The sequence below is a fragment of the Fibrobacter sp. UWR2 genome, assembly GCF_002210285.1.
Classification (GTDB): Bacteria; Fibrobacterota; Fibrobacteria; order Fibrobacterales; family Fibrobacteraceae; genus Fibrobacter.
Genome location: NZ_MWQE01000001.1, coordinates 980,415 through 1,037,581, shown reverse-complemented (window position 1 = coordinate 1,037,581; position 57,167 = coordinate 980,415). Strand labels below are relative to the sequence as shown.

Here is a 57,167-nt window from a genome sequence, read left to right as displayed (position 1 = left end):
CAAGCATCGCCGCACAAGCAAGAATTCCAAGCCAAAGGGAACGCATATTTCCTCCTAAAGTTAGTCCTTAACGCAACGGACGGATAAAGCATCAAACTTATCATATTCATCTGTTTCAACTTCATCTAAACGATAACTAAATCTTATACCCCAGGCCTTCGAATTAGAGTAACTCAGAGACGTCCACATATATGCAAGATATTCCCCCCAACTAAAATTTCCATTATCAGCATTCCTAAGACCAGCCGGCAACGCCGAAAAACCAAAAGCATCCGTACCTACGCGATCTTTAAAAGTAGTCGTTTTCAGAAGTTTACCCGCCACAAATTTTCCTCCAGCGGTTTGATACAGGTCTTCAACATCTAAAGCACTGGGCAAATGCCACCCCTCAGGGCAAGCCGTATCAGCATCTTCCCATACGTAAAGACGCCCTTTTTTTTCGCAATATTCGGAGGAATCTTCATAACAGAAACTGCTATCCGTCTCATAATTCAAATTCTCCGCCATCCACCACAGGGTATCAATTTTCACGGTTTTGTATGCCTGGCCATCGCGGGAATCTATCAATTCGCCGTATTCGCAGTTATCTTCAGTTTCCGTTCTGCATCCAAGCGACGAGATATCAATTTTTTTATCCGAAGGGTCATCCTTCAAACAGCGAACCATAATCCTCGAGTTCTTGCCATAGTATTCCCAAGACGCGGAGTCTCCGGTGCATGATAAACTTATAGCATATGCTTGATTTTCATTGCGTTCTGTAGCACTCCAAAATACAGCATAATAACCTTTCCCGGAAGTAAAACCATCTGCATACACCATACCATCCATTCTCGCCGAAAAACCATAGGCATCTGGAGTTTTTCCGCATCGCCAAGGATACTCATTCCACAAACTCATCAGGGATCCAGCATTATACCTACCGCCTACAGCAGCGATTAGCGTATTCCATTCAGTAGTATCCGGCAGATGCCAGCCTTCTGGGCACGCACCACGAAAAACGCCTAATCCTGGGTTGCACAACCAGCTATTACAGTCATCCTCAAGACGTTCTCCCACCGCATCTGACCAATTCGTATATCTGGATTTGGTTCCATTACTCAAATTATCATCCATCCAGATCTGGGAGCCAATGGTGACGGACGTGATAGTCGCGTCGCTATCAGGCCACAATTTATACTCGCATATATCTGTACTATCGGTCTTACACGGAATAGCCAAAGTCACAGAACTAGAAGAAGACTTCGCCGAACTGTTCGTCATGGCGGCATCCGAGCCGCCATCTCCCTGCTTTTTACTGGACGAAGACCCGTCGTCGCAGTCCTTACACAAACTCGAAGACGAACCGCCCGAAGGACGTGTCACAAAATCGCTATCGTCGTCACCGCAGGCAGCAAGCATCGCCGCACAAGCAAGAATTCCAAGCCAAAGGGAACGCATATTTCCTCCTGTTATTTACTTGAAATATAAGAAAAAGCCCCCGGCTTTGAACCGAGGGCCAATTTACTTTAGCTTATTTGGTCAAAAAAGGTATTTTAGACACCACATTATATATTGACAGAATGATATAAAAATCCCTACGAGCGTCGTTCTCTTTTTCACCTCTAAACCTTTGATACAACGGACAGAGTGTCCGGTGTCCTTGTTGCCGTTACCCAGGCCTGCAATGTCGTCGTGGTAGTGCAAGTTCATACTGTACGCGATACCATCATCAGTAGAACCCCAGAAGAACGCATAAAGGCCCTCTTCACGGTAAATCCCACCGTTGTCGGACCATTCGCCAGCAGGCAACGCCGTGAACAAGTAGGCATCCGTACCATTGCCGCTTTCCCCTTCATCGTCATCCCAGCCGCTAGTGGACTTGAGCATCTTGCCTGCTGTACTAGAACCGCCAACAGTAGAAACTAGCTCTTTAAATTCGACCTCTGTCGGCAAATGCCAGCCGCTCGGACAAGCGGTTTTCGCAGCAGCCCAAGTGTAAAGGCGACCGTACTTGGTGCAGTTGGACACGCTATCCTTGTAGCAGTAGGAATTTGCTGTCTCGTAGTTCAAGTTCTCCGCCATCCAAACCTGATTGCCGATTTTCACCGTCCTGTAAGTTTGACCATCACGAGAATCAGTCAAGATGCCGCAAAGAGCGTCCGTCGCAAACAACAACGCAAGCAAAGCAATAATGGCAAAAGAACGATTCATAGAAAATCCTTGTGAATTCTATGAATATACATTTTCCTTGCCAAAGGCAAAAAGCCCCGGCGGTGTGCCGGGGCAAATTTCTATTAACAGCCGCGCTCGTTTATTGCGCACGAGCGGTTACGATTGTGAGCAACAAACGCCTCGTATTAACGAGGCGTGGTTGCGAGAGCGAGCGCAGACCGGAGCAATTTAATCCCCTAGTCTAGCGCGAGCGGTTATTTATAAAGCGGGTGCTTCTTGCAGAGAGCCACGATTTCTTCGCGGATCTTGGCGAGAGCGGCATCGTCGTCCTTGGCCTGGATGGCGCGGTCGATAATGCGAGCCACTTCGCGGGTGTCTTCTTCGTCGAAGCCACGGGTCGTGATAGCGGCAGTACCGAGACGCACACCGGACGGGTCCATCGGCTTGCGCGGATCGAACGGGATGGTAGAACGGCTGCAGGAGATGCCGACCTTTTCCATGGCCACTTCGGCTTCCTTACCGGAAACGCCCTTGGAAGTCATATCGACAACGATGAGGTGGTTGTCGGTGCCATCGCTAATCACCTTGTAGCCGAGTTTCTGCATTTCGGCACACATGGCCTGAGCGTTCTTGATGACGTTCTTCGCGTAGGTCTGGAATTCCGGCTGCAAAGCTTCGAGGAATGCAACGGCCTTACCGGCGTTGATGTGGTCGTGCGGACCACCCTGCATGCCCGGGAACACGCCCTTGTCGATTTCCTTGGCCAGGGAAACTTCCTTGAGTTCGCCCTTCACCATCTTCTGGATGGTGCGGTCCTTGCACATGATGATAGCGGAACGCGGGCCACGGAGAGTCTTGTGGGTCGTGGTCGTCACGATGTCGAAGTACGGCACCGGAGAATCGATTGCCTTACCGGCGATGAGGCCAGCGACGTGAGAAATGTCGGCCATGGTGAGGGCGCCGACTTCGTCAGCGATTTCCTTGAAGCGCTTCCAGTCGAGGTTACGGCTGTAGGCAGAGAAACCGGCGAGGATCATCTTCGGCTTTTCGCGGAGAGCAATTTCGCGGACCTTGTCCATGTCGATGCGGCCAGTTTCCTTATCGACTTCGTACTGCACGAAGTTGTAGAGCATGCCGGAGAAGTTCACCGGATGGCCGTGAGAAAGGTGTCCACCGTGGTCGAGCTTGAGGCCGAGGACCTTGTCGCCCGGTTTGAGGACGGCGAAGTACACGGCAGCGTTGGCCGGAGAACCGGACAGCGGCTGGATGTTCACATGGTCGCAACCAAAGAGTTTCTTGCAACGTTCGATGGCCAATGCTTCCATCTTGTCGATCACTTCGTTACCACCGTAGTAGCGCTTGCCCACATAGCCTTCGCTGTACTTGTTGGTCAGCACGGAGCCCATGGCTTCCATGACGGCCTTGGAGGTGTAGTTTTCAGAAGCGATGAGCTCGATGCCATATTCCTGGCGTTCGGCTTCTTCCTGAATGATGTTGTAGATTTCCGGATCGGTCTGTTGCAGTGTAGATTTGAGCATTTAGCTACTCCTTGGGATTTTGTACGGCCCAAATATAGTAAAAAAAGCTAAACGCGACCGAAATCGACCGACTACCGAGCTCCGCTACCGGTTTTCACGGACCAAGCGTTATCCGCATCGGCGATATCGACACCGTACTTGTAATCGGGCTTGTAGCCAAGGGCGTCGCCGTCAAGGGCATCGCCTGCCGTAAGCAGGTTATCCTTCATCGAGACAAAGCCGACAGTCGAATCCACCGGAGAGCCGTCCTCGTTATACCAGCGGTAGAGCGTCACGGGCATCTCGTTGTTGAAGATGTTGTTTTCGACAAGGCAGCGGGCCGAATCCGAGCAGACCACGCCCGACTTTTCGACGCCGTCGAAGAAGTTGTTGTAGGCATGCAGCTCTCCCCCATGCGAGAGGATACCGTCATTGCTCAGGCCAGCGAAATAGTTGTGGTGCGCCGTAAGGTTCTGCGAGGTTTCCTTGATGATATCGCCCGCAAGCCCAAAGAGCACGCCCGTCTGCGCGTTCTCGAAGCGCGACCAGGAGATGGTCACCCCGTAGGAGCCGCGCTTCACGTCGAGTTCCACCAGCGGGTATTCCTCGAAGGTGCAGTGGTCCACCCACACGTTGTGCGTGCCGTTATGGATGGAGAGCGCCCTGCGGGAACTCGTGTCCAGCACCGTAATCGCGGGGGCAGCAAACGTGATATTCTCGAAAACAAGGTTGCTAGAGCCGTCGGTCAGCACGCCCATGCCCGCAATGCGCACATCGCGGCCACGACCGTCAAAAGTCTTGTCTTTCTTGAGGCGGAGCGGGGACTGCAGGTTGTACGTTCCGCTCTCCTTGAACAGCACCCACGTGGGGCCTTCGCGGTAGGCGCAGTCACGCAGCGAACCCGGAGCGATTACGGCCTTCGTCGCGGCGACACCCGCGGAATCCACCTCCGTCGTATCTTCAACAATCAGGTAGTCTTCCGTCGTCGTCACAATGCAGATTTCGCCTTCTGCCTCGGAGATATTGCCGAGGCTATCGGTAACGCCTGCAGCTCCGAGAGTACCGACGGCATAGCCCTCTATCTGCGAAAGCAGTGCGGCATGCTCGCTCCAGTCCTTCTCGGGGAACTTGCTCGAATCGACATCTTGCGACTTGAATACCTTGATTTCAGATTCCGGGTCCGTGCAGTCTACATACAACGTATCGCCCGGAGCGAACTCCAGCGTAACGGAATTGTTTACCAGCGTATCGGCAAAATTGACCTTGAAATCACCCAAAGGGAGAGAATCGATAACAAAGTGCCCCGTGCTGTCGGGAACCACATAGCGGTCAAGCCCGGCAACGCGAATTACCGGAGCGCTCCTGCCCAAGAAAACGAAGCCTTCGATAGTAGAAAGTTCACCGAGCTTCACGGTATCGACCTTGGAGGTATTCGTATCGAGCGAAATGTTCAGCACAGCACCCGAGGCAACGGAGCCTTTCACGTTACGGACTTCCACCGCGTAGTCACCCGGTTCTGCCGTCATTTCCACAAAGCCGTTCCCGTCGGAAGCAGTCCACTCTGCATCATTTACGCCATCGCTCAGGTAATCATCGGGGAGCACGCGCACGCGGGCATTTGCCGCCGGAGTGCCGTCAGCAAGCTGCACCTGCAGGGCAATCGTCGATTCGGCCTCGGTACCGCCGGCCACCTTCCCGTCGTTACTGCAAGCGGCAAGCGCAAGCAGCATGGCAACAGACGCCGGAATAAAAGCATGCCTAGACATGGTCCACCTCCCCGGCATCCTTGCCGCCTTCAAGCTGTTTCTGGTCCAGAGCCTCCTGCCCGCGGATACGCCTCTTGCGGCCTCGCCTCTGCGGTGGCGGGTACGGGTCCGAAAGCGGGAACAGCTGCATCCCCAGCTGGAAAACTCGATTGGGCTTTTCGCACTGCGAAACCTTTGCAAGAATCTCTCGGCGGAAACGGCGGACCATTTCTACCAGTTCGCTATACGTCGTCTCGTCGCAGGCAAACGCGAGCGTCGAAAGGTTACGTTCCGTCTTGTCGAAACGGTCCATCGCCGTCTGGGCTACGTCCAAATTCTGCTGAATGTATGAATTCACCGCTGTGCTGTACGATTCAGAGCCGCTAGAAATCAGGCCCTGCGTCTGCTCGTAAAAGCCTGTCTCGGGATTCTTCTTGATCATCGAGAGGCGTTCGAGCAACGCGATGGAAGACTTCACCTGGCTTGCGGTAATCGGCGGGCGCACCATGAGCCCAAGAGCGGCATCGTCGCCCACGTAGGGGTAGAACGTCACCAGTTCACGGATAACGGCATGGTACCAATGGTCAAAATATTCGAACTGGTCCTTCGCCAAATCCTCGACCTTGCACTCCTTTGTCGCCACAAGCTTTTCAAGGTACTGGCGGCTCTCGGAATGGGTTTTCGCCTGGTTGAAGGCCACCATATTTGCAAAATACGACTTTTCACGCGCATCGTTGCAGAAGATATCGGCAAACACGCTCACCATGCGTTCGGTGAGGTTGCGTTTGCCTTGCAGAATCTTATTGAACATCGAAGAATCGAAACCCGCCTTGTCGGCGATATACCGGTGGCTAAAGCGCCAGTCGCTAGCATGGCGTTCCTCGTAGGCATCCCTTAAAAAGTCTCGGTAATTCAAATATTCAAAAAGATTAATCATAGTGTAAAATCAGCCTGTTTCGTTGTTTTAGAAGGAATATAGCAAATTAGTCCACAAACCGTACAATAAAAAAGTCCACACCGTGAATCCTGTAAGCCCGCGCACATACACTCACGGTGCTTAGCGATTAAAGGTCCTTATTGCGGGGTACTTGCGCGCCTTCGTCGAAGCCGGGAGTTCCCGCCCGAGGGCATTGAACGACTTGCCCACCTTGGGCTGCAATTGCATCTCGCGGACAGGCGCAATGCGCACCGGCGGAACAGAATCGTTTGCCACCTTCGCGGGCTTGCATCCGGTGCGGTACACGCCCTTGATGTCAAAAGCAATCATGTCGATATTCGGGCCACCATCTGCCGAGGCCGAAGCAAGCTTCACCTTAAAGTCAAGCGCATCGACCCACACATCTTCAATGTAGACCGTATCCCACTTGTCCCAGCTTCCGGTAGACTTGAATGTCACATCGTACTCACCATTATCGACAGTCAGCTTCATGTCTCGATCCGTGTTTCCCTGAAACGAATAGCGAATCATTACGCGCGCGTTCGATGCGGACTGGTCCGAAGTCACATTGTAAGTAGCCGTGCTATAGGCGGAGTTGTCAAAGTTAAAGAAGCCCTGGCCCGTAAAGCCTTCATGATTCGCCTCGGTCCAGCCATCTCCCGCTTCGGGACTAGCCATGTCAATCGGAGACGGCCAAGCTGCATCGGCAACACCCGTAAAGCAAAGCGCCGTGTCAATGGAACCCGACGATTCCGGGCCCTCGGAACTCGAAGAAGTCGGAGTATCGCCAGAATTTTCTTCGCCGTGCGAAGTCGGCTGGCAGGCGGGCCCACCGTCAAAGACAGCCGTATAGGTTGCCGCGCGGTAGAGGGTCTTTTTGCCGTAGTAGTTCGAATCGGCAGAAAGCTTATTACAGTCGTCATCGTACCAGCCAACGAACTTCTTGCCAAAGCTGCCAGGGCTTACATGCAAGGTAAGCGGAGCGCCGCCGGGGAGCTGCTGGTTATGCGTAATGAGGCCCTTGCTGTTCGAAATATTCGCCTTGACCGTAAATGCGAAACGCGGCTTGAGGGAGGACACGAGCTGTGTCAAATTCGCCTTGTTGTCGGCAGAGATGTACGATTCATTTTTCAGGGCGCTTTCAAGTTCCTCGGCAATCCACTGGCAGTGAGCAATGGAGCCCGATTCCTGGAAGTGCGTCGTTCCGTCGTTGGTGACACCATCCGGGTAATTCGGGTATTCTCCCTTTAGGAACATCTTGAACTGGTAGCGGGAAACATACGCCGGGTCCCAGCTCTTGCTATAAGCATTGTAGGATTTTGCATTCAGGTTCACGTAGACGGCGCCATTTTTCTTGGCAAGTTCCTCCATCTTGCCGACAACGTTGTATTCAGTAAAGATATTGCGGCCGTTGGCCCCCATATTCATGTTCATCGGGGTCACATACACTAGAGTTGCGCCCGCACCCTTAGCCACATCGGCATACTGCTGTAGCCAGTAGCCAAGCGAATCAAAGGGGACCTCACGAGGTTTGCTTCCAAAATAGCGGTCGTTATGCCCGAACTGAACCATCATGACATCGCCCTTCTGGAGATTCTTCTTCACTTCGTCTAGGCGACCTTCCTGCACGAACGTCTTGGAGCTGCGACCACCGATAGCATAGTTCACCACCTGGACGCGGGAACCGTCAAAGAAACTCCCCAGAATCTGTCCCCAACCTGTTTGCGGGTAAGCATTGTCCTTGTAGTTGCAAACCGTAGAGTCGCCAATCACGTGAACCTTGAAACTCGTGGAATCGCTCACGGCGACACCCGCGAACACCAAGGCAGCAAGGAGATATTTAATTATGCGACGCATCCTTACCTCACCTTTGCATATGTTGCGACAAACTTAGAACTACCATCACGGACCACAACGCGGTACAGGCCGTTCGCGCGCACGAGCGTCGAGAGATTCACCTCGCCCGCAGCCATAACCTTGCGAACCACCAGGCGGCCACGCATGTCAAACACACTCACGTCAGCATCGCGCACCAGCGAAAGCACAGCGCCACGGAGCCTTACTCCCGCATTTGCAGCAATCGCATGCAAGGCAATCGTCGTATCCGTAGTATCGCTTACCTCGGGGCAGCCTTCACTCACACGGCATACATCGTCAATACTGAACCCGAAGGCATCGATATTCGGCGCACCGTCACTCGTAAGCGAAATAAACTTGAGTTCCGCCTCGCCGAGCGGGGCATCCATCACCACGTAAGCGGTATCCCAGTTTTCCCAACCACCTGTAGGCGGTGCGCTCACGTAGTAGTCGTGATCCAGGTACGCGTTGAACATGCGGTCAGAAGTTCCTCCGTTCGCATAGCGTACCGCGAGCGTCACGTAACCCGCACCGGGGAACTTCATCTTGTAAGTGGCAAAGGAGTTCTTCTCATTCGCCATGTTGAAGAAACCGAGACCCGTATGCGCCCAGTTGGTATCCGAAGTTCCAAGTCCCGAATCCGGCTTGTAGGCATCAAAGAACTTCTTGATGTTCTTGTCTACCGGCACCGTCGATTCCTGGCTACCGTCCATCGGGGTAAACGGCACGAAGGTCACATCGTCGAGGCTCTTCGGGGTCGTCGTCGGGAACGCCGTCAAGGCAGCGCCATCACCCTCGTACTTCTGCGCCGTACCGCCTTCATACACGGCAGTATACTGCGTCGCGGCACCCCTCATGGTAAACGTGTAGATGTACTGCGACTTCACTGTAGAAACCGCCTGCCCGCTCACCTTATTGCCGTTCCCGTCATACCAGCCAAGGAACTTCTTGCCGCTCTTCGGGATAGTCTTGAGCATGACGGTCATGCCTTGCGGGTAGTAGGCGTTTATCGAAGTCGCCTCTGCAGCGCCCTCCGGCGAAACCTTCACGCTCACCTGGTACATAGGCGCCATGTAGTCGCCCAGCTTCTTTACCAGCGGGTCGGAATGTGCACGCATCTGTTCGGTAATGATGCGGCCGAAAGCGTTCGCGCCGTTCATCTGCAGGTGAACCTGATCAGCCTGGTCGCTCTTGAGGTTAGAATACTCCGCGCTCGTCGCATAGTTGAAAATAAACTGCTGCGCGTAGCTCTCGCCCACCGAAATCATGTAGTTCGCGACCATCTCGCTCATGTCGATGAACGGGATGTTCAGGGAATCCGCAATCGCCTTCGCGCGAGCCGGGTAGCCGCGGTAGCTGTTGTGGATGGCCGTCGGAGAATCGTAATAGCAGCGGCGTATCGGGCTCATGATAATCGGGTACGCCCCCTTCGCCTGGGCCTCCTTCGCCATCGTGCTCATCGCGACGGTAAACTTCGCCTCGTCGCTCTTGCTCACATCGTTGATGCCGAACTGGATTACGGCATAGTCGCCCGCCTGCAATTTTTCCACAATGCAGTTACCGGCAGAGCAACCCTTTTTCCAGAACATGTCGTAGTAGCCGTCGGCAGCCATGCCACCCTGACCGCGGTTCACGACCTCCGCCTTGGTTGCATCGAACCAGTAATGGAAATCCTGGCCCTGGCCCTGCTTGGGGCAGTAGCCTGCAGCCCAGTCCTGCATGGTGGAGTCACCACACATGTAGATGGTCACCTTCGCCAGCGCAAGCGGGGCGACAAACATCGATGCAATTACGGCAGACTGCCAGATTCTAGTAAAACAGTTCATAACATCCCATTTCCCATTTTTAGTTACTTATTCTTTTTTTATCCTGAAAAGTCCCTTCTGCTGGATCGCCCCGTCACGTTTCACCTTCACGACGTACATTCCCTCCGGGAGAACACCACGGTCAAGAGCAAGTTTGCTCTCGCCCGCCTGCACATAGCCGGAAACAGAACCACGCACGGTGCCGGCAACATCGTAGAACAGGACCTCGACAAAGCCTGGAACCGGAGTGAAAAGCGCTCCCGTTGCCGGGCGGTAGAAGAGTCCACCTCCAAGGCGAACCAGCGCAATAGATTCCTTACCCGTACCGGACGAATCCGGCTCCTTCACGACGATTTCGCCCTTGGTCGATACATTTCCCGCCTTGCTGCCCACAGTCGTCACCGTGTACTTGAAGGTTCCAACCTTTTTCGGCTTGCCAGATATCTTGACCGTCTGCGCTGCAGAATCGACCTTGGCAGAGACTCCAGACGGAAGGCCTTCTACCTTGACGCCGGTACAGAACAGGTAGTCGAAACTAATGGACTTTATCTTTTCGCCCAACGTAACAGTCTGCTTTTGCTTTCCGCCTCCGTTCTTGATAAGGACAGCATCGGGATCCACGACAAAATCATTTTCACCCACCGTGTAGACATTGGGCTTCGTGAGTTTCTGGACCATGTCGGGCAGGTAGTAGCTCGGGTGCGGCGGCAAGTTGTACGCCGTGTTCTGCCATGCGACTGCCTGGCGGTACTGGGCGTCGTGCATCAGCGTGTAAAGGCGGTGCGGAGTCGTCACCGGAGTGGAGAGAATATAAATCTTGGACGAATCGCGTTCCGAACGGAAAATCATTTCTTCGCGCCAGTCGCCGAAAAGGTCTGCCACAAGGCCCGGGAAGTTCTTGGTACTCTGATTTCCAATCAGGCCGAGCGTCGAATCTCCTTGAAAATAAGTCTCGATCGTTCTCTTTACTGAATTGAACTTGTGAACAACAGGGCCATCCAAAAGTTCATCCTGCAAGTCGCCGTCGAAATAAATCCTGAAACTCGTCGGAACCAAAGATCCTAAATATCCAAACTCTTCACCGTCCGGTACGAGAGACGAATCAAGCTTGATCGGGGTTCCCTTAGCAGAATGGATGTCGTTTACAATGTAAGACCACATCTCGTAGCCGCGAGAAGCAGAATCGATGTCGGCAACCATGGCACGGCCATTTTCCTTAATCAATGTAGGTTTGTCACCAAAAATGATATTGCCCTTGTCATCGCGGAATTCGGCGATGTACTCGGCACTGTCATAATCCGAATGGATTGCCCATACTTCGCGGCCAGCATGGTCCGGATCAAAATCGCCAACATAGGCGGCGTAGCCGTAACCAAGGCCTGTCGAGTAACGGAGGGTTCCATCACTATTCAGGGCCGCACCACCATAGACAATTTCATCCTTGCCATCGTCATCGAGGTCGCCAACAACTATATTGAGGTTGCCCTGACGGAAAAGCCCCTCGCCCGGAGTTTCAGACTTGTGGAACCAGCGCTGCTTCAAGTTTTTGCCGTCAAAGTCGAAAGCCACCACGTAGGCCGCCGTATAGTAGCCGCGGGCAGTAATCAGGCTCGGGTGCACGCCATCGAGGTAGGCGGTCGCCGCCAAAAAACGGTCACAGCGGTTACCGTACTTGTCACCCCAGTTGAGGCCCAAGGAATCATAGGGGCCAAACGCCCTGATATCGCGCGACGGAACGTAATCAATCGTCGTAATCTCGGCACCGTCAGAACCCCTGAACACCGTCAAGTATTCAGGACCTTCAATAATAATTCCCGATTCATTGCGGTAATCCTTGGTAGAATCCCCGATAACCTTGCCCTTGCCGTCGATAGTTCCGTCACCGGTCTTCACAATCATTTCGGCCTTGCCATCGCCATCGTAGTCAAAAACCTGGAACTGCGTGTAGTGCGCACCCGCACGGATATTCCTGCCAAGGCTTATTCGCCAGAGCTTAGTACCGTCAAGTTCGTAGGCATCGATAAAGACCGTTCCCGTGTACGAACCAACCATGGACTGGGAGTTGTCCTTGTAGTTGTCCGGAATCCACTTTACGACAAGTTCGTATTCACCATCGCCATCCAGGTCACCGACACTCATGTCGTCCGGATAGTAATTGCAGACCGTATTATCGGAATCAGGCATTACCTGGCTTGCGGGGCGGTCCAGCTTGAGAACCTTGTACGGAACGGATTTACCCTTATCCACCACCGTCGAATCTAGGACGATGGAGGGTTCCAGCTTCGGGCCTTCCTTGCCACCCACAACGGCTGCGACAGCGTACTTGGAAGTAACTTTGCCGGCGGCATCCAGGTAGTTGGTGCCAGCATTGCTCCCGATGGTAGCGATTTTTTCACCGTCGCGGTAGAGGTTGAACTCCGTGCCGGAATCTTCCGTACCAAGCAGGCGCCACGAGACGAGCATGCCGGACTTGCCCACGTTCGAGACGAGAAGGCCACGGTTTATCGCCTCCATTTGGCGGGGAAGCGCGAAGGATTGGAGCGGGAGCGCAATAAGTAGCGCAAGGATAGCGAAATAAGGATGTTTAGCCATAACTATGCCTTACATTTATTGGTTAAGTTCCAAAACATCCTTACCTTAAGTAATAATACTATTTTTGCGCGTTTCTAATTCCTAAACACACTCTTCTGCATCAATTTCCCGTCAAGTTTGACCTTCACGACGTACAGGCCCTTCGGGAGCAGTTCGCGGTCAAGCGAAATTTCGCTCATTCCCGCCGTCACGTTCCTGGAAACGCCCAGGCGCATCGCACCGGACATGTCGTAGAAGTAAATTTCAGCAAGGCCTGCTTTCGGGGTGTACAACACACCCGTCGAGGGGTTGAACACCATTCCACGCACAGAAGCTGCAACAGGCTTTATCGTGGTCTGCTCGTCGACCTGGCCCGCATAGGCGCTCACGCCTTCGATATCGAAGTAGAACATATCCACATTCGCGCCACCATCGGCAGTCGTCGACTTAAGCGTAATCGTATTGAGTCCCTTTGCCAAATCAATCTTCGCATCGGTCGTAAGCCAAGTCGTCCAGCCGCCGGTCGCATCCATAGAGACTGTCCCTACCTTGACTCCGTTCACCACAAGTTCCATATCGCGTGCGGCACTGCCACCGTTTGCAAAGCGGATACTGATGGTGGTAGAAGCAGTATGCTCGGAATACAGGTTCCATGTTCCGTAGCTTGCAGTAGAGTTGTCGAAGTTGAAGTATCCCTTCTCGACAAAGCCCGTATTGGTCGTCTCGGACCAGCCAATTCCCGCATCCGGCGTAGAAGCATCGACCTTGGAAGCCTCCTTCTTCGTCGCAACCTCTTCAGCATTTCCCGGAGCAGCAACAGAGAGCACACCCTTCGCAGACGCGGCATCACCCTCACCACCTTCGGTTACAACGGTGTAGGCAAATACGCCCGCTTCCGTCGGAGTTCCCGAAATGGTCACGGTCGAACCCTCTACCTTCGCGGTCACGCCCTTCGGGAGTCCAGTCACCTTCACGCCGTCGCAGCCGATAAACTTGTAGCCGAAGCTCTCGATTGCATTACCTAGCAGGATTCCCTGGTTTTCAAGCCCATCGCCCACCTTCGAAATAGAAGGAGCGAGGCCCGCGACACCTTCAGTACCAAGCATGTAAATGTCGGGTTTCTTCAAGTTCTTCACCATGTCGGGCAGGTAATAGCTCGCATGAGGCGGCTGGTTATAGGCAACATTCTGCCAAGCGACACTCACGCGGTATTGCGGGTCGTGCATCAGCGTGTAGAGCCTGTGCGGAGTCGTCACGGGAGTCTGGAAAATCGTGATTGTCGAAGGATCCGTGCTGGAACGTGCAATGAATTCTTCGCGCCAGTCACCGAAGAGATCGGCTACAATACAGGGATTCGCCTTAGTGTAGTTGTTCAGAGTCGAACTATTCACTTCATAGAAGCTGAAGTAGCGATCGACGGTTTTCTTGCTGGAATTCCACTTTTCAATCTTTCCACCGCTGCCGCCACTGCCTGTAGCATCCAGCAGTTCGTCCTGCAGGTCACCGTCAAAGTAAATGCGGAAATTGACCGAAGGAGTCGTAGCCGAAAGCGTCGTTCCAGTTACCGTTCGGATTCCTCCGCTGGTTCCCGACCACATTTCAAAGCCACGATTCGTGGAATCGACATCGGCCGCCATGCCACGACCGTTATCGCAACCGACATGTTCGTTTCCGTTTTTATCCTTACATTTCAATGTACTTTGCAACGTTCCCCAGACAACATTGCCTTCCTTGTCCCGAAACTCTTCGCTGTACTTGTTGGTGGTTTCTTCGTGAACATCGTAAACTTCCAATCCCGGCTTGTCCGGGTCCATGTCGGACAGGTGCATGGCATCGCCATGGCCAAACCCGGTACGGTAAAGGAGGGTTCCGTCGTGCTTGAGTGCCGCAGAGCCCATAACAATTTCGTCAAAGCCATCGCCATCCAGGTCGCCAACGGAAAGGTTGTGGTTGCCTTCGCCGTAAAGCCCCTGCCCCTTCTTGTCGGAACTGTGCTGCCAGCGGGTCTTGAGTTCCTTGCCGTCAAAGTCATAGGCGGCCACAAAGAATTCGGTATAGTAACCGCGGCTCATGATCACACTCGGGTGAACCCCGTCGAGGTAGGCAATCGCCGCCAGCATGCGGTTGTCACGGTTGCCGTAGGTGTCGCCCGAAATCTTTCCACGGGCGGGCCAGTAGTTAATCGTATGGACAGCCTCGCCGGTATTTCCCTTGAACACCGTCAAGTACTCGTTACCCGACATGATGGTTCCCGAAGAGGTCCGGTAATCCTTGGAACCGTCGCCAATAACCTTGCCCTTGCCGTCGACCGTGCCGTCGGAGGTTTTCATCACGATTTCGGCAATACCGTCGCCATCCAGGTCGTAGACCATGAACTGCGTGTAATGGGCGCCGGCACGGATATTCTTGCCGAGGTCGATACGCCACAGGAGGGTTCCATCCATCTTCAAGCCGTCAATAAACACGGTACCCGTGTAACCCGACTGGGAATTGTCCTTGGAATTGTTCGGATCCCATTTGAGAACCAAATCCAGTTCGCCATCGCCATCCAGGTCGCCCACGCTCATGTCGTTGGGGCTGTAGCTGCATGTAGAGCCATCCGGCATCGTCTGGTCCTTTGGTACATTGAGCCCCTTGATGGTCTTGTACGGGAACCCCTTGCTGTTCTGATCCAACACAATAAGTGCACCTTCCGCCTTGCCTTCCTTGCCGTTCACCACGGCGGCAACCGTATACTTGGAAGTCGTCTTGCCTTCAGCATCCAGGTAGTTCGTGCCAGCAGTCTTTCCGATGGTGGCGATTTTCGTTCCGTCACGGTAAAGGTTGAATTCCGTGTCCGGATTCTCGGTGCCCAAGAGGCGCCAACTCACGAGCATACCCTTGCCCGTGTTCGCAACCGCAAGACCTCGCGAAAGTTTTTCCATCTGGCGGTTAGCAGCGAATGCGGGAACGGCAAGCCCGAAGGCAAGCACCATCCCCACGAAAGTCTTGAAACAACCTTCTTTGTGACCCATAATCAATCCCATAATGAACCTTCCCTATCTATAGGTAATTTAATTCCAAAAGCGGACAACGGCACACCAATCCGTAGCCCCTTTCATAAATATATCTCTTTTTCAATAAAAAGTCTACATTATTTTCGTAAATTTTACAGAATTATTTAATTTCACTTTTGTAATAAAAATAAAACGTCCACATTTTAGTCATTTTTTTGGTAAAATGTGGACTTTATCCGGCAGACAAGCCCGAAATCTTGCCCCTTTTGCTAAATTTTGGCCAATATGCCCGATTGGTGGAAAAACTTTTCCTGGGAACGGCTGTTCGATAGTCTCGCCGCCCGTTCGCCCAAGGTAGTGAAAATCGCTGTCGTTACCGGCAAGTCGTTCCTGTATTATCACGGAATGACCCGTGCGGCATCGCTCACCTACACCACACTGGTGGCCATAGTTCCCCTGCTCATTTTGTTGACATCCATCACACTTGCGGTCGGCTTCGGCAACTTCATGAGCGACTACCTGCCCATTATTCTCGAAATGTTGGGTCTGGACTGGCCCACCGACCAAGTGCAGGCGATTGTCGAAAATGCGGAGCACATCCCCATCGGAAAGCTCGGATTCATCGGCGCCCTCGGCCTCTTTGCGACATTCATCCTCGCCTTCGGGAGTCTCGAGACGAACTTCAACGTCGTCTGGGAAGTCAAGACCTCCAGAACGGTCATCCGTCAGATCCAGGTCTACACCCCCTTCCTGCTCATTTTCGCGGGTATCATCGGAATGTTCGCCGGGTTCGTAAACCACGTGCAGAACGTGCTCTCGCTGATTATCGTGGACGGGTTCCACTTCTCGCCCGAGCTCCTGAAGATCCTCATTACCGCATTCTGGTACATCGCGTTCCACTTCGCCGCGATGCTGCTCATATTCCTGATGCTCCACGCACTCCCCGCCAGAAGCCTCAGGCAGCGTGAGACCGGCAAGGCGCCCCCCTACTCCAAGGCCAGGCTCTTCGCGGTTTCCCTCATGGCGACAGTCATTGCATGGATCTGCATCAACATCTACGTAAAAATTCTCATGCTCATCCAGAGCGCGATGGTAACCCGCATGTCCATCTTCTACGGGTCGCTCGCCTTTATCCCGCTGTTCCTGTTCTTGCTCTTTGGCGTGTGGTCCATCATCCTGTGCGCAAACAGCCTCGTATGGACCATCTGCTACTGGCCGGAATCCTCGCAAAAGAAATGGAACTGGACCGCAACCCTGGAGGACGTCCACAATGCAGAACAATCAGAAAAAAACGACTAGCATGGTGAAAAAGTTCGCCATCGCCACAATACTCATGCTCTTCGCGGCAACGTCCAGCTTTGCCGAACTCGCGGGCATGGGCGAAAACACCGCCACCAAGAGCGAGGAATCGAGCGACGGCATCAAGGCACTGTTCGGAATCTCCGGCGGCAACTCCATGATTACCGACGACGGAACCATCTTCATGAACCTCCGCATCGGTATCGACTTCCTCCCGCTCATCTCCGCCGGCGCATGGGTTTCCTCCATCATGAGCGACGTGAAGAACCACAACGTGAAGCAACAGCAGATGGTGAACTACAAGGCCTTCGGTGGCTTCGTGGAACTGTTCCCGCTGCGCATCGACAAGTTCTCCCTCTCCGTGCCTATCGAAATCGGCGGTGGCGCCGTCAGCGCGCTCGAACCCGATGACGAGGCCTACGAATCCGAAGACTACTTCTTTATCGCCGACATGGCGGTACACTTCAACTACCGCATCACGAAGATGCTCGAGGTTTCTATTGGCGGCGGCTACCGCATGTTTGCCGGCATCGAAGCAAACAACCTGGAAAACCTCGACTTCTGCACTCCGTTCGGGGAACTGCGCTTCACCGTCAGGGAGTAAATAATGTGAGATATGAAGTGTGAAATGTGTAATTACCCATTCCACACTACACATTACCAATTGGGTGACCAGTGGCTGGTTCGAGTTTCATATCCATACGCGGGTGCAGGCTGCACAACCTCAAGAACGTGGACGCACAGTTCCCGTTAGGGGGCGTTACCGTCGTATGCGGGCCATCCGGCTGCGGCAAGTCGACCCTAGTGCTCGATACGCTGCACGGGGAATCGAAACGACGCTACCTGGAAACACTCTCCCCCTTCGCAGCCGAACTGCTCGGCGGCCGCAGGATTGTCCCGCTGGATAGCGCGGAAGGGTTGCCGGCAAGCCTTGCCATCGGGGCAAGCCACGGGGAAACACCCGCGAAATCGTATGCGCTGAGCCTTTCGGAATGCGACGGCACGATGCGCTCACTGTTCGCCCGGTTCGCGAAGCCCGCGTGCCCCGTATGCGGGAAGCCCATGGAGAGCACGAGCCGCGAAGAGATTATCCGGGAAATTGCAGGGTTGCCGCAAGGGAGCAAGCTGCAGTTTTTCGCCCCCGTAGATAACGGCGGGAAAGAACCGCGCCGGACAAAGGCAAGCCTCGACAAATTGTCGGCGGTGTTCCTGGCACAGGGGTTCACCCGCGCGATGGCCGACGGCGTGGTCTACTCGCTCGCCGACCTCACGGATGCCGAACGCAAGATTGTCCCGCAGGAATTCTTCATCGTCGTAGACCGCGTAATTGTCCGCGAGAACACGCGCACCCGCATCGCCGAGGCCGTAGACGGCGTCCTGAAACTCACGCACGGGGAACTCATTCTCGATAACGGCGGCAAGCGCACGCTTTACAGCACGGTGCCGCGTTGCCCCGACCACGGGGCGGGGCAAACAAGACCGCTCGAGCCCGAAGACCTTTCGCCCTACTCGCGGGCTTGCGCATGCCCTGAATGCAGCGGCACCGGGAGCATTGAACCCGAAGGTGCTGGTCACGACACAGGTGACCGCAGCGAAGAAGAATGCCCCGTATGCAATGGATTTCGGCTGCGGCAGAATATCTTGAACGCGACCATCGGCGACACCACCTGGAAAGACATCCTGGAAACACCGTTCACATCCCTCGAAAAGAAGGTCCGCGACCTTTTCGGCGGGAGAATCCTCGCGAACCAGAAGCCCGCATTCAACGCACTTATCGACCGCATCCAGGCCATCAACGAACTTGGCATCGGCTACCTCACTGCGGGCCGCGCAGGCTACAGCCTCTCAGGTGGCGAAATCCAGAGGCTCAGACTTTCGAGCCTTTCGACCGGCCACCTGAACGGGCTCCTGATTGTCCTCGACGAACCGGCCAGCGGGCTACACGCCTGCGACGTAGAAGCCCTCTGGAAAGTCCTTAAGAAGGTCCAGTCCCGCGGGAACACGCTCGTGCTAATAGAGCACAACCCGCTCATCATCAAGAAGGCGGACTGGGTTATCGAAATGGGGCCTGGCGCCGGCGAGAAAGGCGGCGAAATACTTTTCCAGGGAACAGCAAAGGACGTGCTGGAAAATCCGCAGTCGCCGACGGGGATGTGGATTAAGGGACTGGACGAGAAAGGGAGATCCCCGCACAAGGCGGGGATGACAACAAAGGCGCCGGGGATGACAACTCAGGCGACGAAGGCAACGGCGAGCAAATCGCGCAACAAAGCTGCGGGCATCAGCGTCAAGGACTTCGCGATGTTCGACATGAAGCCTGTCTCGGCAGATTTCCCAGTGCAAAAGTTCAGCGTCATCACGGGCCAGAGCGGCAGCGGCAAGTCCACGCTCCTGTTCAGGAACATAGCCACCCGCGCAAGCGCCGGTGAGTTCGAGCGTTTCGGCATCCAGGCGTTCTCCATACTTTCGACCGGCGACTTCCACGGCAACCGCCGCAGTACGGTCGCGTCCGCCATCAACCTGAACACGCAACTCCGCGACCTGTTCGCGAAACTCCCCGAAAGCAAGGTGCGCGGCTACACCGCCAGCAAATTCGCGACGCACGCTCCCGGCGGCCGTTGCGAGAACTGCAAGGGCGAAGGCGTACTTTACGACGGCGCAGGCTACGAAGAAACCGAATGCCCCGTGTGCCTCGGGCGCCGTTTCAAGGACGAAATCCTGGAAGTACGCTTCAAGTCGCTTTCCATCGCCGACGTCCTCGACCTGGAAATTTCGGAAGCCTGCAAGATTTTCGCAAACCTCAAGCCTTTTGTAGACAAGCTAAAGCCTCTCGCCGACACGGGGCTCGGGTACCTGCGGCTCGGGCAGACCACCGCGCACCTCTCCGGAGGCGAACGCGCCCGCCTGCGCCTTTCCATCGCGCTCGCCCGTGCAAAAGCGCCCAACACACTGTTCCTCTTCGACGAGCCCGCACGCGGCCTGCACAAAAAAGACATCGAGCACCTGCTCGCGCTTATCCACGGGCTCACCGAAGCGGGCCACACCGTCATCGCCATCGAGCACGCACAAGATTTTGTGAACGACGCCGACTACGTGCTGGAACTCAGCCGCTAACGGGCCGCACAACTATAACCACAAAAAAATCCCGCCGATGGCGGGACTTTTATTCTTCATCGTCAGCAAGCCTGGATCCTTCGGTCACTTCGTGGCCTCAGGATGACGCTTACACTACAAGCAGTGCGCTCTCAGTTCTTCGTCGCTCAGAGTGCTGAGGTATGCAGGCGGCACGTCGAGAACGGTCTTGCAACCGGTCACTCCGTTAGCCTTCATGCGGAGAGCGGCGCGGGCGTAAGCCACAAGAACGCTCGTCGTGAATTCCGGGTTGGAATCGAGCTTGAGGCTGTATTCGATCACGTGGGTGTGTTCCTTATTCATGCCTGTCTTGCCAGTACGAATCACGAAACCGCCGTGAGCGAGCCCGCTGTGGTTCTTGTTGAATTCTTCTTCGCTGATGAAATTCACCGTGGTGTCGTATTCATCGAAGTAGTTCGGCATCGTCTTGATGGCGTTTTCGATGTAGGCCTTGTCGGCACCTTCTTCGGCAACCACGTAAACGAGACGCGTGTGCTTCTGGCGCGTGGTGAGTTCCGGCATGGAACCGCTACGCACAGCTTCGAGAGCAGCTTCCACCGGGCAGGTGTACTGCTTGGCGTTCTTCACGCCCTTGATGCGGCGGACAGCGTCGCTATGGCCCTGGGAAACACCCTTGCCCCAGAACGTGTAGTCCTTGCCTTCCGGGAGGATAGACTGGGCGTACACGCGGTTCAGGCTGAACATGCCCGGGTCCCAACCGACGGAGATCATCGCGATCTTGCCGGCGGCCTTGGCAGCAGCGTCGACGGCAGCGAAGTGCTGCGGAATCTTGGCGTGCGTGTCGAAGGAATCGATCACGTTGAACATGGCGGCATACTTCGGGGTGAGCACCGGCAGGTCGGTAGCGGAACCGCCACAGATGATGAGCAGGTCCACCTTGCCTTTCCAGGCTTCCATTTCAGAAACGTTCAGCACCGGAACGCCAGCCGTCTGGATCTTGACCGTAGAGGGGTCACGACGGGTGAAAACAGCGACGAGTTCCATATCCGGAGCCTGCTTCACGGCGCATTCTACACCGCGACCGAGGTTACCGTAACCGAGAATAGCAATCTTTGCCATAACAATATCCTTGTTAAAAATTTTTGCGTAGAAAATATAGGAATTAGACGACAAATGCGTAAACCGAGAGTCGCGACAAAACTTGTTTTGGCATAACCGAGGTTAGCATTTAGAGCCGTTCTTTCGTCTATAAAAGGGGGACGCCTCCCCCTGGCTGCAGCCTCGCCCTTCTGTCACCCTGGAGCACAGCGATAGGGTCCAGGGCGAGTCTTCCGCCACCCTCTCGAGCGGGCGCTCGCCGCCCCGCAACGCCCCGGCTTTTAAAAGTGATGTGTAATGGATGATTGATGATGAAGAAAGTCTTCGTTGTGGTTATTTTTCGACCATCACACAACGGACGGAAAAGCCATTAACTTTTAAATCTCTGTTCTCTTTCGCCGGTGCAAAATCGTTATTATCAAATAAGCCATGGTGTGCACGATTTGCCGCATCAGATTCATATTCTTCAGGACGGAACCAAGCCATCACTTCCTTTAAGCCATCAAATGCGCCCAACTTGGTTCTCATACCAGCACCTGTAAGCGAAAAACCACTCGCATTAGTCCCACTAAAACCATACGTCGAGCGTAAACCTTTGATACCATCACTGTATTCATCCTTATAACCGCGAACAATCACGTAATCATCCCACGTAAACAAGCGCCAACCTTCGGGGCAAATTCCTTGATGATTTTCTTGAATAAGATCGGCACAGCTTTCCGTGTTGCAACGGCTTGGCAATTGCATCATTTCCGCCCACTGGTACAAGCCACCAAACTCATCGCACTTAGTGGTATCGTTATTGTAACAGTAACGTTCTATTTCGTTGTCATTGTTCTGATCATCGGCTCCTGGAACCATTTTGCCAATGTTCAGGTTTTCGGCCATGACAGTGACAGATTTTCCGCTGTAATCCGATGTGATTGTAATGTAATAGTAACTACGGCCATTACGTGTATCAGTAAACTGCTTATAGGCATTTTCGCCTACCTTGTAGGCACCAGCCAACGTTTGCGAGTGGTCGAACGGAACGTACTCACTGCTGCTCGATTCCGCAGAACTGCTGCTTGATTTTGCGGAACTGCTAGACACCGACGAAGAAGACTTCGCCGAGCTGCTACTGGACTTTGCTGAACTGCTAGACAGATCCTCGACCGGAGCCGAGGATGACGAACGCACCGAGCTGCTACTGGACTTTGCAGAACTGCTGCTCGATTTCGGTGTGACGCTGGATGACGACCGCACGGAACTGCTTGACTTCGCAGAGCTGCTGCTGGCATCGTCGCAGTCTTCGCAAATGGACGAAGAGGAATCCTCGTCCCGCGGGGCGAAACTGCTGTCGTCATCGCCGCAAGCATTGCCAAGCAACGCCGCCACCACAACCATACTCCCCAGAACAAACTTCTTCAGCATAAAAAAACTCATCCCTAAATATAACCCAAACCCCGCCCCAAAACAACCACCCCGTGACCAAACACACTGAAAACGCCCCACACAGCAAAGCGCATTGCTTGCTTTTCTGCAAAGAAAAGCGTATATTACCTTTGAATAAGTAGTATGAAAAAAATTTTTCTTTTCGCAATCATAAGCGTTCTTGCGGGAGCGTGCTCGACACCGAAGGAACTGTCAAACGCAAGCTCCGACGGCATGTTCGAGGATTTCCCTGTTCCTTTTGAAGCAGATGATCCTTCCCTACTGAATTTGGCCGTCGCCGTCACCGACAGCTATTTCGTGATTGGAGCGCGGGGCGGATTCTTGCCGAACACCTATTACACCGTTTTGACGGAACTCACCAATCCCTCATCGGACGACTATCAGAAGAGAAAACCGGAAGTCCTATACGTCGCCATCCAAAAGGAAGCGGAAGATGACCCCGGTAAAAAGATATGGGCGCTACATTCCGATTCCAGCAAAGCCTGCATCACCGATTCCACCGGAGCGTTCATCGCAATGACCGGCGACGGATTTTCAGGAGAGCGACCTCCGAATTCACTGGAAACTATCCGCAACCGGGACTTTCCACACGCAGAAATCAAGCCGTTGTCCCCGTTCAATTTAATCGCCAAGGACCTGGCTATGGCGCGTAGACGGTTCAACGATTTTCCCGATAGCGACTGGATTGTCCTGATACTGGAAGACGGCAATAACAAGCGAATTCTACGCGAACTTCTCCCCCTTATGCGGGCAATCAATATTATCGGTTTCAAGCATATCCAGGTCGGGAGGAATCTCGGCAACCTCGATACCGCAAGAAGCGTCATTGGAACTTTCCGCCTTTACGATTTCGAGCCGAAACAGCTCCAACAGATATACGACGAGCTTTACCGCCCCCTGAACCTGAAGATGCCGAGACAAGTCCCATCAAAAGACTAGTTTATCTTTTACACAACGCAACAGCCTGTTTCTTGCATTTGCGCCAGGCCGTAGGTATATTTGACTCGCACCTTTCGCAACTAAAACACTGGAAACAGCAGGCCTAGACGCACATCAATTTTATATCTTTTCGGCAACCATGATTCTCCTCGTCGCCGAAAAGCCCTCTGTTGCAAACCAACACTACCGCCCGATGCTCGAGCGGATCGAGGGAGAGAAGTTCACGCAGGGCGACGGATGCCTTATCGGCAAGAACCACTGCATCACCTGGTGCGTGGGCCACCTGATTACGCTCGCGCCGCTCGACGCCTACCCCGGTTACGAAGGCGGTTGGCGACTTTCAAACCTACCGCTTTTGCCCGAAAAATTCCGCCTGATGGAAATCGAGAGCACCCGAAAGCAGCTCGCGGTAGTGCGCCAGATGATGGAACAGGCCGACGTGCTCGTGAACGGCGCGGATGCCGGCCGCGAAGGAAACCTGATTTTCGATTTGGTGCTCGACTTTACGCCCGCATTCAAGCAGAAGACCATCAAGCGCCTGTGGGTGAACAGCTACGTGGCGAAGGATCTGGACAAGGCGTGGAAGAACCTGGAAGACGCCACGCAGCGCGTAAACCTGAGCTATGCCGCACGGCTCCGCCAGCGGGCCGACTGGATGGTGGGCCTCAACGCGACACGCGCCTACACGCTCACCGCCGGGCGCGGGAAAATGATTTCAGTAGGTCGAGTGCAAACACCGACCTTGAACCTGGTCGTGGAACGCGATACCCTAGTGGAGCAGTTCAAGGAACTGTACTACTACAGCGTCGTCGGCACATGGAAAGGGTATCAGGCGCAATACGTCAAGCAGGAAACAAAAGAGGATACTAGATCCCCGGCCAAGCCGGGGATGACAAATGACGGTTTAAAAGTCGCGGTTTTTGAGAAGGAAGCGGAAGCGAATGCGGTCGTGGAGCGTTGCAAGCCGCCCGCACCGGCGACCATCGCGAAAATCGACACCCAGCAGAAAAAGCAGTTCCCGCAGAAACCCTTCGACCTCACGGAACTGCAGAAAGAAGGAAACAAGCGTTTCAAGTTCAGCGCCCAACAAGTATTGGACTGCGCACAGAACCTCTACGAAAAGAAGCTGCTCACCTACCCGCGCACCGACTCGCAATACCTGCCCGACACCATGAAGCAGGAAGCCTACGCGCTCGCGCAGAGGCTCGCCAGCCCCGAACAGAAGGGCGTGATGCGCAACGAAAGCGAGAATTTCGTCTTCATCAACTCGAGCAAGGTCACCGACCACTTCGCCATCATCCCGACCGGCGAAACCCCGAACGGGCTCCCTGAAATGGAGCAGAAGATTTACGACCTAGCCAAAGAACGCTTTGTACAGGCATGGCTCAAGCCGTACGTATGGAGCGAGATGGAAATTATCCTTGAGGCGAAAGGCGGCGAAACGAATGCGCCGGACCTTTTCCGCCTAAAGCTGAAGCGCAACGAGGATTTGGGATTCCGCGCGCTGGTAAAAGAGACGAAAGACGAGAGACGAAAGACGAAAGGAAAGAAGAGCGATGCCGGCGCGGAGGCCGGAAAAGCTGACGGAGGCGCCGAAGGCAAGGGCGACAGCGACGAAATCACGAACCTGGTCGAAGCCTTCCCGGAATGGAACGTGGGCGACACCTCCCCCTTCGACAGCGTAGAACTGCAGAAGAAAAAGAAGAGCAAGCCCAAGTACTACACCGAGGCGACTCTCCTTGCCGCAATGAAGACTGCCGGCAAGCAAATCGAGAACGAGGAACTCGCCGAGGCCATGAAGGACCGCGGGCTCGGCACTCCGGCCACGCAGGCGGGCATCATCGAGACACTCAAAAAGCGCGGGTTCATCGAGGCGCAAAAAAATTACCTGGTCAGTACAGAGCGCGGGCGCGAAGTCATCGCGCTCATGGACGAGAAGGTGAAATCGCCCGAGATGACGGGTGAATGGGAGTACAAGCTCTCCCAGGTCGAAAAAGGCCAGCTCACGCCGGTAGAATTCCGCGACGGAATCGTCAACTACGTGAAGGAACTCTTCGAACACCTGCGGGAGAAATACGGGAGCCAGTTCGAGCGCGAAACCGTAACCGAGGCCATTGCGTGCCCCAAGTGCGGCCAGCCGCTCGAAATCGCCCCGTGGGGCTACGTGTGCCCCAATGCGGAATGCGGCTTCAGGTTCGGGCACACCGTGGCAGGCAAGATGCTCGCCCACTCCGAAGTCAAGGCACTCCTCGCCGGCGAAACCGTCGGCCCGCTTTCCGGTTTCAAGAGCAAGAAGGGCTCCGAATTCTCGGCCAAACTCACGCTCGACAAGGATTTCAATATTCAGTTCGCCTTCGAGAGCGACGGCAAGTTCCACGGGCAAAAGACAGATTACAAGTGCCCGCTGTGCGGTAGCCCGCTCGAAGAAAACAAGAACGCGATATTCTGCAATTGCAACTTTACCCTCTTCAAGACAATCGCGGGCCACACGCTTACCGCAAAAGAAATCGCGGCACTGTTCACAAGCGGGCACACGCCGCTCATTCAAGGCTTCAAGAGCAAAAAGGGCACCGAATTCGCGGCCGCCCTCAAGTGGGGCGAAGGCGCCGACAAGGGCCGTGCCGTATTCGAATTCCAGCACAGGGACCTCCCCTGCCCCGTATGCGGCGGCAACCTGCGCTTCCGCGGCAGCACTCCCCAGCAAAGCGGCCCGCAGGGCACAAACGAAACCGGCGCCTACGTGTGCCCGCAATGCAACTACGGCATTCCGCAGGTGTTCTACCAGCGCAAATTCAGCGACGAAGAAATCGAAGAACTGCTAAAGAAAAAAGCGACCCCAATTTTGGAGCCGTTCAAGAAAAACGAAACCACCTTCCGTGCAGCCTTGGAACTGCGGGAAGGTGGAAAAATCGCCTTCAACAAGTTGACCGTTGAAGTCATCGAAAGTGCGCACGGCAACTAGCCAAAGATGCGCGCGTACAGTCCGGGTGCAAATTTTTCAAGATAACCGAACACGAGAATCACAAAGATTACCGCCGGCAGCACCCACTTGAAGTAGAAGCACAGCACCGGATTTACCGGAATCCTGATTCCGTTCCCCGAGTTCGCTTCTGTCAAGAAGTTCTCCTGCTTCCAGCCGAACTTGTGATTACAGAACAGCACGAACACGAGCGCACCCAGCGGGAGGAACGTGTTGGAAACGAGGAAGTCTTCCAGATCGAGCACGCAGCTGCCCTCACCGAAGGGTTCAAAGCCCGAAAGCACATTGAAGCCCAGCGCGCACGGGAGCGACAGGAGCACGATGGCGACAAAGTTCCACTTGACTGCCTTGACACGCGGCACATTGCGAACGTCAATCCAGAAGGCCACAATATTTTCAAATACAGCAACAAGCGTCGAAAGCGCCGCAAACGACATGAACAAGAAGAACGCCGCACCGCAAATACGGCCTGCAGGCATCTGCGCAAACACGTTCGGGAGCGTCGCAAAAATCAAACCCGGGCCAGCATTGGGGCTAAGGCCAAATGCAAAACACGATGGAATAATGATAAGGCCCGCTACCAGCGCAACACCCGTATCAAGGATACAGATATTCGCCGCCTCTTTCGGCAAGGAATGGCGCTTGTCGATATAGCTTCCGAAAATGCTCATGGAACCGATACCGAGACTTAGCGTAAAGAACGACTGCCCGAGGGCTGCAAAAATGACCTTGCCGAGCCCTGCCTCACGGAGTTTCGCGAAGTCCGGCATCAAGTAGAACTTGAGGCCTTCCGCTGCACCTGGCAGCGTCACTGCACGCAGCATGAGCAGCAGCATAATAACAAGCAGGGCAGACATCATTATCTTCGTCACCCCCTCGACACCCTTCTTGAGGCCTAGAGCCACAATCGAAAGCCCGAGAGAAACAGCGACGACCATCCAGAAGCACAGTAGCGGAGCATTCGAGAGCATCACGCCAAATTCGGCACCCACTTCTGCAGGCGACATCATCATCAAGTCGCCCATTGTCACCATGCGGTAGAAATAGTAGAGCATCCAGCCGGTGACGGTCGTGTAGAACATCATCAGCAGGTAGTTTGCCGCAATCATCGGCACGCCGGCATAGTGCCACTTGTGCCCAGGCTTTTCAAGGCGAGCAAAGGAGGCCCCCACGCCACGGCGCGAGGCTCGACCAACGGCAAACTCCATCACGAGGATAGGGAACCCGAAAACCGCCAGGAAGAACAGGTAAATCAGGACAAACGCGGCACCGCCATACTGTCCGGTAATGAACGGGAATCGCCAAACGTTGCCAAGTCCGATGGCACAACCTGCCGAGACCAGGATAAAACCTAGTCTAGAACCGAAAGCCTCTCGATTATCGTTCATGACCTATTGACAGCTCCGTCAAGGTAAGCGTACTCGCCGTACAAACCGTTCACCGGGTAATACGTGCGGCTGCCATCAGGAGCAATCACGATAGCCAGGCCCTGCACGTAACCGAGCCAGTAGTCCAGATTTTCATGGGCCTTGAAATTCACGGCGTGCTTGGTGCAATAAGCCACGAGCGGAGCAATCGTCATATCGTGAGAAATCATGATACCGATGCGGTATTCATTCGGGAATGCCGGCAGTATGTGCTGGGTCAAGAAGGCAACGCTCGTTTGCGTAAGGTCGTTGAACGCATCTTCATAGACGCCATTGTACATCCAGTTGGCAAATGTCTGAATCTGATTCGTCTCGAAATCTTCTTCGGCATGGAGCTTAAGCAGAGAATCGTTCTTCACATAACCACCGCCAGCGAGTTTCGGAACGATGGTACTCGTGAACAAGGCGGCATCGCCACCACGGCCCACAAAGATGTTCTGGGCAGTCTGCTGCGTACGCACGTAGTCGGAATGTGCATAGAAAATCGGTTCGGTCGGATTGACCTCGGCAATTGCCGCACCGAGGGCCTGGGCCTGCTTTACGCCCGTATTGTGAAGCGGGGTCTCCCTGCCGGTACCGCTACCGCGACGTGCATGGCGCAACACAAAAATCACGCGATCCGTGGGCTGGAGCGAAGCCAGCAGGTCGGCAACCGGAGTAAGCGTGCCGTTGGCAGAACTGGCCTCAACAAACGGAGCGTCCTTCGCAATTTCTTCTTCGAGGGTTCCAGCAACATAACCCGACACGGAGGATTCCGGGGGCACAGTTTCGCTGCTTTCAGGCGGAAGCGCAACAGACGAGGATGACTCCAGAGGGTCGGTCCCCTGGGATACGGGCTCCGTAACGGAACTTACCGGAACAGTTTCAGAAGAACTCAACGTCGGATCGGCAGATGAGGCCGGCGGCGTAGGAGGAAGCCCCGTAGAATTGTCATCGCCACAAGCGGCAAGGAACATTGTGGAAGCAACGGCTGCGCCGAGGAATACTTTCAGGAATGGTGTTTTCATAATTTTCAATCCGTATTTTTTCTTTAAAATATAAAAGTTTTTTATATTTGTGCCGCAATCGAAGCACCAAAAAGGTAAAAATGAGCGAGAACTATAAATACGGGTTCGTGACGGATATCGAAAACGAGGCTTTTGAAAAAGGCCTGAACGAAGATATCATCCGCAGGGCATCCAAGCTCCGCGGTGAACCGCAGTTCATGCTCGATTTTCGCCTGAAGGCATACGAGAAGCTCAAGACAATGGAGCTGCCGAACTGGGGCGAACTGAGTTTTGCACCGGTCGACCTGCAGGACATCGTCTACTACTCCGCCCCGAAGACCAAGAAGAGCCACGAAAAAATCGAAGACGTGGACCCGGAACTCCTGGCCACCTTCGAAAAGCTCGGAATTCCGCTCGACGAACAGAAACGCCTTGCCAACGTGGCCGTAGACGCGGTCTTTGACTCGGTCAGCATTTACACCAGCCATAAGCGTAAGCTCATGGAAATGGGGATTTTATTCTGCAGCATTAGCGACGCCATCAAGGAATATCCCGAACTCATTGAGGAATACCTGGGCTCGGTCGTACCCGCTGGCGACAATTACTTCGCGGCGCTCAACAGCGCAGTCTTCGGAGACGGAAGCTTCGTGTACATTCCGCCCGGAGTCAAGTGCCCGATGGACCTTTCCACCTACTTCCGCATCAACAACAAGGAAGCAGGCCAGTTCGAACGCACATTGATTATCGCCGACGAAGGCGCGAGCGTGAGCTACATGGAAGGCTGCACCGCGCCGGAATATTCGAGCAAGCAACTGCACAGCGCCATCGTGGAACTTGTAGCGAAGGACAACGCCAGCATTAAATACTCCACCGTGCAGAACTGGTACGCGGGCGACCGCGAGACGGGCGCAGGCGGCGTGTACAACTTCGTCACGAAGCGTGGCAAGTGTGCGGGCAAGAACAGCCGCATCAGCTGGACGCAGGTCGAAACGGGTTCTGCCATCACGTGGAAGTATCCGAGCTGCGTGCTGCTGGGCGACAACTCCGTCGGAGAATTCTACAGCGTGGCCCTCACCAACGGGCACATGCAGGCCGATACCGGCACCAAGATGATCCACATCGGCAAGAACACCAAGAGCACGATTATCAGCAAGGGTATCAGCGCCGACTACTCCAGCAACGCCTACCGCGGCGAAGTGAGCATCCGCAAGTCGGCCACGGGTGCGCGCAACTACACGCAGTGCGACAGCATGCTCGTGGGCGACAAGAGCGCGGCACACACGTTCCCGTACATCACGGTCGCGAACGCCAGTTCCACCACCGAACACGAGGCCACCACGAGCCGCATCAGCGAAGACCAACTCTTCTATTTCGAGAGCCGCGGCATCAAGCGCGAAGACGCCATTCAGGCGATGGTCGGCGGATTCTGCAAGGACGTGTTCAAGGAACTGCCGGGCGAATTCGCAACCGAGGCAAGGCAGTTGCTGACACTGAAGCTCGAACACAGCGTCGGGTAAGGCGATGAACTCTCCGGAAGAAATTTTCGAGGCACAGGGCAAAAAGCGTTGGGCGGTCGTGAACACGACCGCGAAGGATCGCATTGTCAAGCTGCAGAAACTGCGCAAGGCGATCGTAGACCGCCAGCAGGAATTCTACGATGCCGTCTGGGCCGACTTCCACAAGCCGAGAACGGAAGCCTGGCTGACCGAAGTCTTCCCTGCCCTCGAAGAAATCGACTACAACATCGCACACCTTCCCGACTGGATGGAAGACAAGCCCGCCAGCTGGAGCTGGATGTTCCCGCTGAACAGGAGCGTAAGCCACTTCGAACCGAAGGGCCGTGTGCTCATCATGGCGCCGTGGAACTACCCCTTCCTGCTGTTTATCGCCCCGGTGGCGGCGGCCATTGCCGCAGGGAACGTCATCATCGCGAAGCCCAGCCACAAGACGCCCCGCGTGAGCGCCTTACTCGAATCGCTTATCGCAGACGTTTTCGCGAAAGACGAAGTCGCCGTCGTGCAAGGATCCGGAGCGGAAATCGGCGACAAACTGCTCGCCCTCCCCTTCGACCACATGTTCTTTACCGGGAGCCCGAAGGTCGGCGCGCACGTCGCGGAATGTGCCGCAAAGGTCCACGCGGGCATCACGCTTGAACTTGGCGGCAAATCGCCCGTAATCGTCCTCGATAGCACGAAGATTGCAGATGCCGCCAAGAAAATCGCCTGGGGCAAATGCCTGAACGCAGGCCAGACCTGCATCGCGCCGGACTACGTGCTATGCCCGCGCCGTCTAGTGCAACCGCTCGCCGAAGCCGTTGCAGACAACATAAGGAAGATGTACGGCGACACAGAAGAAGCCCGCCGCAGCAGCGAGAATTTTGTGCGCATTGTCGAGACCAGGGCCGCCGAACGCCACAAGGCGCTCATGGAAGATGCGGTTGGAAAAGGCGCGAAGGACGTCATCGGAGGGGCGGAATTCTGCGACGCGGACGCCAGATACACGCCCGCGACCGTGCTTACCGGCGTCACGCCCGACATGCTCATCATGCAGTCCGAAATATTCGGCCCTATCCTCCCGATTGTCGCCTACGATTCACTCGACGAGGCAATCCAGTTCGTGCAGGCCCGCCCGAAACCGCTCGCCCTATATATCTTCGGGAAGTCAGAACGTGACATCGACCGCGTGCTGCGCGAAACCACCTCGGGTTCCACCTGTGTGAACCACTGCATCTTGCAAATCGAGAACCTCTCCGTGCCCTTCGGGGGCGTGGGCATGAGCGGCACCGGAAATTACCACGGGGTTTACGGGTTCAAGACGTTCAGCCACGAGCGCAACGTGATGCACCAGGGAGCATTCGACCCGCTCTCCTGCCTATACCCGCCTTACTACAAGGCAGGCGACAAAGGCTGGCGTGCAAAAATCCAGCAGATTGCGAAGAAGATACTAGGGTAGCGGAGCATATTCCCAGTTCATTCCTGGGAATCCTTAATGCAACGGACGGAGTAACCGAAATTTTTATTGTCATCGTTTTTTGAATTGTGACAAGCGCCCACTTGTCCAAACTTGTAGACGTCATTCAAAGTCATAGCATACGCCGTCTCGGTATTATTCTCCGTTGAACTTCGATAAAAAACAAGGCGTTTCTCTTCTTCGAAAACCCAATTATGTGCCATTATTCCTGGAAACAGTGACGAGAACCCATAGGCATCCGTGGGCTCAGTGTTACTGTAAACCGACGTGGACTTGAGAACAGTGCCTGAATTTGACGAGCCTCCGACCGCCACAAACAGGTTTTCCCATTCCGTTCTCGATGGCAAGTGCCAGCCTTCGGGACAAACTCCTCGTACAGGATATGTCGGCGAACAGGTTATTCCATATCCGCAGCCTTTGCCATTTTCGCTCCATGTACCAGCACTATCCATGGCAGCACTCCACGAATAAAGTCGGCCATACTCGGCGCAGTATTCAACGGAATCCCTATAGCAATAACTCCGTATTGTCTCATAATTCAAGTTTTCAGCCATCCACCACTGATCGCCAATCTTCACAGTCTTATAAATCTGGCCGTCGCGAGAATCGATCAACTCTCCATACTCGCATGTATCCGTGCTATCGGTCTTGCAGGGCGTCGCCAATGTCACCGAACTAGACGACTTCGCAGAACTGCTGCTGGATTTAGCACTGCTACTGGACCCTTCGTCAGGCTCAGGGACCTTTGAGGAACTGCTCGTCATGGCGGCCTCAGAGCCGCCATCTCCCTGCTTTTGGCTGGACATACTTGTCTCGCTATCGCTCGAAGAAGATGACTTCGCTTTCCCGCTGGACGAAGACTCATCGTCGCAGTCCTTGCACACGCTCGACGACGAGTCGTCCGAAGGCCGGGTTACAAAATCGCTATCGTCGTCACCGCAGGCGAGAAAGAAAAACGCAAAGAAAAGCGCAAGTACAAGATGTATAGATCCTCGCCTACGCGAGGATGACGATAGTCCAGAATGACGCTGCAAGACCTTCATATTTCCCCTTCCCTACACCCCTTCGACGTACAACTTCTTCATCTCGTCGGTGATGGCCATGGGGCGGCCGCGGTTCAGGTCCACGAGCACCCACTGCGTCTCAGATTCAAAGATGACCTTGCCGTCGGACACGCGCTCGAACCTGCACTTGCGCAGGCTCGCTACACGGCCGTATGCCGCCACCCACGTCGTTCCGCGGATTTCATCGCCCAGAAAAGCCTGGTTCTTGTACTCCACGTGCTGCACGTGGATCATCCAGCCGGCGCCCACGCTCTTCATCAAGGCCGTGCCGCCGACAGAATCGGAATGGGCAATCGCGATATCCTGTATCCACTTGACCGACCACACGTTGTTAAAGTGATGGTTGTCGTCAATCATCTCGGGCGTCACCTTGAACACCTGTGTAAATTGCATCGGGTTCACAGTTTCTTCCATCGCAATAGCCATAATAACCTCCGGTACCCACAATCTAGAAAAGTTTCCGCCCAGCGCAGGGAATATTCAACGGGCCGTTGCAATTCCCGTTTAGACTATTCATTTCTTTCTCCTGTCCCTTCCCTATCGCATTTTTTTATATATATATATCTAAAAAAACTATTTACAAGCGAGATTGTATGGATTGGAACGACTTTACTAGCCTTACCGCAGAAAACATGCAGGCCATATGGAACTTTGACACAAGAGACCCGTTCTCTATTCTCGGCATCCACCCGCTCGAAACAGACAAGGGAATCAAGACCGTCATCCGCACATACCAACCGCAGGCATCCTTTGTTCGTGGGGAATCGTGCGACGGCGAAGTGGAGTTTGATTTTGTAAAGCTCGGCGATACCGGGTTCTTCGAAGCCATCCTGGACATGGACTACGAGCCGTTCTTCTACAACCTCATCATCAAGCAGGGCGACAAGAACGAATACACGCTGACCGACCCTTACGCCTTCCAGCCCGTTCTTAGCGAATTCGACCGCCACCTGATTTCTACCGGTACGCACTACGAGCTCTACCGCAAGCTGGGCGCAAACCTCGTGGAGCACCAGGGATTCAAGGGCGTGCAGTTCGCCGTATGGGCTCCGAACGCAAAATCCGTTTCCGTCGTCGGCAGTTTCAACAGCTGGGACGGCAGGCGTCACCAGATGCGCATGCTCGGCAGTTCGGGCATCTGGGAAATATTTATCCCGAACCTCGGCGAAGGCGAACTCTACCGCTTCGAGATTCACGGCGCCGATGGCAACCTGCATGTGAAGGTGGACCCGCTCGCAAAGCTCAGCGAAGTCCGCCCGGCAACCGCCTCCATCACCACTCACCTCGACGGCTACGAATGGGGTGACGACCTCTACATGAAGACGCACTGGGCAACGAAGGTTTTCGGATCTCCGATGAATATTTACGAAGTCCATGCGGGTTCCTGGAGGCGCGACCCGGCTAATCCCGACCGCTTCCTCAACTGGGACGAACTTTCCGAAACGCTTATCCCCTACCTCAAGGAGATGGGCTACACCCACGTAGAATTTCTGCCGCTCGCGGAACACCCGCTCGACGAATCCTGGGGCTACCAGGTGACCGGGTACTACTCCCCCACGAGCCGCTACGGTACGCCCGACCAGTTCCGCCACTTTGTGGACCTTTGCCACCAGAACGAAATCGGCGTGATTCTCGACTGGGTTCCGGCACACTTCCCCAAGGACGCTCACGCGCTTGGCCGCTTCGATGGCACCGCCTGCTACGAGCATGCCGACCCGCGCCAGGGCGAACATCCGCACTGGGGCACATACATCTTCAACCTGGGCCGCAACGAAGTCAAGAACTTCCTCATTGCAAACGCGATGTACTGGCTCAAGGAATTCCACTGCGACGGCCTGCGTGTGGACGCTGTGGCATCCATGCTCTACCTCGACTACGGCAAGGGCCCCGGCCAGTGGGTGCCGAACAAGGACGGCGGCAACATCAACTACGATACGCTCGAGTTCCTGAAGCACCTGAACAGCATCATGGGTCGCCTCACGCCGCACGCCATCCTCATTGCCGAAGAATCCACAAGCTTCCCGAGCATTACGCGCCCGCCGGAGCAGGGCGGCCTTGGCTTCCATTACAAGTGGAACATGGGCTGGATGAACGACTTCTTAAGTTACATCGAACACGAACCCATCCACCGCAAGTACCACCACAACCAGCTTACATTCAGCATGGTGTACGCCTACAGCGAAAACTTCATCCAGGTTTTCAGCCACGACGAAGTGGTGCACGGCAAGGGTTCAATGCTCGGCAAGATGCCCGGCGACAACTGGCAGAAGTTTGCGAACCTGCGTCTCACCTATGCCTTCCAGTATGCGCACCCGGGCAAAAAACTCAACTTCATGGGCAACGATTTCGGCCAGTTCCGCGAATGGAACGAGAAGCGTTCGCTCGACTGGCACCTTATCAGCTGGGATAGCCACGGCAAGCTCCTCCAGATGATGAAGGTCCTGAACCACCTTTACAAGGAAAACGCGCCCTTCTGGGAAATCGACCACTACTACACCGGTTTCGAGTGGATCTGGTGCGACGACGCGGACAATTCCATCGTGAGCTTTGTTCGCAAGGACGATCACGGAAACCAGATTCTGTGCGTGTTCAACTTCACGCCGGTGGTCCGCAACGACTACCGCCTTGGAGCCCCGACTCGCGGCGCCTGGAAGGAAATCTTCAACACGGATTCCGAAATGTTCGGCGGTTCCAACGTCGGGAACTTCGGCGAAGTCTGGACGCAGGACATCCCGTGGCAAAACCGCCAGTGGAGCCTGAGCATCCAGTTGCCGCCGCTTGCAGCCGTGTACTTCAAGCTCGAACGCTAGTTTATATTCCCCGCGAAGGCGAGGATCTAACTTAAAAACGGTTCAGTTCAACTGAACCGTTTTTTTTGACGCATAAATCACTCAAGTCCTTACAACAAATCTACTTTTTCGCTTCGGGATACTTGTATTCAAACTCCTTGTATCTTGTTTCGAGCAATACAAAGGATACCGTCATGTAGAAATTTGCGCCCGACGAAATATCAAGAGGGCCAGCTCCCACATTCCTGATGCCACTTCTGATGCGTAACCCAAAACGGGCAGAACCTGTAGTATTAACGTACATGTCCACTAATGCGCCAGCCCCGAACACCGGCGAAAGCGCATCCTCGAAGGTGTCCTCATCCCACCTCAGTTCGTTAATTCCGAGGCCTATCCCGGCATAAAGCCGCAAGAAGAACCTATCCGTATGGAATACGGTCGCACCGACATCGACACCAAAACCACCACCGGTAAAGTTCAATTCTTCTTCGCCAGTATATCTATTCAAATCAACAGCAAGCCGCAATTCAAAAAGGATGTTGTTGCGAACATAATCCAAATCCGCAGTAACCCCCAGACCATCGTCAAGACGTTTCGACACATCGCCGAGCATCATATTGTACGATACGCCCACTGCGGCACACGCATAGCTTTCCAAGTCGTAGCCTTCCTTGTGCCAGAATCTCTGGACAAGATAGCGCAACTGATTTTCGTTGGTCAAGTCGTCGGTATACTTTTCTATCATCTCGCTCAATTCCTGGCGCGAGACGTTCATGCAACGTGCAATCACAATTCTTGCAAAGGCGCGGTCGCTTGCATCTGGAATCGGCGCCAGCAAGCCTTCAAGTTCCCCCGAAACCATCCGCTTTCTAAAATACGCCTTCAGCGCATCCCCAAAGCGGTCATAGTTGCTGGGTGAAGATTCATACTTACTTACGGAATCCACATTGGCAATAAACGCATAATCCTTTTCCAAAAAACGTACCAGAATAACTTCGTTATCGTGAAACAAATCCTTGGAATATCCCACGCTGTCAGCAAAAGCCGCTGCATCACGCTCTATCTGCACAAGCTGTTCAACACAATCTTTTTCGAGAGCTTCCGCCACCATCTGTCGGAATTTCTGATTTGCCCTGGACAAGGCGACGTCCTTTTCTAGGTCAAAATCACCAGCGGCAAAAGCCGTTGTCGAGATTAAGAAAATAAAGAGCAACGAGCAGAACACCCTTCTGCAATTTATACAAACTTGCATAGCCCCAATATACAAAAAGCCCCGCCGCTCGGCGCAGTGTACTTCAGGCTGGAACGGTAACCGAAGTCAAAGACAAAACTACGGCAAGTCGAAATGCTCTAGCGGCAATTCAGAAGCATCCAACTTCAGGGGCTCATAGCCCTTGAAACCCTTGACATTCCTGTGGTACGTGATGGTATAGACCGGCATATCCAGCGGGAATACCATCTCGTTAATAAAGGTTCCATGTGCAGGCGTACCAACGCTCCTTTCCTCGAACTCCGCATGAATTTTCTTCGATTCCTCCGGCGTCAGTTTCCGTTGAACGACAGCAGGGTCCGGTGTTTCCAAGAGCGAATCGCCGGAATAATAGATGTGCAATTCCTTGCCAATCACCTTCGTGAAAACCGCCCTGAAGAAGGCTTTGTCAACAAGATAGTCTATCTTATTGACATCGTGCCAGCCGTCTATTCTCCAGACGCATTTCGCATCGAAGGTTCCCTCCTTCGAGGGTTCAATCGACACGCCGACATCTCCGCACAATTCCATCGGAAGGACCCGTTTCTTTGCGTTCGTCCCGTTGACAGCGCCGACAAGCAGGTCCTTGTTCCCGTAGCCATCCCGCAGGTACAGGTTCTCGTTTGTACGTACCACCACACCGAGTTCCCAAAAGAACTGCAACTTCACGTTTTCCGATGTCAGCAAGCCCCGAGCCGGCGTAAAACCGTCACGGATATTCGTGCGCGGCAACAGCACATAGCACGAGGCAAGCGAGAGCGTTATCAACAGCAGGAGGATTCTCATTCGCATCTCGCGGCCCTCCTGTTGAAAAGCAATGCATCCAGCTTTTTCAGGCCCTGCTCAACAGCATCCAGCGGGTAGTTTAATTTCTGCGACCCGATCCGGAAATCCCTGAAGGCAAAATACTGCACCCGCTCCCCCTCCTTCTTGTAACCGAGATAGAGAGGCATCTGCAAAGTATTGACCTCGTAATGGAAAGCTTTTGCGGAATCCGCCTTCGTGGGGATTATTACCGGGAAATCTGCCAGCGGCAAGCCCTCGATTTCATCATACGATGCAGAATCAAGCGTAAAGCGCTCCACGCATTTTTCAAAATCACTGTAGCCCATCAGGCCTTCGCGCTCCCTGAGGTACGCCTCGGGGTTACGCCAGCGCGATTCCTTCTGGCTGGGCTTCTGGTACAGCACAGCCTCCCCGCCTTTCGCGACAACAATCAGCCGGAGAGAATCTCCCCTCTCGCGGAAAATATAAAGCCCGTCGCCGTCCCAATCGATTTTTGCCTGCGAGAAAATTCCGTCTAGGGCGTTCTTCCTGAAGTTCACGCTAACCGGGGCATCCTTCTGGCCCTCCGGCGCAAAGAACCACGAAGTCTCGGCGCAGGCAAGCCCTGCCATCAGGAACATTATAGCCACAAGCCTGCGCATATTAAAACCCCTCAAGCGAACATTCGTATCCATTACACACAACCTTGCACACGCCCGAAATTCTTTCCAAGGTTGCCTTTACGCCCTTGTACAGCGTAAAATAATCCTTGATGAGTTCCTTCGGTTCGAACCACCGTTCAAGATAATACAGGTGCAATACATCTAGGAACGTGCGGTTCTGATTTTCATCTACGCGTACAATGTGGAGTCCGCCTTCTTCGGCACCGCCCCAGGCCCCCACAATAGACATGCTGTTCCTTTCGAAGAACGTTTTCATCAGGGCTACGAGTTCCTCGGGAAATTCAGTCTTCTTCTTGCAGGCCTTTTGCAGCTGCGGGTGCATCTTTTCAATCGATTTTTCCCTAGCCTGGAGAGTATCCGCCGTCCACTGGTCCATATAATATCCCGAAACTAGCGCCTGCATGAAACTCACCTCCGCTTCATTCCCGGACAACGGCAAATACGCAAAGAAGGTTCCGCGCACCTTGTCATCGTACATGTAATTTCCGAGGACAATGTAATACCCCGGTTTTGACATGCCTATCGGCTCGCCAAAGTACAATTCATGCTTTCCGGAAGGGACCGTTCCATACCCGGTCGAGGGCGCAAACCTGCAAATGCACCCGTCCGTATAGCAGGAACAGAAGCCTTCGGCACAGAGCACAAGGAGCAACAGGCAAAACACCTTTCTGCAATTTATACAAACTTGCATAGCCCCAATATACAAAAAGCCCCGCCGGGGATTCCGGCGAGGCGATTTTCGTTCGCGCTTTAGCGATTACTCAATCGTGATGAGCGTGATGGTGCGCTTGCCGACCTTGATCGGCTTGCTCACGTCAACACCCTTCTTGGCCTTCTTGGACGGATCGTTTGCCCAGCCTTCCTTGAGCTTTTCGGAGCTCTTGTCAAGCGTCTGGACAGTGGCCTTGCCCTTGAAGCCCGGAATATCGAGCTTGAGTTCGTAGTCGCTGTACGGGCTCTTGTTGATCACGAGGAGGCTCTTCTTCTTGCCGTTCTCGGTGTAGTAGGTCGTGATGAGCGATTCCTTGTCACCGGTAATCACGGTCTTGAGGAGCTTGCCGCGGAGAGCGTCAGAAGCCATCTGGAATGCCCAGAAGCTCGGGCGCGGGCAGTTCATGCAGTCTTCTGCAGAACGGGTCAGGTAACCGTAGTCACCGCCTTCCGGAGTGATGTCGTTGTGGATGTCCCAGTACTGTGCGTTGTCCACGTTTTCGGTGGCGAGCATAGCGAGGTAGTCAGCAACGAACAGGCCGTTTTCGAGAGCGATGGTCTGCGGACCCGGGTTGAAGTCCACGGAGTTCCATTCGGTGAGCCAGAGTTCGAACTTCTTGTCCTTGTTGAAGTGCTTGGTCCACTTGTCCACGAGCTTGTGCAGGCGGCTGTAGATAGGCACGAGGTCCTGCGGGGCGCTGAGCATGGCGAAGTCATTTTCTTCACCGAAGTGCTGCGGGTAGTGGTGAACAATGATACCGTCGGCAATGTCACCGGTTTCCTTGAGCACGTTGTCGTTCCACTGGCCGTCGAGAACGCCGAGCACCGCCACCTTGATGGTCGGGTCAACCTTCTTCATGGCTTCGATGAACTTGCGGGCGCGCTTACCATAGATGGTACCGCCGTCCTTACCGTACTTTTCGTAGTACGGGTGCCAGTTACCGTAGACTTCGTTACCGATTTCCCAGTACTTGATGCCGGCCTTCTTGTCGATGTTCGTGTGCTTCACCCAGGCAGCGGCTTCCTGTTCGGTGCCGGAACCGAAGTTGACAGTGAACATGGCGTTGGAGCCGGTCTTCTTGAGCCATTCGAGGAATTCGTCGGTATCGACCATCCAGTCGTGGTTGTCGAGGATTTCCTTCCAGTGGTCGTCATCGGCACGGAGACCACCCGGGTAACGGATGATGCCGTGGTTGATGCGCTTCACGAAGTCGCGGGTCTGGACCTTGAACTTCGGATTGTCAAGCATGTCGCCATCCCAGAGGGCAGCGTTGATACCGAAGAGGCCGCCCGAGATGTTCGGGTTGATCACGTCGCCGGTACCCTTCACGTCGACCTTCACGACTGCCGGACGAGCGGCAGCCTTGACTTCGCGCTGGTTGGTGAGCTTGATGTTATCGATTTCGAAGCTACCGTTAGAGCCTTCTCCACCCGGTTTGAAGTCGATAGAAACGACGTTCTTGAGGTCGAACACGCCGTTTTCCTTGGCGTTAGGCGGCTGGTAGTACGGGAACTTGCTGAAGGTGCGGAACGGCACGATCACAGTGGTACGGCCACGCGGCACACCGGTGTTGGACACGAAGAGCTCGTTGCCGGCGTCACCGACCTGGACCGTGATGGACTGCCATGCACGTTCAGAGTAGACGTCGAACATAATGCCCCAGTGCTTGGTCCAGTCGCGGAGCTTGGCATCGTGAGCGGCAGTGTTCTTGGTGAAGTCAAGAACGAAGTCCACCCAGTCAGACATTTCGAAGTGCTTGATGAAGAGGGAGTTGCCATCGAGCTTGGAGCTCTTGTACGGCATCTCGATTTCGGCCTTGGACTTCGGGCCGAAAGACGGTTCCCACTTGTCCTTGGCAAACTTGCCTTCGAAGTCAGAGATAATCAGGTCAGCTTCCTTAGACTTCCAGTTGTCCCACTTGATATCCGGGTCAACCCAGTCGATGGTTTCGGTAAAGGTGATCTGGTCCACAAAGATGGTCACAGGAGCCGGCTTGCCCGGTTCGCCCTGGTTTTCACCCTTGCCCACGGAGAAGCGGATTTCCTGAATCTTGTTCCACTGCACGTCCTTGGCGACTTCGGCCTGCTTGTTAGCATCCCAAGCCTTACCCTTGTCGACGAACTTCTTGAGAGGAATCTTCACGAGCTTCCAATCCGTGCCGACCTTGGCGCCAGCAATCCAGTCGTTCAGGCTGACCTTGGTCTGGCTCTTGATGTCGTTGCCCTGGTTGTCGAGGATACCGACGTACACCTTTTCGCCGCCGAGCTTACCCTTGATCCAGAAGTAGAGACCGCCCTTGTTGCGGACCTTGGAAAGGTCGATGTACTTGCCTTCACCGAGCGAGTAGGTCACGCCGGACCAGTCGTTGTTATCGATGTAGAGGGCGAGCACGTTCTTGTTGCCCGGGGTCTTGGACTGAGCTTCGCGCTGGGCAGAAAGGCCACCGTAGCTGTAGCTGAAGCCCTTGAGGCCGTCGGAGTAGAACGTACCGTTAGCCACCGGCTTGACCTTGCCGTCGAGCTTTTCGGGGTTCTTCGGGCCGTCGATGACGTCGTTGTTTTCATCCCAGTAGACAATCTGCTTCTTCGGGGCAGCCTTCTTGTTGCCCTTCACGATTTCGATGTTGTCCACCCAGATTTCGAAATCAGATGCGCCGCTCTTGTCGATGGAGAAACGGATTTCTGCAATCTTGTCCCAGTCGATACGGGCCGGGAATTCGGACTTGCGGGTGTTGTCCCAGTAGAGACCGCGGTCCGGGAAGTCCACGAGAGGAATGGAAACCTTCTTCCAGTCCGTCGTGACGGCACCGCCCTCGATGTACTTGTTCATCGGGAGCACGACCTGCGTCTTCTTGCCGTCGCTAACTTCTTCATCAAGGAGACCGACCTTAACGGCTTCGCCGCCATGCTTGCCCTTGATCATGAATTCGACCTTGGAATCAAGCATGTACTTGTTCAGGTCGAAGAATTCGTTGTACAAGCAGATAGATGCACCGGAGTATTCCTTCGGGTCCAGCTTGATGTTCAGGGCGGCCTTGGACTTGTAACCGCCATCCTTCGTGATGGTCACGCCCTTGCTGGTGCCACCGTAGGAGTAGTCGAAACCACCCGGACGATACTGCTCGTCGAAGAACTTGTAGACGACCGTCTTCGGCTTCTTCGGCTGAGCCATTGCAGCCACGCTAGCACCCAGAAGGATGAGAGACGCGACTTTCAATGTTTGCTTGATCATATTGTCGTTCCTTGTTTGTTGTTTGTTTCTCTTGAATTTAAACTTTTATCAAATAATTCGAAGGCGCGCCCGCGAAAAATGCGTGCACGCCTGAAAACACTACTTGGCTTCCTTGAGCATCTTTTCGACCAGGTCCGGAGAGAAGCGGTCCTGGCGCTTGCCGTTGATGTAGAAGTTCGGGGTGCCCTGCACGCCGACCTTCACGCCCAACTGGAAGTCCTTGTCGATGCGGGCTTCCATGGCGGAATCGAGAACCATCTCTTTCTTGAACTTTTCGACGTCGAGGCCAATTTCGGTAGCGATGGCAATGTAGGTGGAGTCGGAGAGTTCACGGCTATGCGGAGCGAGAGCGTAGCGGAATTCCCAGAACTTGCCCTGGTTCTGCGCAGCGATAGAAGCGGCGGCAGCAGCCTTGGCATTGGAGTGGAAGCTGAGCGGGAAGTGCTTGTAGACGAACTTGATCTTGTCCGGGTACTTCTGGTTGAGTTCCTTCATCACAGGAGCGATGCGGGAGCAGTACGGGCACTGGAATTCGGTGAATTCAACAATCGTGAGCTTCGGGTCCTTGGTGTTGCCGAAAATCGGGCTGTTGTCATCCGGGATGTCCCAGACCTTGTTGTCCGCTTCCATCTCGGCGCGGGCCTGGTCGAGCGAAATGCCACGCTTGTCGAGAGCATAGACAATGACGTCGAAATCTTCCTTGAGCTGGTTGAAGTTCTTCTCAAGAGAATCAAGGCGGGCCTGCTGGTTGAAAGAACCACCGGCAGAAGCCTGGTTGCAAGCTACGAGACTAGCGGCAAGAATTGCCATAGCGACGATTGTAATACGTTTCATGTTGTTCCTTTTAGTTTAAACAAATAATCCGGCAGGCGAAGTCCGCCCCCATTTTGCAGGAAATATATAAAATATGGTTACGACGCAGCGGTTATTATCCACCAGTTACAAGAAGCGGCGCCGTCTAAACAAGAAGCAACGCCATCTAAACGGCGCCGCCCATTGGTAAACGAAAATTTACACCCCGTTTCCCGAAAAAAGAAGCGAAAAACGCAAAAAAAATTATTTCTTCAAGCAACGGATTGGGAACCAAGTTCCACTTCTTGTACCGTTTTGCCAGACAGCGACATCAGAATAATCCGAAATGCCCAATATGAGGACTTTTCCGAATTCATCGTCGGAACTTGTCCAGAAAGACGTGCCGTCATATATATCCATAAATCCGTTATAATCGTCGCAATCTCCTGCTGGAAGCACCGTAAACGAAACTGCATCTAGACCATCTTCCCTATACCAGCCCGAGGAAGACCGCAGCATCTTACCCGCTATTTCCGCGCCACCAACGGCCTCTAGCAGGATATCGAAATCCTCTTTCGACGGCAATTTCCACCCTGCCGGGCATACCGTATCCACATCAGGCCATTCATACAGGCGTCCAAACTTAGCACAGTTGACTACATCATGGTCATAACATAAGCTGGTCTCTGTTGCGTAGTTCAGGTTTTCGGCCATCCAAGTCTGCGAACCGATCTTAACCGTCCTGTAGTTCATCCCATTACGGGAATCAAGAATTGAATCCACCTTCACGCTAGGCAGTTCGAATGACGATGAGGACGGAACAGAATCCATCGAAGACGACGATATTAGCAGTACCTTGTTACTGGATGACGATATCGAACTTGAACCTTTTTCATCAGCGGGCTGACTATACAAGCCACTGGACGTTTCCGTCTCGACAGACACCGGTTGCGGCCCATTACCTTCAGTAGGACTGCTCGACCCGTTATCACCACCGCAGGCCGCAAGAAGGAAAGCCATTGTTGCAGTGGCATGGCAAAGGAAACGCCGGAAAGAAACCTTTTCCAATAACATAAAAGACCCCTTTTTTGTAAAACTATATTTTTTTACAAAAAAAAGATGCTCCCGGTTTAAGCCGGGAGCAATACCGTCGAAAAAATACGTTTTTTAGCCCTGCGAGGTCTCCGCGAACTTCAGGTTCTCGTAATTCTTCATCGCGAGGTTCAAGCGGTACTCGTTCGGGAACAAGCAGACAAGGTTACGCTCCTTGTCCATCATGCAGTCCATCGCGTATTCCTCGGCGAACTTGCCCATGTCCTTCTCGGGGCCAGACACCCAGCGGATTCCGTGAGCGGGCACGCGATCCAGCGACACATCGGCGCCGTATTCGCTCTGCAGGCGGAACTTGAGCACGTCGAACTGAAGCTCACCCACCACGCCAATCACGGGGATAGCAGACTTGAGCGGTTCGTAAAGCTGGGTTGCACCTTCTTCGGAAAGTTCGGCAAGGCCCTTCGCCATCTGCTTAGACTTGAGCGGGTTCAACAAGGTAACGCGGGCGAAGTGTTCCGGAGCGAAGTCCGGGATGCCCGTGAAGTTCATCTTCTCGCCGTCGGTCAGCGTATCGCCGATGCGGAAGAGTCCCGGGTCGTTGATACCCACGATATCGCCCGCCCAGGCGTGGTCGATGACTTCCTTGTCCTTCGCGAGGAACGCCGTCGGGGCAGCCAGGCGGATGTCCCTGCCCGTACGCACGTGATAGACCTTCTCGCCGCGGGTAAAGCTACCCGAGCAGATGCGCAGGAATGCCGTACGGTCGCGGTGCTTGGGGTCCATGTTGGCCTGAATCTTGAACACGAACGCGCTGAAGGCATCTTCATCCGGCTTGACCGGGCGCTTGTCGGTCTCGCGCACCATCGGGGGCGGCGCAAGCTTGGCAAAAGCGTTCAAGAGCTGGCGCACACCGAAGTTGTTCACCGCAGAACCGAAGAACACGGGGCACATCTCGCCCTTCAGGAACTTCTCGTGGTCGAACGGGTCCATACCGCCAGTGACCATCTCGTATTCTTCCTTGAACTGGTTCACCCAGTTCTCGCCGCACATTTCCACGAGGCGCGGGTCATCCGGGCCTTCCATCTGGATGATTTCCTGGTGGCCTTCTTCCTTGTTGAAGGTGTGGAAGGTGTTCTCGGCGATGGAATAGACGCCCTTAAAAAGCTTACCCACACCAATCGGGAGGGTGAACGGAGCCGTCTTGATGTGCAGAATGTTTTCAATCTGGTCGAGCAGGTCAAACACATGGCGGCCATCAAGGTCCATCTTGTTGATGAACGTGATAATCGGGGTGTGGCGCATGCGGCACACATCCATGAGCTTGATGGTCTGCTTTTCCACGCCGTTCACGCTGTCGATAAGCACGAGGGCAGCATCCACGGCAGTCAGGGCGCGGTAGGTATCTTCACAGAAGTCCTGGTGCCCCGGGGTATCGACGAGGTTGAACATGCAACCTTCGAACGGGAAGTTCAGCACGGAGCTCGAGACCGAAATACCACGCTGCTGTTCGATCTTCATCCAGTCACTCACGGTGTAGCTACGGTTCGCCTTCGCGCGCACGTGGCCCGCCTCGCGAATCACGTTCCCATACCACAGGAACTTCTCGGTAATGGTGGTCTTACCCGCGTCCGGGTGGCTGACGATGGCGAATGTGCGGCGTTTCTCGATTTCTGCGTTCATAAAGAATCCCGATTTTTACGCGCGCAAATATAGAAAAATGAAGGGAGATGGCGGGTCGAGCCCGCCATGACGATGATTACCTGTGAGCCACAAGCTCCATGCGTTAAGCTGGAGCGGTGGCGAGAGCACGGGCAAACCGGAGCAATTCAATACCCGAACTTAGCCCGTGCGGTCACCTGTGATGATATGGGTGGTTCTGCATCACCATCTGCACGCGGTAGAGCTGTTCGGCAAAAAGCACGCGGGCATGGTCGTGCGTAAACGTAAGTGGAGAAAGCGAAAGCAGCAAATCCGCCGTCTTTTTCAGGTTCTCGTCGATGCCGTAGGCCGACCCGATCAAAAACACGATATTCCCCGGGAAGCGGTCGCGGAGCGTGTCCGAGAGTTTCACCGTGTCCATAAGCTTGCCTTCTTCAGACAAAATAACACGGCGGTATTCCGACTTGGGAAATTTTTTCTCGAACAGGGCTGCCTCCTGGGCAAGCGACTGCAAGCGGTCATCCAGTTTTGATTCCTTCAGTTCCACCACTTCCAGCGGATACACTCCCCCACGCAGGCGTTTCACGTACTTGTCCACCTCGTCCGCAACGAACGGCGAGCCGGCCTTACCGAAAACTGCAAGAACCCATTTCATGGGGCTAGCGGCCCACACTCAGGCGTTCGATAAGGAATTCGGGCATACCGGCCTTTCGCATGCGTTCCTGCGTGCGGAAAACGTCGTATTCCACGCGGATAATGCGGACACACTTCGTCTCGGTATCGAGCAGGCACCAACTGGCACGGCAGTCGCGGTCACGCGGCTGGCCCACGCTGCCCACGTTCACCAGCAGGCGTTCCGTATTGGCAATGGTATATTCGTACTCATCGAGAATCTTGGGAATGGCCATCGGGCGGCTAGCCACGATCACGGGGCTATGCGTATGCCCGATAAAGCAGTACGTGCCGCGGAAATGGTCGAAGGCATCAAGGGCCTCCTCGAGATCGGTCACGTACACCCAGTCCGCCGGAGAAAGCGGCGATGCATGCACAAACGTAATGTCGTTTTCTTCGCGGATATACGGCAAAGCCTTCAGGTATTCCGCGGATTCATCGCTCAAGTGCGCCTGCGTCCAGTCGATAGCCTGCTTGGCATACGGGTTGAACCCTACGCTCGATTCATACTTGATAGCTACGCTATCGTGGTTGCCAATCAAGCACAAGTCCATATTGTCGCGGGCCAATTTCACACATTCGTCAGGGTCCGCACCGTAGCCCACCAGGTCACCCAGGCACACGCGCCTTTCGACCTTGTTATCTTCCATGGACTGCAGCACAGCCTCAAAAGCCGTTGCGTTGGAATGAATATCAGAACAGATTCCGTAAAGCATGGAGGAAAATTTAATATATTTGCCCCCCGTATGGAAGTCATCGAAGACAAGACCAAGGTCAGTATAGCCTACGTACTCATGGAAAAGAGCGGCCGCATCCTGGAAGAGATACAGCCAACTCACCCGTTCGTGTACATTCACGGCTACAACAACATCATTCCGGGGCTTGAAGCCGCCCTTGCCGGAAGGAAACTTGGCGAAAAATTTTCCGTCGATATTCCTGCCAACCTCGGGTACGGCGTATACCGCGACGACCTCATCATGAAGGTTCCCAAGTCGGAACTGCAGGAGGTCGGCGAACTCTGGATCGGAATGGAACTCGAGATGTTCCAAGACGATGACATCCGCGAATTCCAATTACCCGAGACACCCGACGAATTCATCGAAGACCTGAACCTCGACAAGGACGAGAGCGACGGCATCTATACGGTAAAGGAGATTTACCGCGATTCCGTACTCGTAGACGGGAACCACCCCTTCGCCGGCAAGGACCTCACGTTCGAGGTCGAGGTGGTCGCCATCGAGGAGCCGAGCTATACGGAACTTGAAACCGGGTTCCCCGACCAAGACGATTACGACAACGAGTACGACGAAGGATTCGACGACCGTTACGACGAGAAGTTCTAGACCGCAGGTTCAAAAAGCGTGAACATGACACGCGAGTCCTAGGCACATATAAATTAAAAACCCCTCGGCAGAGCCGAGGGATTTTTAATTTCGCAATTTTCCGCGGAATTAGGCTTCGTCAGCGAGTTCGGGAGCCTTCTTGATCACGTTGCGGCGGCCATAGCGGACCTTGCTCGGGTCGAAAGTCGTTTCGACCGGGGCAACTTCAGCAGCGGCAGGAGCGGCAACAGCGGGAGCGGCCTCGACTGCGGGGGCAGCCGGGGTTTCAACCGGGATACGCGGAGCGAGCGGGCGGCGGGCTTCGGCAGCTGCAGGAGCAGTAGCTTCGGCCGGCTTATTGAATTCGCGGCGCGGACGGTCGGGACGGCCTTCACGGCGGTCACGGCGCTGGCCACGATCAGAGCGCTGTTCGTTGCGGTCACGATTCTGGGCAGGCTGGGCCTGCTTGTCACCGCGAGCGTCCTTATTATTCTGACGATCCTTGCCATGGTCCTTGTTATTACGGTCACCGCGCTGAGCCATTTCCTGGGCACCGACGGGGCGGCGGGAATTCGGCTTCAAGTTCATGTCCGGGGTGAGCTTTTTAACAATCGGAGTATGGAGATTGTCGAGAATCTTGTTAACCTTAGTCAGGATAACGATGCTCAAAATCACTGCGACGAGCGACAGAGCAATTGCGATGTAGTTTTCCATCTGGGCACCTCATAAGTAAGGGTTGGCCACATCGGAAGGCTGGAAAAGACCCGCCGAAGGGGTGATTGCATGTGTGTGTTGTTTAGGGCCATCTTAATAGCGCTTCTATGGAAGCTTGACGGCCAGGAGGGCTCCTATCCAGCGGACCTAGTCCGGCTCAGGAAATTGGAGCAAGGCAGTTTTCGCCGCAACGATAAACCGCAAGGGGCAATCACGCGCGGAAATTTAACAAAATTTTCTGTCAAAAATCGCTAATTCAGCGCTTTTTCAATAACTTTTTCCATTTTTTCGGCCATAGCGTCCCAGCTCATGGTCAAGGCGCGCTCGCAGGCGTTGTGTTCGAGCTCGGAGAGGCGGTTCCTGTCGTGCAACACGGCCGCAGCCTTCTGGCAGAAGCCCTCGGGGTCGTCGTTCTCATACAGGAGGCCAGTCACGCCGTCCACCACGGAATCCTTGAGGCCAGCGACGTTGTTGCTCATCGAAATCGTGCCGCAGAGGTTCGCCTCGATGTTATTGATGCCCCAGCCTTCCTTGAAGGAGGGGTTGATGAACAGCGAAGACCTGCTCAGGAGGTCACGTTTTTCGTCTTCGGAAACGCGCCCGAGGAACTTTACGGAGTCACGCACGCCAAGCTTGTCCACCAGCTTTTCAAGCTCGCCGCGGTAGTCGCCACCACCGGCAACTTCGAGCACTATGCCCGGTACCAGTTCGCGGAGGCGCGGCATGGCGTTGATAACAAACTGCGCATTCTTGTACTTCATGAGGCGCCCCACATAAGAAATCACCGGAGGGTCAGCCTTCTTTTCGGTCGGGTGGAAGTACTCCGTATCGATGCCCGGCTCCACCACCTCGATCCACTTGGCCTTGATGCCCATGTCGACAATCTCGTCGGCAGTGCTCTGCGAAATGGCGAGGAAGTTCTCGTTCTTGTAGAAGAGCGCCACAGCACGTTCCATCAGGTACACGTAAAGCGCCATCGGGAAGAACGCCTCGCGGAAAATCGACTTGCGGAAAAAATGCATCACCATGTGGAGGCGCTTGACCTTCGTGTTGCAAGGCGTGAAGAACGGAATCTTATTCAGGTCTTCCACGATGAGGTCGTATTCGTGCTGATGCTTGCGGGCATAGCGGTGCGCCGTGTAGTTGAACAGGAACTTGTTGCCCGTGCGGATGGTGCGCATGCCGTCGACCACTTCTTCGGCAGGCAGGCCCTTCACGCTATGCGAAAGGACGGTCACCTCGTAGTTGCGGGCGTTGATGCGCTTGAAAATCTCGTGAAAGTACAGTTCGGCGCCGCCCGCTTCCGGGTTCTTGATGTCGCGCCAGTTGATGAGCAAAATCTTTTTCTTGTCAGCCACGATAAAACCTGTTCAATTTCCGCGTGTAATATACAAAATTCTCTCCACCGCTTCCTTAAACAGCGACGGTTCCTGCAGGAGCGAGATCACGACCCAGCCGTCTTCATCGAAGTCGAAGAAGAACCCGGGCTGCACCAGCACATGCTTTTCACGAAGCAGGCGGAACGTGAGTTCCTCGTCATCCTCCCCCAGGCGGATAACCGCATACCAGCCGCCGAGAACCTCAGGGCAGTACTTTGCCGGGAAGGATTCACGCAGGGTCTGCCAGTTTTGCTGCAGGCGTTCCTTGACGCGGGCCTCGTAGGCGGCAGACTGTTTGAGGAGCGAAGTCCCCAGCGCCTGTGCCGGAGCGGATACACTCAGGTACGCATCTTCCACAAACTCGAGGGCCGCACGGATAGGTTCGAACTGTTCTCGCGGGGCATAGAATGCCATCCAGCCCAATTTGAGTTGCGGAGAACCCACAGCCTTGCTGAGGCCGTTCAGCCAGAAAATGGGGCACTTGGGACCATCAGAATTCGCAGAGTCTTCCTGAAGAGAGGCTTCGTCGATGCGATAGGACCCATACTCCCAACTGCGCTTTACTTTGTCAGAGAAAGCATAGTCGCCAAAAACTTCGTCCACCACGAGAATCAAATTGTTCTCTTCACAGAAACGGACCGCTTCGTTCCATTCCTCGCGCGAGATGCAATGGCCCGTCGGATTATGCGGTGAAACGAGCAGCAGAATTTTCGCTTTCTCGGGAGCAGCCAGCAGGCTGTCGGTATCGAGTATGAATCGAAAATCCACGCCCGATGTCATCCCCGCGCAGGCGGGGATCTTTTTTTTATTCTCCCGTTTAAGACTTAAAAAGTACGGTGCACATTCCAAATGTTCTAGCTGCGCTAGCGTATCAAGCAGCGGGTAGCCCGGCATCGGCGTGAGGATTACGTCGCCCGGGTCGCAGAATGCCTTGAACAAGACGCTATAGGCCTCGCTCGTACTCGCGGTAAGGATAATCTGGCCCGCATCAAAGTTGCCACCACGTTCGCGGTAATATTCCACCACCGCCTCGCGCGCAGACTTCCAGCCCGCCGCATCCGGATTCCAGCAACCGAAATCCTTGCGAGATTCCTCCACCGCTACATCCATGTCAATCGGCAAGCCCGCCTTTACTGGCGAACTTACCGTCATGTCGATGAACGGGAGCCCACCCTCGGCAGCATCCTTTTTCGCACTCGCCTTTGCGCGTTCCAGTTCGGCAAAGAACGGCGACGGAGAAAGATCTTTAGGCAAGCGGGAAGAAAGCATTAGTCCTCGTCCTTAATGCAACGAACGGAGTACGCGCGATTAGCGCCATCATCGTCGTAGTAACTAAATCCCGCGTAGAAATTAAGGTACAAATAAAAGGCAGTAGAGGTTGAATTTCCATTTTGTACCGGAGTAGAACTCCAAAACAGCGCATTATCGCCCAAGTATTTGTAGTATGTGAGGCTGTCATTAAAGAGACCTGCAGGTCGAACAGAGAATCCGTAAGCATCAGTACACCCAGTACCGCAACTGCTCCATTCATCGACAGTCATCAATTTTCGCTTAGCATCCTTACCGCCTACGGATTCATAAAGAACATTAAATTCCGTCCGTGTAGGCACATGCCAACCCTGAGGGCAAACACCCTGCACCCTCTCAGCGGGATTGCAACCGTGAATATACCCGCATCCTATGCCGTCATCGCTATAAACAGCAGCACTGTCCATCGCGGCACTCCACATATACAAGCGACCATATTCCTCACAATTCGAAAAATCATTTTCATAACAGAAACTGGAGGAATCCAAATTAGCGGTCGGCCACAAATAAGCAAAATTCAGATTCTCGGCCATCCACCACACATCACCAATTTTCACGGTCTTGTAGGATTGTCCATCACGGTCATCAATCAAAGTTCCATATTCGCAATCGTCAAAGCCCTCGCCTCTACAAGGTTCCACATAAGCCACGCTTATACTACTGCTATACGAACTAGAAGAAATTTCGGAACTGCTACTAGACACCCTTGTCTCGCTTGAGCTCGACTGCGGTGTGACCGACGAAGAAGACCTCACACTCGAAGAATACCTGTCCGAAGACGAGGATGATTGGGTGGAAGAAGACGAAACATCAGACGAATCCGCTTTAGGGCGCGCCAGGAAGACATCGCTTTCATCGTCTCCGCAAGAGACAAGCATTGTGCAGGCAAAAGCACCGACCAAGGCCAGCAAATTCCACGGAGACAACCTTAAAATTGATTTCACCATTTCTCCTCCTCTTTACAACAAAAAAACTACTTCTTGCGTTTCAGCATGCTTGCGAGCGCCACCGCGATGAGGATGCCCGCAGGGAGCACGACTGCAATCGTCAGGAGAATCAACTTCTGGAAATCGGAAAGGCCCTTGAGCGACTGCTTGAAACTCTTGAGTTTGGCAAGCAATCCGGGCTTGCCGCCGGAAGTGGAACCATCGGATTCCTGGCCCAAATCTTCGGAACCCGCGAAAGCCTCCCCCTTCGGGATCATCGCGAGCAACTTCGACGCCGATTCCTTGACCGGCCCTACAAAGCCTTCCACCTTGGAACGGTACTTTTCGTAGTGCTTTTTAAATGGGCGTTTCAGTTGTTCGAGCATGGAGACTCCGGATTATTTCTTGTACAAGAGGTTCACGCCGCCGAAGATGGCGCGCATGTTGGCCTTGAGCGTATCGCTAGAGACGCCGCGACCTTCCACCTCGGCTCCGTTCGCCTTCAGCTGCACGCGGCTAAGCCCGCGGCCCGCCCACAGCTTGTCCTTCTCGGGCACCACGAGCTGGCGGTATTTGACGAGTTCCACCGGCATGCCGATTTCGCGCATGAGCATGAGGGCGGCCTCGATCGGGCCTTCCGCCGTAATGGACCTCACCAGCGGTTCGCCGTCCTTCTTGAAGTGGAAAATGAAGCGGTTCTCGTCGGGGATGACCTCGATGTTGTTGAACACCAGGCGGCCGTTCACGTTCACGCGCTGCTCGCGGAACACGTCCAGCACGCGTTCGGCGCTGAGTTCGCCTTCCTTTTCGCTGCAGGCCTTCAACACCGGCTGCAGTTCGGCGGCTTCGGCGAGCGTCATCTTGTAGCCGAACTTCGTGATAATCTCGTACACGGCGGTACGCCCGCTCTGGCTCGTGAAGCTCAGGGCGTCGTTCTGGTGGCGGCCGATGATGGAGTAGTCGATGGGGCGGTAGGCGCCCTTCTTCATGTCCTTCGTCTTGGAGGCGCCATCCTGGTGGATGCCGCTACGGTGCACGATGGCTTCGGCACCGATCAGCGGAGCGCGGGAGTAAATGCTGATACCCGACCACTGGGAAATCAAGATGGCCGTTTCGTAAATGCGTTCCATGTGCAGGCCGGTCTCTACGCCGGAATTGTGCAGAGCGACCGCGACTTCGTAGAAGTTCGTGTTGCCGCAGCGTTCACCCAGGCCGTTCAGGGCAACTTCCAGCTGGGTTGCGCCAACAAAGAAACTTTCGACCGTGGCGGCAGTCGCCATGCCCAGGTCGTTGTGGCAGTGCACCGAAATCGTGATGTCCTTCGGCAGCGCCTCGTACACCTGCTTGATCTGGTTCACGTACAGCAACGGGCGGTAGCGTTCCACCGTGTTCGGCAGGTTGATGGTCGTCGCACCGGCTTCGACCACGGCCTTCAGCACGTCAATCACAAAATCCATGTTCTCGAGGCAGTCACCGAAATGCTCGGCACTGAATTCCACATCGCCCTTGTCGCCCACGAGCGACTTCGCAAACTTCACGCAGTGAACCGCCTTTTCCTTGACCTGTTCAGGGGTCAGGTGCAACACGTGCTCCATCGAGAGCTGGCTTGTCGCAAGGAAGATATGGATTCGCGGGTGCGGCGCAAACTGAACCGCCTCCCAGCAGCGCTGGATATCACTTTCCACACAGCGGGCCAGGCCCGAGACAACCACGCGCTTTGCCACCTCGTCGCCTTCCTCGGCCATCTTCGCGGTGAGCTGCGCCAGTTCCTTGCACGATTCAAAATCCATCTCGGACGAAGCCGGGAAGCCGACTTCGGCACCCTGCACGCCGAGTTTGAGCAGCTGCAGGTAAACGTCCTTTTTCTGGGCGTTGTTCCAGGGCTTCGGGAGCGCCTGGTTGCCGTCACGCAGGGTGACATCGTAAAAGAAGGGTTGTCTTGCGTTATTCTCGTTCATTTTTTATCTCCTTGCCGGCTTCCATGCGCCGCAAAGTTCTTTTTCCTGTTCAAAAATAGCATTTTGCCATAAAAAAGAACCCGCTTCGTCACGGAAGCGGGCCCTTTAAGTTAATTCCTATTCAAAATGAAATAGCCTAAAACCTCGCTCCGTGCGCGATGCAAAGTAGAAGTCGAAGGTTAAGGATCTTTCTCATGCTATAGAATATACAAAGTTTCGGGTGAAATGGCAAGGGGCCGGCCTCGGGATGCCCGCAACCTAGCGCTCCTCCCATATACCGTTCGGAAGCTTGCCGATATCGCGGAAGTCCAGTTCACCGCCGGAACGCGCAGAGGAAACGTTCACGAGACGCGCGAGCGGCTTGCCCGCACGCTCAATCACGATTTCTTCTTGCGAGAGCGAGACCTGATTCAGCAAGTTGCCGAAATTCTGCCTCGCCTCCATGGCGGTGACGGTCTTTGCCATCGGTTACTTAGCCTCAGGAGCTGCTGCCGGAGCGGCGGCCGGTTCAGCAGGTGCTGCTGCCGGTTCGGCGTTCTGCTGCAGGGCCTTGTCCTGAATGACGAGGTCCACGCGGCGGTTCTTCTGGCGGCCTTCCTTCGTCTTGTTGTCGGCAATCGGCATGCTCATGCCGAGACCCTTGGCGGTAAGGCGGCTAGCGTCAATTCCCTGGTCCACGAGGAACTTCATCACGTTGTCGGCACGCTGCTGCGAGAGCTTCATGTTGTGCTCTTCGGAACCCGTGTTGTCGGTGTTACCTTCGATGGAGACGTTGAACTGCTGGTACACAGAAAGGATACCGGCAACCTTAGCAAGGCTCGTCTTGAGGTCGGCCTTGAGGGAAGCCTTGTTCACGTCGAACAGGATGTCGGACATGGACAGGATAATACCGCGGGCGTCCTTCGTCACCTGGATGAGCTTGGACTGGAGTTCGTTCAGCTTGTTCATGGCTTCGGCCTGGCGGGCTTCGGCCTTGGCGCGTTCCTCAGCGAGGGCCTTCTTTTCGGCCTCGAGCTGCTTCTGCAGGTCAGCCTGTTGCTTCTGCAAGTCGGCCTGCTGCTTCTGGAGGTTGGCTTCGCGTTCGTTGGCAGCCTTGAGGGCGGCTTCCTTGGCGGCAGCTTCAGCCTGGAACTTTTCCTGATTCTGCTGCATTTCGGCCTGGAGGCGGGCTTCCTGGTCCTTCATCTTGGCCTTTTCGGCTTCGAGGTCGTTCACCTTACCGCTACGGGCCTGGCCAATCTGTTCCTGGATAGCTTCGATGGAGCGGGCCGTGGCGGCACGCTTTTCCCAGTTCTCGGCGGTATGGTTGCGCAGCTTCTGGGTTTCAACCTGAGCAGCAATAATCTTTGCATAGATATCGCACTTGGCGGCAAGGGCCGCGGTCTTTTCAGATTCCGGATCGTCGTTATTGGCGGCATCCAAATCGGCAAGAGTCGCCTTGGCAGCGGCAAGGGAATACTTTGCCGCAATGGCGTTCGCAGGAATGTCCTTGGAGGCGGCATCGATCGAGGCCTTGCAGGTCTCAACAGCACTCGGTTCAGCAACTTCGGCGGCCTCGGCAGCCGGGGCAGTCTCTTCTGCAGCAAAGCAGAAAGAAGCGGCAAATGCGCTAATGGCAAACAAATTCTTCATCTTCATTACTTGGCCCCTCCATTCTTAACTTCCTTATCAAGGATGCTCTGGTAAATGAGTTTTCTTTCGACATCACCACGAAGTTCCTTTTCGACACGTTCGTCTTCCTTCTTGGCGGCATCGCGTTCAGCGTTTGCAACAGCAAGCCTGTATTCAAGGGTGCTCTGTTCAGCGAGGGCGGCAGCTTCCTCTTCTTCGCCATCGGCCTGCAAGGCCTTTGCAGAATCAAGCTTTGCGTTAGCCGATTCCATCTGGGAGGCGTCAGCCTTCACCTCTTCGGCAATAGTCTTGTTGGCGTCGGCAAATTCAATCGACTTGGAGGCGTTTACGCTACCAGCACAGCCGGACAGGAATGCGAGCGCCGTAACGGCTAGGCCCGCTGCAAAAATTCTGTATTTCATCGAATACTCCTTATAAGGTTAAACCAATCGTGAATAAATATAACAAAGAGGCCTGCGAACAGGCCATCACATATAAGTAAATACTTTTCTTACGCTCTTTTTTAATAATTTATCAAAAACAAGTAATAAAAATTTTACTCATCTTTAACGCAGCGGATGGAATATCCGTTTCGTCAAGCCCGATATAGCCCGCCGGGACCATGGAGAACCCAAATTCATCGGTTCCATTGCCTTCGGAGTCCCACCCACTCTTGGACTTGAGCTTAGTGCCCGCATCGGAAGTATCACCGACCGCAGCGACAAGCATCTCGAGTTCTTCCCTCGAAGGAAGGTGCCAACCCGTGGGGCATGCGCCCTGCACCCTACCAGAAAGTTCGCAAAGGTGCCCGAAACCGCATTCATCATTTGTTTTGCCTACGGCACCAGCCCAAGTGTATAGACGCCCGTACTTCGAATTGGGATTATTCTCATAGAACGCACTGTTCCCAGTAGGAACTTCGTACCTGAGGTTTTCGGCCATCCAGATCTGGTCGTCATTCTGAATAGTCTTATGGGTCTGACCATCACGCGCATCCCATCATGGTCCCATAGCGGGACGAGCCCCCAAACGGTGTAGACGGAGAATCTTCCCCGCCCGAAGCAGGGTTGTTACTATTATCACCACAGACAACAAGCATTGTGGCACAGGTCAAGGCAACAAAAAATAAGCGATCCATGACAATTTCCTATATAATCTATACAAAATATGTAAAACAGATCAGTACTATTCGTAAATTATTTAATAATCCTGGGAATCATTTCACAAATATCCGTCTAATTTCTCCACCAATCCTGACCAAATACAATCCTGAAGCAAATAGCGGTATAGAAACAGTCCCCTCAGTCATCCCGCGAGCAATAATTGTTCCCATCGGATTAAAAACAGCATATTCGTCATGATTTTTATCGGAAATAAGCAACTTCCGTCCAGACACCAGAACATTGGATTGCGATATATTCCTCGTTGCATAAACTCCGGACTGGTCAACTCTTTCGCCATTCTTCACAGCAAAT

General features: G+C 54.2%; 44 protein-coding genes and 1 pseudogene (1 of these 45 only partly in view). 9 read left to right on the top strand and 36 right to left on the bottom strand.

Features of this window, described 5'->3' with window-relative positions; genetic code table 11:
• Nucleotides 1-60: 60 nt before the first annotated feature.
• From B7994_RS04115 to B7994_RS04075, 9 genes are all read right to left on the bottom strand, one after another.
• Nucleotides 61-1,437: an FISUMP domain-containing protein gene (locus B7994_RS04115; RefSeq protein WP_088637179.1), complete on the bottom strand. Its 1,377-nt coding sequence runs from the start codon at nucleotides 1,435-1,437 to the stop codon at nucleotides 61-63.
• A gap of 81 nt (nucleotides 1,438-1,518) precedes the next feature.
• Entirely contained in the window at nucleotides 1,519-2,190 is a 672-nt protein-coding gene (locus B7994_RS04110) for a fibrobacter succinogenes major paralogous domain-containing protein (RefSeq protein WP_088637178.1), read from the bottom strand.
• Between the two features lie 215 nt (nucleotides 2,191-2,405).
• A complete protein-coding gene (glyA, locus tag B7994_RS04105; RefSeq protein ID WP_088637177.1) occupies nucleotides 2,406-3,689 on the bottom strand; it encodes a serine hydroxymethyltransferase in 1,284 nt (427 codons plus the stop codon).
• Between the two features lie 71 nt (nucleotides 3,690-3,760).
• A complete protein-coding gene (locus tag B7994_RS04100; RefSeq protein WP_158213071.1) occupies nucleotides 3,761-5,434 on the bottom strand; it encodes a right-handed parallel beta-helix repeat-containing protein in 1,674 nt (557 codons plus the stop codon).
• Nucleotides 5,427-6,350: a TIGR02147 family protein gene (locus tag B7994_RS04095; RefSeq protein WP_088637175.1), complete on the bottom strand. Its 924-nt coding sequence runs from the start codon at nucleotides 6,348-6,350 to the stop codon at nucleotides 5,427-5,429. Before B7994_RS04095 ends, B7994_RS04100 begins: the two co-directional genes overlap by 8 nt.
• A 120-nt stretch (nucleotides 6,351-6,470) precedes the next feature.
• Nucleotides 6,471-8,207, bottom strand: coding sequence for a GDSL-type esterase/lipase family protein (locus B7994_RS04090; protein WP_088637174.1), 1,737 nt, complete (start codon nucleotides 8,205-8,207; stop codon nucleotides 6,471-6,473).
• A 2-nt stretch (nucleotides 8,208-8,209) separates the two neighbouring features.
• Nucleotides 8,210-10,033, bottom strand: a complete 1,824-nt coding sequence (locus B7994_RS04085) for a GDSL-type esterase/lipase family protein (protein WP_088637173.1) — start codon at nucleotides 10,031-10,033, stop codon at nucleotides 8,210-8,212.
• Between the two features lie 27 nt (nucleotides 10,034-10,060).
• Nucleotides 10,061-12,604 carry a rhamnogalacturonan lyase gene (locus B7994_RS04080; RefSeq protein ID WP_198957818.1) on the bottom strand — a complete coding sequence of 848 codons (2,544 nt, stop codon included), beginning with the start codon at nucleotides 12,602-12,604 and terminating at the stop codon, nucleotides 10,061-10,063.
• A gap of 74 nt (nucleotides 12,605-12,678) precedes the next feature.
• Nucleotides 12,679-15,597 carry a carbohydrate-binding protein gene (locus B7994_RS04075; RefSeq protein WP_158213070.1) on the bottom strand — a complete coding sequence of 973 codons (2,919 nt, stop codon included), beginning with the start codon at nucleotides 15,595-15,597 and terminating at the stop codon, nucleotides 12,679-12,681.
• A gap of 267 nt (nucleotides 15,598-15,864) precedes the next feature.
• Between B7994_RS04075 and B7994_RS04070 the strand changes: the two genes are divergently transcribed.
• From B7994_RS04070 to B7994_RS04060, 3 genes are all read left to right on the top strand, one after another.
• Nucleotides 15,865-16,878 (top strand): YihY/virulence factor BrkB family protein, encoded by a 1,014-nt coding sequence (locus B7994_RS04070; protein WP_088637172.1) that lies wholly within the window; start codon nucleotides 15,865-15,867, stop codon nucleotides 16,876-16,878.
• Nucleotides 16,850-17,482: a hypothetical protein gene (locus B7994_RS04065; RefSeq protein ID WP_233143001.1), complete on the top strand. Its 633-nt coding sequence runs from the start codon at nucleotides 16,850-16,852 to the stop codon at nucleotides 17,480-17,482. The genes B7994_RS04070 and B7994_RS04065 overlap by 29 nt, the downstream gene beginning before the upstream one ends.
• 71 nt (nucleotides 17,483-17,553) lie before the next feature.
• Entirely contained in the window at nucleotides 17,554-19,992 is a 2,439-nt protein-coding gene (locus B7994_RS04060) for an ATP-binding cassette domain-containing protein (protein WP_088637170.1), read from the top strand.
• Nucleotides 19,993-20,106: 114 nt separating this feature from the next.
• Here the strand turns inward: B7994_RS04060 and B7994_RS04055 are convergent, their stop codons facing one another.
• Nucleotides 20,107-21,090 (bottom strand): diaminopimelate dehydrogenase, encoded by a 984-nt coding sequence (locus B7994_RS04055; RefSeq protein ID WP_088637232.1) that lies wholly within the window; start codon nucleotides 21,088-21,090, stop codon nucleotides 20,107-20,109.
• 312 nt (nucleotides 21,091-21,402) lie between these two features.
• Nucleotides 21,403-22,482 carry an FISUMP domain-containing protein gene (locus B7994_RS04050; protein ID WP_144063742.1) on the bottom strand — a complete coding sequence of 360 codons (1,080 nt, stop codon included), beginning with the start codon at nucleotides 22,480-22,482 and terminating at the stop codon, nucleotides 21,403-21,405.
• Between the two features lie 144 nt (nucleotides 22,483-22,626).
• Here B7994_RS04050 and B7994_RS04045 point away from each other — a divergent pair, with 144 nt between their 5' ends.
• Together B7994_RS04045 and B7994_RS04040 are read left to right on the top strand one after the other, a co-directional pair.
• Entirely contained in the window at nucleotides 22,627-23,442 is an 816-nt protein-coding gene (locus tag B7994_RS04045; RefSeq protein WP_088637168.1) for a hypothetical protein, read from the top strand.
• Between the two features lie 139 nt (nucleotides 23,443-23,581).
• Nucleotides 23,582-26,404 carry a DNA topoisomerase gene (locus B7994_RS04040; protein WP_088637167.1) on the top strand — a complete coding sequence of 941 codons (2,823 nt, stop codon included), beginning with the start codon at nucleotides 23,582-23,584 and terminating at the stop codon, nucleotides 26,402-26,404.
• On the opposite strand, the gene B7994_RS04035 is transcribed toward B7994_RS04040, so the two are convergent.
• Both B7994_RS04035 and B7994_RS04030 read right to left on the bottom strand, forming a co-directional pair.
• A complete protein-coding gene (locus B7994_RS04035) occupies nucleotides 26,401-27,810 on the bottom strand; it encodes a sodium-dependent transporter (RefSeq protein WP_088637166.1) in 1,410 nt (469 codons plus the stop codon). The two genes, B7994_RS04040 and B7994_RS04035, sit on opposite strands and share 4 nt — an antisense overlap.
• Nucleotides 27,807-28,856: a histidine phosphatase family protein gene (locus B7994_RS04030; protein ID WP_088637165.1), complete on the bottom strand. Its 1,050-nt coding sequence runs from the start codon at nucleotides 28,854-28,856 to the stop codon at nucleotides 27,807-27,809. The genes B7994_RS04035 and B7994_RS04030 overlap by 4 nt, the downstream gene beginning before the upstream one ends.
• Before the next feature lie 80 nt (nucleotides 28,857-28,936).
• Here B7994_RS04030 and sufB point away from each other — a divergent pair, with 80 nt between their 5' ends.
• Together sufB and B7994_RS04020 are read left to right on the top strand one after the other, a co-directional pair.
• Nucleotides 28,937-30,352 carry a Fe-S cluster assembly protein SufB gene (gene sufB, locus B7994_RS04025; RefSeq protein ID WP_088637164.1) on the top strand — a complete coding sequence of 472 codons (1,416 nt, stop codon included), beginning with the start codon at nucleotides 28,937-28,939 and terminating at the stop codon, nucleotides 30,350-30,352.
• A 4-nt stretch (nucleotides 30,353-30,356) separates the two neighbouring features.
• Nucleotides 30,357-31,787: an aldehyde dehydrogenase family protein gene (locus B7994_RS04020; RefSeq protein WP_088637163.1), complete on the top strand. Its 1,431-nt coding sequence runs from the start codon at nucleotides 30,357-30,359 to the stop codon at nucleotides 31,785-31,787.
• A 17-nt stretch (nucleotides 31,788-31,804) separates the two neighbouring features.
• On the opposite strand, the gene B7994_RS04015 is transcribed toward B7994_RS04020, so the two are convergent.
• Together B7994_RS04015 and B7994_RS04010 are read right to left on the bottom strand one after the other, a co-directional pair.
• Complete coding sequence (locus B7994_RS04015) at nucleotides 31,805-32,848, bottom strand: fibrobacter succinogenes major paralogous domain-containing protein (protein ID WP_144063741.1); 1,044 nt, start codon at nucleotides 32,846-32,848, stop codon at nucleotides 31,805-31,807.
• 12 nt (nucleotides 32,849-32,860) lie between these two features.
• The gene (locus B7994_RS04010; protein WP_088637161.1) at nucleotides 32,861-33,295 is read right to left on the bottom strand and encodes a thioesterase family protein; all 435 of its coding nucleotides are present in this window, start codon (nucleotides 33,293-33,295) and stop codon (nucleotides 32,861-32,863) included.
• 167 nt (nucleotides 33,296-33,462) lie between these two features.
• Here B7994_RS04010 and glgB point away from each other — a divergent pair, with 167 nt between their 5' ends.
• On the top strand, nucleotides 33,463-35,679 hold the full coding sequence (gene glgB, locus B7994_RS04005; protein WP_198957817.1) for a 1,4-alpha-glucan branching protein GlgB: 2,217 nt from the start codon (nucleotides 33,463-33,465) through the stop codon (nucleotides 35,677-35,679).
• A gap of 100 nt (nucleotides 35,680-35,779) precedes the next feature.
• Here glgB and B7994_RS04000 read toward each other — a convergent pair whose 3' ends face one another.
• From B7994_RS04000 to B7994_RS03955, 10 genes are all read right to left on the bottom strand, one after another.
• On the bottom strand, nucleotides 35,780-36,769 hold the full coding sequence (locus B7994_RS04000; RefSeq protein WP_144063740.1) for a hypothetical protein: 990 nt from the start codon (nucleotides 36,767-36,769) through the stop codon (nucleotides 35,780-35,782).
• Between the two features lie 219 nt (nucleotides 36,770-36,988).
• Nucleotides 36,989-37,699, bottom strand: coding sequence for a hypothetical protein (locus B7994_RS03995; protein ID WP_144063739.1), 711 nt, complete (start codon nucleotides 37,697-37,699; stop codon nucleotides 36,989-36,991).
• A complete protein-coding gene (locus B7994_RS03990) occupies nucleotides 37,690-38,334 on the bottom strand; it encodes a hypothetical protein (RefSeq protein WP_088637158.1) in 645 nt (214 codons plus the stop codon). The genes B7994_RS03995 and B7994_RS03990 overlap by 10 nt, the downstream gene beginning before the upstream one ends.
• Before the next feature lies 1 nt (nucleotide 38,335).
• Nucleotides 38,336-39,019: a hypothetical protein gene (locus B7994_RS03985; protein WP_144063738.1), complete on the bottom strand. Its 684-nt coding sequence runs from the start codon at nucleotides 39,017-39,019 to the stop codon at nucleotides 38,336-38,338.
• 93 nt (nucleotides 39,020-39,112) lie between these two features.
• Entirely contained in the window at nucleotides 39,113-42,298 is a 3,186-nt protein-coding gene (locus tag B7994_RS03980; protein ID WP_088637156.1) for a carbohydrate binding domain-containing protein, read from the bottom strand.
• 99 nt (nucleotides 42,299-42,397) lie between these two features.
• Nucleotides 42,398-43,132, bottom strand: a complete 735-nt coding sequence (locus B7994_RS03975) for a thioredoxin domain-containing protein (RefSeq protein ID WP_088637155.1) — start codon at nucleotides 43,130-43,132, stop codon at nucleotides 42,398-42,400.
• Nucleotides 43,133-43,354: 222 nt separating this feature from the next.
• A complete protein-coding gene (locus B7994_RS03970; protein WP_158213069.1) occupies nucleotides 43,355-44,110 on the bottom strand; it encodes a fibrobacter succinogenes major paralogous domain-containing protein in 756 nt (251 codons plus the stop codon).
• A gap of 147 nt (nucleotides 44,111-44,257) precedes the next feature.
• Nucleotides 44,258-45,823 carry a peptide chain release factor 3 gene (locus B7994_RS03965; RefSeq protein ID WP_088637153.1) on the bottom strand — a complete coding sequence of 522 codons (1,566 nt, stop codon included), beginning with the start codon at nucleotides 45,821-45,823 and terminating at the stop codon, nucleotides 44,258-44,260.
• Between the two features lie 172 nt (nucleotides 45,824-45,995).
• Nucleotides 45,996-46,457, bottom strand: coding sequence for a 23S rRNA (pseudouridine(1915)-N(3))-methyltransferase RlmH (locus B7994_RS03960; RefSeq protein WP_088637152.1), 462 nt, complete (start codon nucleotides 46,455-46,457; stop codon nucleotides 45,996-45,998).
• A gap of 4 nt (nucleotides 46,458-46,461) precedes the next feature.
• Nucleotides 46,462-47,190 carry a metallophosphoesterase gene (locus tag B7994_RS03955; RefSeq protein WP_088637151.1) on the bottom strand — a complete coding sequence of 243 codons (729 nt, stop codon included), beginning with the start codon at nucleotides 47,188-47,190 and terminating at the stop codon, nucleotides 46,462-46,464.
• A gap of 30 nt (nucleotides 47,191-47,220) precedes the next feature.
• Here B7994_RS03955 and B7994_RS03950 point away from each other — a divergent pair, with 30 nt between their 5' ends.
• A complete protein-coding gene (locus tag B7994_RS03950; protein WP_088637150.1) occupies nucleotides 47,221-47,817 on the top strand; it encodes a peptidylprolyl isomerase in 597 nt (198 codons plus the stop codon).
• Nucleotides 47,818-47,925: 108 nt separating this feature from the next.
• Here the strand turns inward: B7994_RS03950 and B7994_RS03945 are convergent, their stop codons facing one another.
• The 11 genes and pseudogenes from B7994_RS03945 to B7994_RS03890 form a co-directional block, all read right to left on the bottom strand.
• Nucleotides 47,926-48,510, bottom strand: a complete 585-nt coding sequence (locus B7994_RS03945) for a hypothetical protein (RefSeq protein WP_088637149.1) — start codon at nucleotides 48,508-48,510, stop codon at nucleotides 47,926-47,928.
• Nucleotides 48,511-48,761: 251 nt separating this feature from the next.
• Nucleotides 48,762-49,868: a glycosyltransferase family 4 protein gene (locus B7994_RS03935; protein WP_158213068.1), complete on the bottom strand. Its 1,107-nt coding sequence runs from the start codon at nucleotides 49,866-49,868 to the stop codon at nucleotides 48,762-48,764.
• Nucleotides 49,869-49,880: 12 nt separating this feature from the next.
• Complete coding sequence (locus B7994_RS03930) at nucleotides 49,881-51,158, bottom strand: pyridoxal phosphate-dependent aminotransferase (RefSeq protein WP_088637146.1); 1,278 nt, start codon at nucleotides 51,156-51,158, stop codon at nucleotides 49,881-49,883.
• Nucleotides 51,158-52,144, bottom strand: coding sequence for a fibrobacter succinogenes major paralogous domain-containing protein (locus B7994_RS03925; RefSeq protein ID WP_088637145.1), 987 nt, complete (start codon nucleotides 52,142-52,144; stop codon nucleotides 51,158-51,160). Before B7994_RS03925 ends, B7994_RS03930 begins: the two co-directional genes overlap by 1 nt.
• Before the next feature lie 26 nt (nucleotides 52,145-52,170).
• Nucleotides 52,171-52,509, bottom strand: coding sequence for a hypothetical protein (locus B7994_RS03920; protein ID WP_088637144.1), 339 nt, complete (start codon nucleotides 52,507-52,509; stop codon nucleotides 52,171-52,173).
• 12 nt (nucleotides 52,510-52,521) lie between these two features.
• Nucleotides 52,522-54,081, bottom strand: coding sequence for a 2-isopropylmalate synthase LeuA2 (leuA2, locus tag B7994_RS03915; RefSeq protein ID WP_088637143.1), 1,560 nt, complete (start codon nucleotides 54,079-54,081; stop codon nucleotides 52,522-52,524).
• Between the two features lie 258 nt (nucleotides 54,082-54,339).
• A complete protein-coding gene (locus B7994_RS03910) occupies nucleotides 54,340-54,546 on the bottom strand; it encodes a type II toxin-antitoxin system Phd/YefM family antitoxin (RefSeq protein WP_072811333.1) in 207 nt (68 codons plus the stop codon).
• Nucleotides 54,547-54,549: 3 nt separating this feature from the next.
• Nucleotides 54,550-55,719, bottom strand: coding sequence for an OmpA family protein (locus B7994_RS03905; RefSeq protein ID WP_233142999.1), 1,170 nt, complete (start codon nucleotides 55,717-55,719; stop codon nucleotides 54,550-54,552).
• Nucleotides 55,719-56,114 carry a DUF4398 domain-containing protein gene (locus tag B7994_RS03900; protein WP_088637142.1) on the bottom strand — a complete coding sequence of 132 codons (396 nt, stop codon included), beginning with the start codon at nucleotides 56,112-56,114 and terminating at the stop codon, nucleotides 55,719-55,721. The genes B7994_RS03905 and B7994_RS03900 overlap by 1 nt, the downstream gene beginning before the upstream one ends.
• 112 nt (nucleotides 56,115-56,226) lie before the next feature.
• Nucleotides 56,227-56,676 (bottom strand): annotated as a pseudogene (locus B7994_RS03895) (FISUMP domain-containing protein); the annotation flags it as partial.
• Nucleotides 56,677-56,908: 232 nt separating this feature from the next.
• A protein-coding gene (locus tag B7994_RS03890; protein WP_144063737.1) for a hypothetical protein crosses the window boundary here: on the bottom strand, nucleotides 56,909-57,167 show its end. 1,094 nt of this gene lie beyond the right edge of the window; 259 of the gene's 1,353 nt are visible here — the last part of the coding sequence; its start codon lies beyond the right edge, outside the window; it ends in the stop codon at nucleotides 56,909-56,911.

Coding starts and splice junctions, on each gene's coding strand:
- B7994_RS04115 (WP_088637179.1), bottom strand. CDS start 1,437: ATGCGTTCCCTTTGGCTTGGAATTCTTGCTTGTGCGGCGATGCTTGCT.
- B7994_RS04110 (WP_088637178.1), bottom strand. CDS start 2,190: ATGAATCGTTCTTTTGCCATTATTGCTTTGCTTGCGTTGTTGTTTGCG.
- glyA (WP_088637177.1), bottom strand. CDS start 3,689: ATGCTCAAATCTACACTGCAACAGACCGATCCGGAAATCTACAACATC.
- B7994_RS04100 (WP_158213071.1), bottom strand. CDS start 5,434: ATGTCTAGGCATGCTTTTATTCCGGCGTCTGTTGCCATGCTGCTTGCG.
- B7994_RS04095 (WP_088637175.1), bottom strand. CDS start 6,350: ATGATTAATCTTTTTGAATATTTGAATTACCGAGACTTTTTAAGGGAT.
- B7994_RS04090 (WP_088637174.1), bottom strand. CDS start 8,207: ATGCGTCGCATAATTAAATATCTCCTTGCTGCCTTGGTGTTCGCGGGT.
- B7994_RS04085 (WP_088637173.1), bottom strand. CDS start 10,033: ATGAACTGTTTTACTAGAATCTGGCAGTCTGCCGTAATTGCATCGATG.
- B7994_RS04080 (WP_198957818.1), bottom strand. CDS start 12,604: ATGGCTAAACATCCTTATTTCGCTATCCTTGCGCTACTTATTGCGCTC.
- B7994_RS04075 (WP_158213070.1), bottom strand. CDS start 15,597: ATGGGTCACAAAGAAGGTTGTTTCAAGACTTTCGTGGGGATGGTGCTT.
- B7994_RS04070 (WP_088637172.1), top strand. CDS start 15,865: ATGCCCGATTGGTGGAAAAACTTTTCCTGGGAACGGCTGTTCGATAGT.
- B7994_RS04065 (WP_233143001.1), top strand. CDS start 16,850: ATGCAGAACAATCAGAAAAAAACGACTAGCATGGTGAAAAAGTTCGCC.
- B7994_RS04055 (WP_088637232.1), bottom strand. CDS start 21,090: ATGGCAAAGATTGCTATTCTCGGTTACGGTAACCTCGGTCGCGGTGTA.
- B7994_RS04050 (WP_144063742.1), bottom strand. CDS start 22,482: ATGCTGAAGAAGTTTGTTCTGGGGAGTATGGTTGTGGTGGCGGCGTTG.
- B7994_RS04045 (WP_088637168.1), top strand. CDS start 22,627: ATGAAAAAAATTTTTCTTTTCGCAATCATAAGCGTTCTTGCGGGAGCG.
- B7994_RS04040 (WP_088637167.1), top strand. CDS start 23,582: ATGATTCTCCTCGTCGCCGAAAAGCCCTCTGTTGCAAACCAACACTAC.
- B7994_RS04035 (WP_088637166.1), bottom strand. CDS start 27,810: ATGAACGATAATCGAGAGGCTTTCGGTTCTAGACTAGGTTTTATCCTG.
- B7994_RS04030 (WP_088637165.1), bottom strand. CDS start 28,856: ATGAAAACACCATTCCTGAAAGTATTCCTCGGCGCAGCCGTTGCTTCC.
- sufB (WP_088637164.1), top strand. CDS start 28,937: ATGAGCGAGAACTATAAATACGGGTTCGTGACGGATATCGAAAACGAG.
- B7994_RS04020 (WP_088637163.1), top strand. CDS start 30,357: ATGAACTCTCCGGAAGAAATTTTCGAGGCACAGGGCAAAAAGCGTTGG.
- B7994_RS04015 (WP_144063741.1), bottom strand. CDS start 32,848: ATGAAGGTCTTGCAGCGTCATTCTGGACTATCGTCATCCTCGCGTAGG.
- B7994_RS04010 (WP_088637161.1), bottom strand. CDS start 33,295: ATGGCTATTGCGATGGAAGAAACTGTGAACCCGATGCAATTTACACAG.
- glgB (WP_198957817.1), top strand. CDS start 33,463: ATGGATTGGAACGACTTTACTAGCCTTACCGCAGAAAACATGCAGGCC.
- B7994_RS04000 (WP_144063740.1), bottom strand. CDS start 36,769: ATGGTGGCGGAAGCTCTCGAAAAAGATTGTGTTGAACAGCTTGTGCAG.
- B7994_RS03995 (WP_144063739.1), bottom strand. CDS start 37,699: ATGCGAATGAGAATCCTCCTGCTGTTGATAACGCTCTCGCTTGCCTCG.
- B7994_RS03990 (WP_088637158.1), bottom strand. CDS start 38,334: ATGCGCAGGCTTGTGGCTATAATGTTCCTGATGGCAGGGCTTGCCTGC.
- B7994_RS03980 (WP_088637156.1), bottom strand. CDS start 42,298: ATGATCAAGCAAACATTGAAAGTCGCGTCTCTCATCCTTCTGGGTGCT.
- B7994_RS03975 (WP_088637155.1), bottom strand. CDS start 43,132: ATGAAACGTATTACAATCGTCGCTATGGCAATTCTTGCCGCTAGTCTC.
- B7994_RS03970 (WP_158213069.1), bottom strand. CDS start 44,110: ATGGCTTTCCTTCTTGCGGCCTGCGGTGGTGATAACGGGTCGAGCAGT.
- B7994_RS03965 (WP_088637153.1), bottom strand. CDS start 45,823: ATGAACGCAGAAATCGAGAAACGCCGCACATTCGCCATCGTCAGCCAC.
- B7994_RS03960 (WP_088637152.1), bottom strand. CDS start 46,457: ATGAAATGGGTTCTTGCAGTTTTCGGTAAGGCCGGCTCGCCGTTCGTT.
- B7994_RS03955 (WP_088637151.1), bottom strand. CDS start 47,190: ATGCTTTACGGAATCTGTTCTGATATTCATTCCAACGCAACGGCTTTT.
- B7994_RS03950 (WP_088637150.1), top strand. CDS start 47,221: ATGGAAGTCATCGAAGACAAGACCAAGGTCAGTATAGCCTACGTACTC.
- B7994_RS03945 (WP_088637149.1), bottom strand. CDS start 48,510: ATGGAAAACTACATCGCAATTGCTCTGTCGCTCGTCGCAGTGATTTTG.
- B7994_RS03930 (WP_088637146.1), bottom strand. CDS start 51,158: ATGCTTTCTTCCCGCTTGCCTAAAGATCTTTCTCCGTCGCCGTTCTTT.
- B7994_RS03925 (WP_088637145.1), bottom strand. CDS start 52,144: ATGGTGAAATCAATTTTAAGGTTGTCTCCGTGGAATTTGCTGGCCTTG.
- B7994_RS03920 (WP_088637144.1), bottom strand. CDS start 52,509: ATGCTCGAACAACTGAAACGCCCATTTAAAAAGCACTACGAAAAGTAC.
- leuA2 (WP_088637143.1), bottom strand. CDS start 54,081: ATGAACGAGAATAACGCAAGACAACCCTTCTTTTACGATGTCACCCTG.
- B7994_RS03910 (WP_072811333.1), bottom strand. CDS start 54,546: ATGGCAAAGACCGTCACCGCCATGGAGGCGAGGCAGAATTTCGGCAAC.
- B7994_RS03905 (WP_233142999.1), bottom strand. CDS start 55,719: ATGAAGATGAAGAATTTGTTTGCCATTAGCGCATTTGCCGCTTCTTTC.
- B7994_RS03900 (WP_088637142.1), bottom strand. CDS start 56,114: ATGAAATACAGAATTTTTGCAGCGGGCCTAGCCGTTACGGCGCTCGCA.